Origin of the sequence: Rhodoflexus caldus (assembly GCF_021206925.1) — a bacterium.
In the GTDB taxonomy this organism is placed as follows: Bacteria; Bacteroidota; Bacteroidia; order Cytophagales; family Thermoflexibacteraceae; genus Rhodoflexus; species Rhodoflexus caldus.
Genome location: NZ_JAJPRF010000018.1, coordinates 1 through 57,671 on the forward strand (window position 1 = coordinate 1; position 57,671 = coordinate 57,671).

The 57,671-nt window shown below is 47.6% G+C and carries 52 protein-coding genes (1 of these 52 running past the window's edge); 27 read left to right on the plus strand and 25 right to left on the minus strand.

Going from position 1 to position 57,671, the window contains the following annotated elements:
• The first annotated feature begins 16 nt into the window (after positions 1–16).
• Positions 17–121 carry a T9SS type A sorting domain-containing protein gene (locus tag NDK19_RS17020; protein ID WP_394801688.1) on the plus strand — a complete coding sequence of 35 codons (105 nt, stop codon included), beginning with the start codon at positions 17–19 and terminating at the stop codon, positions 119–121.
• A gap of 133 nt (positions 122–254) precedes the next feature.
• On the opposite strand, the gene NDK19_RS14770 is transcribed toward NDK19_RS17020, so the two are convergent.
• The 14 genes from NDK19_RS14770 to NDK19_RS14835 all read right to left on the minus strand — a co-directional run bounded on the left by NDK19_RS14770 (position 255) and on the right by NDK19_RS14835 (position 18,856).
• Positions 255–4,733: a fibronectin type III domain-containing protein gene (locus NDK19_RS14770; protein WP_250632677.1), complete on the minus strand. Its 4,479-nt coding sequence runs from the start codon at positions 4,731–4,733 to the stop codon at positions 255–257.
• The gene (locus NDK19_RS14775; RefSeq protein ID WP_250632678.1) at positions 4,734–5,411 is read right to left on the minus strand and encodes a LamG domain-containing protein; all 678 of its coding nucleotides are present in this window, start codon (positions 5,409–5,411) and stop codon (positions 4,734–4,736) included. It abuts the gene before it with no gap.
• Entirely contained in the window at positions 5,329–6,903 is a 1,575-nt protein-coding gene (locus tag NDK19_RS14780; protein WP_250632679.1) for an MSCRAMM family protein, read from the minus strand. Before NDK19_RS14780 ends, NDK19_RS14775 begins: the two co-directional genes overlap by 83 nt.
• Positions 6,809–7,891, minus strand: a complete 1,083-nt coding sequence (locus NDK19_RS14785; RefSeq protein WP_250632680.1) for a hypothetical protein — start codon at positions 7,889–7,891, stop codon at positions 6,809–6,811. Before NDK19_RS14785 ends, NDK19_RS14780 begins: the two co-directional genes overlap by 95 nt.
• Positions 7,892–7,957: 66 nt before the next feature.
• Positions 7,958–8,095 carry a hypothetical protein gene (locus tag NDK19_RS14790; protein WP_250632681.1) on the minus strand — a complete coding sequence of 46 codons (138 nt, stop codon included), beginning with the start codon at positions 8,093–8,095 and terminating at the stop codon, positions 7,958–7,960.
• Positions 8,096–8,107: 12 nt separating this feature from the next.
• The gene (locus NDK19_RS14795; protein ID WP_250632682.1) at positions 8,108–8,590 is read right to left on the minus strand and encodes a hypothetical protein; all 483 of its coding nucleotides are present in this window, start codon (positions 8,588–8,590) and stop codon (positions 8,108–8,110) included.
• 9 nt (positions 8,591–8,599) lie between these two features.
• A complete protein-coding gene (locus NDK19_RS14800; RefSeq protein ID WP_250632683.1) occupies positions 8,600–10,300 on the minus strand; it encodes a hypothetical protein in 1,701 nt (566 codons plus the stop codon).
• Between the two features lie 191 nt (positions 10,301–10,491).
• Positions 10,492–12,015, minus strand: coding sequence for an ATP-binding protein (locus NDK19_RS14805; RefSeq protein WP_250632684.1), 1,524 nt, complete (start codon positions 12,013–12,015; stop codon positions 10,492–10,494).
• A complete protein-coding gene (locus NDK19_RS14810; RefSeq protein ID WP_250632685.1) occupies positions 12,012–13,541 on the minus strand; it encodes an ATP-binding protein in 1,530 nt (509 codons plus the stop codon). Before NDK19_RS14810 ends, NDK19_RS14805 begins: the two co-directional genes overlap by 4 nt.
• A gap of 81 nt (positions 13,542–13,622) precedes the next feature.
• Positions 13,623–14,501, minus strand: a complete 879-nt coding sequence (locus NDK19_RS14815) for a response regulator (protein ID WP_250632686.1) — start codon at positions 14,499–14,501, stop codon at positions 13,623–13,625.
• 31 nt (positions 14,502–14,532) lie between these two features.
• Positions 14,533–16,752 (minus strand): tetratricopeptide repeat-containing sensor histidine kinase, encoded by a 2,220-nt coding sequence (locus NDK19_RS14820; protein ID WP_250632738.1) that lies wholly within the window; start codon positions 16,750–16,752, stop codon positions 14,533–14,535.
• Positions 16,753–17,072: 320 nt separating this feature from the next.
• A complete protein-coding gene (locus NDK19_RS14825; protein WP_250632687.1) occupies positions 17,073–17,687 on the minus strand; it encodes an HD domain-containing protein in 615 nt (204 codons plus the stop codon).
• Complete coding sequence (locus NDK19_RS14830) at positions 17,680–18,345, minus strand: lysoplasmalogenase (RefSeq protein WP_250632688.1); 666 nt, start codon at positions 18,343–18,345, stop codon at positions 17,680–17,682. Before NDK19_RS14830 ends, NDK19_RS14825 begins: the two co-directional genes overlap by 8 nt.
• Before the next feature lie 103 nt (positions 18,346–18,448).
• Positions 18,449–18,856 carry a SpoIIAA family protein gene (locus NDK19_RS14835; protein ID WP_250632689.1) on the minus strand — a complete coding sequence of 136 codons (408 nt, stop codon included), beginning with the start codon at positions 18,854–18,856 and terminating at the stop codon, positions 18,449–18,451.
• 77 nt (positions 18,857–18,933) lie between these two features.
• Here NDK19_RS14835 and NDK19_RS14840 point away from each other — a divergent pair, with 77 nt between their 5' ends.
• Complete coding sequence (locus NDK19_RS14840; RefSeq protein ID WP_250632690.1) at positions 18,934–19,698, plus strand: acyl-[acyl-carrier-protein] thioesterase; 765 nt, start codon at positions 18,934–18,936, stop codon at positions 19,696–19,698.
• Between the two features lie 125 nt (positions 19,699–19,823).
• Here NDK19_RS14840 and NDK19_RS14845 read toward each other — a convergent pair whose 3' ends face one another.
• Positions 19,824–20,513 carry an ABC transporter ATP-binding protein gene (locus tag NDK19_RS14845; protein ID WP_250632691.1) on the minus strand — a complete coding sequence of 230 codons (690 nt, stop codon included), beginning with the start codon at positions 20,511–20,513 and terminating at the stop codon, positions 19,824–19,826.
• A gap of 59 nt (positions 20,514–20,572) precedes the next feature.
• Here NDK19_RS14845 and ctlX point away from each other — a divergent pair, with 59 nt between their 5' ends.
• Genes ctlX through NDK19_RS14860 form a run of 3 tightly spaced genes read left to right on the plus strand, consistent with a single transcriptional unit; the run spans position 20,573 to position 23,525 of the window.
• A complete protein-coding gene (ctlX, locus tag NDK19_RS14850) occupies positions 20,573–21,499 on the plus strand; it encodes a citrulline utilization hydrolase CtlX (RefSeq protein ID WP_250632692.1) in 927 nt (308 codons plus the stop codon).
• A gap of 42 nt (positions 21,500–21,541) precedes the next feature.
• Complete coding sequence (locus NDK19_RS14855) at positions 21,542–22,510, plus strand: AAA family ATPase (protein ID WP_250632693.1); 969 nt, start codon at positions 21,542–21,544, stop codon at positions 22,508–22,510.
• Positions 22,464–23,525, plus strand: a complete 1,062-nt coding sequence (locus NDK19_RS14860) for a phosphodiester glycosidase family protein (RefSeq protein WP_250632694.1) — start codon at positions 22,464–22,466, stop codon at positions 23,523–23,525. Before NDK19_RS14855 ends, NDK19_RS14860 begins: the two co-directional genes overlap by 47 nt.
• Positions 23,526–23,700: 175 nt before the next feature.
• On the opposite strand, the gene NDK19_RS14865 is transcribed toward NDK19_RS14860, so the two are convergent.
• Entirely contained in the window at positions 23,701–24,462 is a 762-nt protein-coding gene (locus NDK19_RS14865; RefSeq protein WP_250632695.1) for a bacteriorhodopsin-like, read from the minus strand.
• 226 nt (positions 24,463–24,688) lie between these two features.
• On the opposite strand from NDK19_RS14865, the gene NDK19_RS14870 reads away from it, so the two are divergent.
• Positions 24,689–25,606 carry a glycerophosphodiester phosphodiesterase gene (locus NDK19_RS14870; RefSeq protein ID WP_250632696.1) on the plus strand — a complete coding sequence of 306 codons (918 nt, stop codon included), beginning with the start codon at positions 24,689–24,691 and terminating at the stop codon, positions 25,604–25,606.
• Positions 25,607–25,613: 7 nt separating this feature from the next.
• Here the strand turns inward: NDK19_RS14870 and NDK19_RS14875 are convergent, their stop codons facing one another.
• Positions 25,614–26,933: a TTC39/IML2 family protein gene (locus NDK19_RS14875; protein ID WP_250632697.1), complete on the minus strand. Its 1,320-nt coding sequence runs from the start codon at positions 26,931–26,933 to the stop codon at positions 25,614–25,616.
• Positions 26,934–27,125: 192 nt separating this feature from the next.
• On the opposite strand from NDK19_RS14875, the gene NDK19_RS14880 reads away from it, so the two are divergent.
• The 6 genes from NDK19_RS14880 (at position 27,126) to NDK19_RS14905 (ending at position 33,577) form a co-directional block, all read left to right on the plus strand.
• Positions 27,126–27,482, plus strand: coding sequence for a MerR family transcriptional regulator (locus NDK19_RS14880; RefSeq protein WP_250632698.1), 357 nt, complete (start codon positions 27,126–27,128; stop codon positions 27,480–27,482).
• A gap of 29 nt (positions 27,483–27,511) precedes the next feature.
• Positions 27,512–29,545, plus strand: a complete 2,034-nt coding sequence (gene metG, locus NDK19_RS14885; protein ID WP_250632699.1) for a methionine--tRNA ligase — start codon at positions 27,512–27,514, stop codon at positions 29,543–29,545.
• Positions 29,546–29,672: 127 nt separating this feature from the next.
• Entirely contained in the window at positions 29,673–29,861 is a 189-nt protein-coding gene (locus tag NDK19_RS14890) for a hypothetical protein (protein ID WP_250632700.1), read from the plus strand.
• A gap of 272 nt (positions 29,862–30,133) precedes the next feature.
• Entirely contained in the window at positions 30,134–31,849 is a 1,716-nt protein-coding gene (locus NDK19_RS14895; protein ID WP_250632701.1) for a DEAD/DEAH box helicase, read from the plus strand.
• A gap of 309 nt (positions 31,850–32,158) precedes the next feature.
• Positions 32,159–32,773: a 7-carboxy-7-deazaguanine synthase QueE gene (locus NDK19_RS14900; RefSeq protein ID WP_250632702.1), complete on the plus strand. Its 615-nt coding sequence runs from the start codon at positions 32,159–32,161 to the stop codon at positions 32,771–32,773.
• Between the two features lie 9 nt (positions 32,774–32,782).
• Positions 32,783–33,577 (plus strand): TIGR02757 family protein, encoded by a 795-nt coding sequence (locus NDK19_RS14905; protein ID WP_250632703.1) that lies wholly within the window; start codon positions 32,783–32,785, stop codon positions 33,575–33,577.
• On the opposite strand, the gene NDK19_RS14910 is transcribed toward NDK19_RS14905, so the two are convergent.
• Positions 33,564–35,369: a tetratricopeptide repeat-containing sensor histidine kinase gene (locus NDK19_RS14910; protein ID WP_250632704.1), complete on the minus strand. Its 1,806-nt coding sequence runs from the start codon at positions 35,367–35,369 to the stop codon at positions 33,564–33,566. The genes NDK19_RS14905 and NDK19_RS14910 overlap by 14 nt on opposite strands.
• 89 nt (positions 35,370–35,458) lie before the next feature.
• Here NDK19_RS14910 and NDK19_RS14915 point away from each other — a divergent pair, with 89 nt between their 5' ends.
• The 8 genes from NDK19_RS14915 to NDK19_RS14950 all read left to right on the plus strand — a co-directional run bounded on the left by NDK19_RS14915 (position 35,459) and on the right by NDK19_RS14950 (position 43,304).
• Positions 35,459–36,211: a LytR/AlgR family response regulator transcription factor gene (locus NDK19_RS14915; protein WP_250632705.1), complete on the plus strand. Its 753-nt coding sequence runs from the start codon at positions 35,459–35,461 to the stop codon at positions 36,209–36,211.
• Positions 36,212–36,223: 12 nt separating this feature from the next.
• A complete protein-coding gene (locus NDK19_RS14920) occupies positions 36,224–37,117 on the plus strand; it encodes a hypothetical protein (RefSeq protein WP_250632706.1) in 894 nt (297 codons plus the stop codon).
• 35 nt (positions 37,118–37,152) lie between these two features.
• Positions 37,153–38,088 carry a homoserine kinase gene (locus NDK19_RS14925; protein ID WP_250632707.1) on the plus strand — a complete coding sequence of 312 codons (936 nt, stop codon included), beginning with the start codon at positions 37,153–37,155 and terminating at the stop codon, positions 38,086–38,088.
• 76 nt (positions 38,089–38,164) lie between these two features.
• The gene (locus NDK19_RS14930) at positions 38,165–39,799 is read left to right on the plus strand and encodes a tetratricopeptide repeat protein (protein WP_250632708.1); all 1,635 of its coding nucleotides are present in this window, start codon (positions 38,165–38,167) and stop codon (positions 39,797–39,799) included.
• Between the two features lie 67 nt (positions 39,800–39,866).
• Positions 39,867–41,048 carry a hypothetical protein gene (locus NDK19_RS14935; protein WP_250632709.1) on the plus strand — a complete coding sequence of 394 codons (1,182 nt, stop codon included), beginning with the start codon at positions 39,867–39,869 and terminating at the stop codon, positions 41,046–41,048.
• 111 nt (positions 41,049–41,159) lie between these two features.
• The gene (locus NDK19_RS14940; protein ID WP_250632710.1) at positions 41,160–41,969 is read left to right on the plus strand and encodes a DUF2911 domain-containing protein; all 810 of its coding nucleotides are present in this window, start codon (positions 41,160–41,162) and stop codon (positions 41,967–41,969) included.
• 31 nt (positions 41,970–42,000) lie between these two features.
• Positions 42,001–42,759 (plus strand): alpha/beta fold hydrolase, encoded by a 759-nt coding sequence (locus tag NDK19_RS14945; RefSeq protein WP_250632711.1) that lies wholly within the window; start codon positions 42,001–42,003, stop codon positions 42,757–42,759.
• A gap of 2 nt (positions 42,760–42,761) precedes the next feature.
• A complete protein-coding gene (locus NDK19_RS14950) occupies positions 42,762–43,304 on the plus strand; it encodes a hypothetical protein (RefSeq protein ID WP_250632712.1) in 543 nt (180 codons plus the stop codon).
• 11 nt (positions 43,305–43,315) lie between these two features.
• On the opposite strand, the gene NDK19_RS14955 is transcribed toward NDK19_RS14950, so the two are convergent.
• The 4 genes from NDK19_RS14955 to NDK19_RS14970 all read right to left on the minus strand — a co-directional run bounded on the left by NDK19_RS14955 (position 43,316) and on the right by NDK19_RS14970 (position 46,934).
• A complete protein-coding gene (locus tag NDK19_RS14955) occupies positions 43,316–43,882 on the minus strand; it encodes an RNA polymerase sigma-70 factor (RefSeq protein ID WP_250632713.1) in 567 nt (188 codons plus the stop codon).
• 33 nt (positions 43,883–43,915) lie between these two features.
• Positions 43,916–44,086, minus strand: coding sequence for a hypothetical protein (locus tag NDK19_RS14960; protein ID WP_250632714.1), 171 nt, complete (start codon positions 44,084–44,086; stop codon positions 43,916–43,918).
• 138 nt (positions 44,087–44,224) lie between these two features.
• Positions 44,225–45,253 (minus strand): nitrilase-related carbon-nitrogen hydrolase, encoded by a 1,029-nt coding sequence (locus NDK19_RS14965; protein ID WP_250632715.1) that lies wholly within the window; start codon positions 45,251–45,253, stop codon positions 44,225–44,227.
• 94 nt (positions 45,254–45,347) lie between these two features.
• Complete coding sequence (locus NDK19_RS14970) at positions 45,348–46,934, minus strand: NAD(P)/FAD-dependent oxidoreductase (RefSeq protein WP_250632716.1); 1,587 nt, start codon at positions 46,932–46,934, stop codon at positions 45,348–45,350.
• Positions 46,935–47,041: 107 nt separating this feature from the next.
• On the opposite strand from NDK19_RS14970, the gene NDK19_RS14975 reads away from it, so the two are divergent.
• The gene (locus tag NDK19_RS14975) at positions 47,042–47,407 is read left to right on the plus strand and encodes a hypothetical protein (protein ID WP_250632717.1); all 366 of its coding nucleotides are present in this window, start codon (positions 47,042–47,044) and stop codon (positions 47,405–47,407) included.
• Here NDK19_RS14975 and murQ read toward each other — a convergent pair.
• Entirely contained in the window at positions 47,395–48,204 is an 810-nt protein-coding gene (gene murQ, locus NDK19_RS14980) for an N-acetylmuramic acid 6-phosphate etherase (protein ID WP_250632718.1), read from the minus strand. The two genes, NDK19_RS14975 and murQ, sit on opposite strands and share 13 nt — an antisense overlap.
• A 36-nt stretch (positions 48,205–48,240) precedes the next feature.
• Between murQ and NDK19_RS14985 the strand changes: the two genes are divergently transcribed.
• From NDK19_RS14985 to NDK19_RS15010, 6 genes are all read left to right on the plus strand, one after another.
• On the plus strand, positions 48,241–49,197 hold the full coding sequence (locus NDK19_RS14985) for a glycosyltransferase family 2 protein (RefSeq protein WP_250632719.1): 957 nt from the start codon (positions 48,241–48,243) through the stop codon (positions 49,195–49,197).
• Between the two features lie 25 nt (positions 49,198–49,222).
• Complete coding sequence (locus NDK19_RS14990) at positions 49,223–50,428, plus strand: acyl-CoA dehydrogenase family protein (RefSeq protein ID WP_250632720.1); 1,206 nt, start codon at positions 49,223–49,225, stop codon at positions 50,426–50,428.
• 47 nt (positions 50,429–50,475) lie between these two features.
• Positions 50,476–51,150: an L-serine ammonia-lyase, iron-sulfur-dependent subunit beta gene (sdaAB, locus tag NDK19_RS14995; RefSeq protein WP_250632721.1), complete on the plus strand. Its 675-nt coding sequence runs from the start codon at positions 50,476–50,478 to the stop codon at positions 51,148–51,150.
• A gap of 174 nt (positions 51,151–51,324) precedes the next feature.
• Positions 51,325–52,773, plus strand: coding sequence for a TolC family protein (locus tag NDK19_RS15000; protein ID WP_250632722.1), 1,449 nt, complete (start codon positions 51,325–51,327; stop codon positions 52,771–52,773).
• 28 nt (positions 52,774–52,801) lie between these two features.
• Positions 52,802–54,187, plus strand: a complete 1,386-nt coding sequence (locus NDK19_RS15005) for an efflux RND transporter periplasmic adaptor subunit (RefSeq protein WP_250632723.1) — start codon at positions 52,802–52,804, stop codon at positions 54,185–54,187.
• A gap of 1 nt (position 54,188) precedes the next feature.
• Positions 54,189–54,728 (plus strand): HD domain-containing protein, encoded by a 540-nt coding sequence (locus NDK19_RS15010; protein WP_250632724.1) that lies wholly within the window; start codon positions 54,189–54,191, stop codon positions 54,726–54,728.
• 97 nt (positions 54,729–54,825) lie between these two features.
• Here the strand turns inward: NDK19_RS15010 and NDK19_RS15015 are convergent, their stop codons facing one another.
• Both NDK19_RS15015 and NDK19_RS15020 read right to left on the minus strand, forming a co-directional pair.
• The gene (locus NDK19_RS15015; RefSeq protein ID WP_250632725.1) at positions 54,826–56,115 is read right to left on the minus strand and encodes a hypothetical protein; all 1,290 of its coding nucleotides are present in this window, start codon (positions 56,113–56,115) and stop codon (positions 54,826–54,828) included.
• A 23-nt stretch (positions 56,116–56,138) separates the two neighbouring features.
• On the minus strand, positions 56,139–57,671 hold the 3' portion of the coding sequence (locus NDK19_RS15020; RefSeq protein ID WP_250632726.1) for a SusC/RagA family TonB-linked outer membrane protein. 1,473 nt of this gene lie beyond the right edge of the window; only the last 1,533 of its 3,006 coding nucleotides appear in the window; its start codon lies beyond the right edge, outside the window; its stop codon occupies positions 56,139–56,141.

Sequence of the window (57,671 nt, forward strand, 5' to 3'; positions counted from 1 at the left end):
CATCAGCGGTCGCCGTATGAACGAAACCATTGACCTGAGCCACATGGCGGGCGGCGTATATCTGCTGCAAATCCGTCAGGCAGACGGCCAAGTTTGGACGGAGAAATTAGTGAAGCAGTAAGCTGAGTTTTGAGTAAAACTAACCCCGACGGGACATTGAGTCCTGTCGGGTTTTTTTTATTGCGATGCATCAAGCGGCAGGCTTTAAAATACCCCTTTGATTTTGGGACGGGCACTTGCTTTCATATGTCCACTTATTCCTTCACCCATGGAAACACCCTTGTTTCCGTATCGCTTACTATTTGCAGCAGATACAGACCTGCGGGTAAATGCGCAACCGATAACTGCACGCCCCTGTCAACGGTTTTGGGCTGTGCGCCGTAAACTATTGCTCCTTTGACATCCGTTATTTGCACATAAGCATTGCGCAGTAACTTGTCCGAATGAATGTGCAATATATCCCGTGCAGGATTAGGATAAACCCGCAGTTCAGCAATGGCAGGTGCTGTTTCGGCATCTTCTAAGGAAGTTACAATACGCTGCCCTGTTTCGTAGAGGATGAATCCCGCTGCATTACTGATTCTCAGGCGATAAGCAGCTTGCAGGCGTTGCGTACCCGTAACATCCTCAAAAATAAACTGACGATTGGCAGGCAGACTGATTTCGCCCGAAACAGCCCTGAAAGGTGCACCTGCATTGTCGGAACGCTCCACAACAAAGCGCAAATTAGCCACGCGCTCAAAAGGATGGCAGTCGTATGACCATGCAATTTCTGTGGCACGGCGAGTGCTGATGCGCCTCATCACAACCTCATTGGGTGCAAATGGCAAGGTAAGTTGTTGCAGGTTGCTCCATTCCGACACGGAACGCGGTGCTGCCAATGCCCGCACCCGCACCTGATATTCGCGATTGGCTTCTAAACCATTGAAGGTAAGAGTTGTTCCCGTTACGCTTGTTTCGCGCAGCACGGTGGCAAAATTATTGACAGAGAGTTGTACTTCGTAGCTTTGTGCATCCGTTACGGCATCCCACAACAAATCAAAGCCTGTAGCTGTTACATTTTCGGTTCGCAGCCTTGCGGGGGTGCTAAGGATGCTGACCCGCTGTGCCTCCGAAGGGCGAGAAAGTATATTCTGCCCCGCTGCTGTTGCCAGCACCCGCACGCGGTAGAAATATACGCCACCCGATACAGGCAAATCTACCGTTGCCTCTGTGCTGTTGCTGACCGTGCGCGGATAGCCGGGTAAAAGACTTGTAAAGCCTTCATTAGCAGCTACTTCCAGCCTGTAAACACTTGCCTGTACAGAGGCCGTCCATACAGCCGTAAAGCGGCGCGGAGCTATGTCGGGCGAAGGAGCAGTAAATACGGGCAGGGGCAAAGTAATGGCAACAACCGAATTGCTCCACGCCGAACTGCCACCTTCGTTGCCTGCGCTAATGCGTACCATATGACGTTGCAACGACGGCAAACCTGTAAGCGTGGTATTATTGGTTGCTTCAAGGGTTCGGACAACTGTACCGTTGACTTCTACGCGGTAACTTGTTGCGCCCTCTACTGCCTGCCAGCGAACGGCAAAACCGCTTTCGGTAGTATCGCTGATTTGGATGCCGGAAGGAACGGCAGGCGGCAAGACAAAGGAAATCACCGACGAATAAGCTGACTCTCCGCGGTCGTGAAGGGCTTTCACCCGCGCAAAGTGGCGCATTCCGGACTGCCCGTTGAATACCGCACGCAGGTCTGTTGTCTGCCGAATTCGTGCATTGCTGAAATTGCTGTTAGTAGTCAATTCTACAAGGTAGGCAACAGGTTGCCGCGCCGACGGCGATGCGTTCCATGCCAGTGCAATTTCCATCGGATTGTTGCTGTTTTCTCTGCGCAAAGCCAAGGGAACGGCTGGCGGCAAAAAGGCGGCTATTACGTTGCTGTTTGCCGAAACGCCGCGTGCATTTCTGCTGCGCACCCGATAAAAATAGGTTTGCGCAGGGTTGTTCACACCAACCATGTGCTCTAACCCATTCACCGAAATATCGGCTTGTATCATGCGACTGAAAGCAGAATCGCTTGCTACATCCAATCGGTAAGTATCTGCTCCGCGAACAGCTTCCCAACGTGCCAAAAAACCATTCGGACTTACATTGGCAGGGGCAATTGCTACGGGCGCAGGCGGTACTACCTCAACGGTTACGACATTGGAATACTCCGAAAACAGATTGCCTGCGCGAACACGCAAACGATAAAAGTAAACAGGCGCTAAGGGTAGCCCCGAAATGGGCAGTGAATCCTGATTGTTTACCTGTGCCCTACGCAAAATGTCGGAAAATTTATCATCGCGTGCAATTTCCACCTCCATAAAAGCATCGGTAAGGGAATAATTTTCCCATCGAGCGGTAAATCTTTCCGGTGCAACAGATGTGGCTTCCAGCGCAACAGGTGCTCTGAGCAGCGTCCGCAGTGAGATGACATTGGAATATTCGGAAAATAAGATACCAAAAACACCACGCACCCGATAGAAATACACCGTGTTTTCATTCAGTCCCGTTACATTGATTTGTGTAGTGGTAGCAATTAAACGGCCGACGATTTGCGTGAATGCCGAATCGCGTGCAACTTCCAGTTCATAGCGCTCTGCCCCTGCCGCAAAATTCCACTTTGCCAGAAAATGGCTGCTTGTGATATTTGCAGCGGGCAAGGCTGTGGGCGTAGCAGGCGGTAAAACAACCCGCACCACATTGGAATAGGCAGACATGCCGGACGTATTAATGGCACGCAAGCGATAGAAAAACACCCTTGAAAAGTTTGTTTGGGCAATATTGTTCAGTGCCAAAGCAAATCCGCTTACTTGTCCGCTGAATGCAAGGCTTGAAAAATCTTCGCGCACCGAAACTTCCAGCAGGTAATTGACTGTTCCTGCCGACTGCCAGCGGGCAGTGAAGCCTTGCGCAGTAACGGGTTCGGCAGGCAATGCGACAGGCGCACCGGGCAGGGTCATCCGCTGCAATAGCGCACCCGCATTGCCGTAGTTAATACTACAGGGCGTTTCGTTGTATTCAAATACAGCTATGTGATAGCGTGTATTAGGCATAAGATGAGTTACCACAACGCTATTACCCGTCCCATTGAAAACCACCCTGCCCCTCCCGTTATTAATGGTATCTGCCAGAGTAAAATTGGCATTGGCAAGATATACCACGTTGTCAAAAGCGGCATTATTGGCAACAGCCGTATTTGGACGCAACACAACGAGCCGTTTTTGCCCATTGCCGTTTGTCCATGAAAGTGAGAGAGTAGTCGTTGTAGTAGCAGTTACCGTCATATCACTTGCCGGAACGGTGGGCTGTGCAGCAGCAGACAAAACAGGATTGCCCGTAAAACTGCCAAAGGTCAGCACACCCGCAGCGCAGTTATTAATTGCCCCGTTGTTGGCAATTGCACCTGTTGCTACCACGCGCCCCTGCGCATGAATGGTCAGGTTAGCCGCTGCATTGACCGCAAGTTGGCTTGCCAGCAGATTCCCCTGCAATTGCGTGTTGTAATCTCCCGCAATAATCGCTTCGGTGTTGGCAGTCGGTCTGCCGTTTGTCCATGCCATACCGTTCCATGTGGTCGTACAAGCAGCAGGCGCAGCAGCAAAACCTCTGATGTCCGCACCCGAAGGCACACGGGCAAATCCGCCTGCCAGTGTGCCGTGATTGGCGGCAATAGTGGCATCGTTAATGGCGCTGCCGCTTACCTCATCAAAATTCCAATACGCCATCAGGTTACATTCCTGACCTGTGAGGATGCGGTTAAAATTGGCTGTGATTTCGGCTTGCGATAAAACCCTGTTCCAGATGCGCACTTCATCCATTGCACCCGTAAACGGATAAGCAAGGTCAGCAAATGTGCCGATGCGCAAGTTATTGGCGACTTCCGACAGTGCTACGCCGTTGTCGGGATCAGCTGCATCGTTGGTTTGCAATACGCCATTGACGTAAAAATTGACCGTCTGCGTAGCCGCATTAACCGTTACGGCTACATGCTGCCAAACATTTGGATTGATAGCATTGGGCAGTGTATAAACCGATTTGCCCTTGCTTTCAAAAACTAAGCGATTGTCGTTTGCCGTATTGCTGAGTGAATTGATGTAAAATGCGAAACCATTGTTTCCCGTACCTGTCAATTTATTGGCTATCAGCGTATTGATTGCGCCGCTGCCTATGGCGGGGTTATTCGGATTTACCCACGCTTCAATGGTTACTTCGCGGTCTATGCGCAGTGGAATCGGGCTGCCGAGGTCAGCATTTATACCTGCCATGCGGTTCATGCTCACCGCGCCCGAAGGTGTGGCAACAGCACGCAGGTCAAAAGCAAAAGTACTGATGCAACTATTGTTGGCAATGTTCAGCGTCGCCGTGCTGGTCAGCGAACCGATGGTAGGTTGTGCGCGAACATCTACGCTCAGGCTTGTACCGGGCGCGATATTGACAGGAAAAACAGGTGGAGCAGGCAGCGTAAAATTAGCCGCATTTGTACCCGTAAAGGTGATACTATTGACGGTCAGCATGGATGTTCCCGTGTTGCTGATGTTAAAACTGCGTGTAATAGTATTACCCAACGCAACCGTACCCATGTCTGTAAAATTGGCAGTACTGAAAGTCGTACTTCCATTGCTGATAAGATTACCGTTACCCTTTGCCGATACGGTTGCCACCTCTATGGAATTGCCTGTACAAAGTGGCTGCGTAGAAGCCACTCAGTTGGAAGTATTGCCCGAAAGTGTAAAATTATTCAGCGTGCCTATGTTGCAACTTGCCAAGTCGTTAAGTGTATTGAACGCCGCATTATTGCCGCCCGCTACGCCCTGATTGAAGCGATAATAAGCCACTAAGCCCGTTTGCGGCAAATTGATTTCACTGTTCAGGTTAGCGTTAATTTCGGCAGATGTGCGTACCGTATTCCAAATGCGCACTTCGTCAATTTCACCCCTGAAATATTCGTTCGGATAAAGCGGGTCGTTTGACCAACTGATGGTCAGCGGCGCGTTGCTTAAAGCGGTATTGAAGCCGTTGGCAGTCGCGCCGATGGAAACACCGTTCACATAGCATGTGGCAGAACTACCGCTTTCCACTACCGCGATGTGATACCATGTACCCTGTACAAAAGCAAAGGGGCGCACCTGATACGAAATGTCGTTCCAAATGCCAATACCGGAAAGGTTGTCTTCTACATGCACGCTGAATCGGGTGGCAGCAAATCCGTTGCGGTAGCCCAGCACACAGGGATTTTGCCCGTTAGAACCCGGTGTCCAATTAGGGCGCATCCAGAATTCAATCGTGCCGTCCACCAAATCAAACGCGGGCGAGTAAGGGAAGGTAACAAAGTTGTTCGTGCCGTTGAAATTGAGCGCATTTGGCGGGGTGTGTCCATGCAATTTTCAGGCTTTGCCCCACCCACGCAGGGCTGCCCGTAACCATGCCCGTCCATTCTGCTGTGCTCAGTTTCTCTTTGGCTATTTCTTTGCCGTCAGGGGCGGTCAGGCGGAAGTTCACACCGTTGAGCGCATTGCCCGTTTGGTCGTTGAAACGAATCACAAGTTTGCGCTTGTATTCCAGCAAGGTTTCCTCAATCTGCCAGTCGGGGGAAATTTTAGCAACCACTTTCACGTTTTTGCTTTCCAACCCTTCCTTAGCAAAGGAAATTTCCTTGTGTGTGCGTTCAGAAGTGTTTTCTATGGTAAACCTGCCCTGCTTGTCGGTAGTAGCCGATTTGTTTTCGCAGCTTACCTTCACGCCTTCAATAGGTTCATCGTTCTGATTTACCACCACGCCGCGCAGCGTAATCAAAGGGTTGCGAGTCAATTGTGCATCTACTACATAAGTTGTCTGAAACTGCGCGAATATGCCCGCTTTGGTTTCCATAGACCAGCCATCGCGGAAAAATACAATTTTCCCCAATTTGCGGTCGGCAGGTAATTCTTTAACGGCATATTCGCCGTTGCCGTCGGTGGTCAGGCTTTTATGAATTGTAGTGTTGTCGGCTTGGTAAATATCAACCGTTACATTGGCTAAGGCTTCGTTGTTATTATCGGTTACTTTGCCTGCAAGGCTGCTGTTGCGTGTCAGCATCGTCAGGTCGGCTTGGGTACTTTCTTGTCCTGCCAAAAGCACTACGGCACTATGCGCCATTGCATAACCGTTTTTCTGCGCCACTACTACGTACTTATCCGTTTCCAGCCCTTCTTTGTTGATGGTAATGCCGCTGATTTCACAGTTGCCGTTTGCATCGGTATTCACTTCCCTGCTTACAGGATTTGTCTTGTTTCCGTACAAAAGCTCATCTATATCTTTCTGCGTATAAATGGCCACTTTCACGCCTGCAATGGCATCACCTGAGTTCCTGTCGGTAATTTTCCCTTTGATGCTTGCCGTGAGCGGTGTGAGTTCTATATCGCTTTTGGCAGTAATTTCAGGACGCACATTAACGGTGCGCGAGGTAAAAGGTTTGTACTGCGTTTCGTTGATTTTCAATACGTAGTCGGCAGCATCTACGTCAAAAAAAAATTTACCTGCCTCATCGGTCATGCCCGAAGCCAATGCGCGGCTTTGGTCGCGGCTGCTGAATGCCTCAACAACGACACGCTGTATGCCGCGTCGGGTCTGCGCATCGCTAACAATGCCTTCTATTTTGCCCGGTCGCGGCGCTAAGTAATACGAATAGCCGCTAATCACGAAAGCACCTGCGGGTACTTGCACATTGATTTGCTCTGCTTTGCCGTCAAAATAGTCTTTGGCCTTTGCTGTTACGCTGATAACCTGTCCATCTTCTATATCAATAGAAAATTTGCCTGACCCGTCGGTCGTAACTTCCACTGTTTTGGGATTTTGTTCGGTGTAAGGCACTTGTACCTGCCGCGTTTTCTGCACAGTTGTAGGCGGGGTCATGTAGTAGTATACTTAACCCTGTTAAGCGCGTGGCTGTAACCACCCGTCCTTCGCGACGCAGACGTTCTGCCACCGTAACTGCTTCGCCGAGGCTTACTCTGACACTTTCATTGATGCGCCTGCCCGGTACTGTTTCGGCGTAGGTTTCCGTTACGTTGCGGTACTTTACTTCCGATGTAGCATAGGCAATGGTTACCGTTGCATCAGGAATGAGTCTTGACTTGGTAACAAGGTCTTTTACTGTACCTGTAAAACGAATTTTGCCTTGCTCCAAGGGCTTTTCGGCAAGTAATTCTTCGTCTTTTTTCTGTTTGTCGGCAGTGGTGAGCGGCGCTACGCTGAACAGGAATGGCACGGCGCGTCCTTCGGGTTCACCGATGGGTTTGTCCTCTTCATCTAAGGCCTGTACATTCCACACATACCTGCCTTCGGAGCGGGGTAATTCGTAGGCTGCCCCCCATATCCACTGTGTTTGGTTGATAATTATTTCGTCCACATAGGGCACATTGGTACGGAAAGCAATTTCGGGGGATTGGTCGCCGATGACCTCAAAAACCTGCAAACGGTATTTCACAACGCCACGCGGTTTGGGCGTTACACCGTTCCAGCGCAAAACAGGGCGCGTATTGGCGCGTTCTTCCGAACGGTCGGGCGGATAAATCAGTACAGGCGGCTGAAAGGCAACTAAATTGGCATTGCGGCAAACGGGCGCGCCAATGAGCGTATTTTGGGTGCGGATGTCCACCAAATCCACGCATATTTCGTAGTTGTCTTCGGGAATAAAACCGCTGCGGAATCGGTCTAAGAGCGTCCGATTAGGTACGCGATAGGCTGCGGGGTTATTTTGCGGCAGTACACTTGCCAAATCAAACACCTGACTGCCGCGGGTGATTTCAATTGGTTGCTGCTGTTCGGCAATGGTTTCGGCTAACAACGTGCCGTCGCCACCGTAGAGTTTAACACTCAACACGCCTTCGTAGGTGTTGATAAGTAGGGTTGATAACTGTTACCAGCACGCGGTTTTTGCGGAACTGCCCTACCCAATCGGCGGTTTTGCCACTTGCCTGCCACCAACAACGGCAACCTGCATGTTGAGTTGTGCCGATAAGGGCACCAAAATCAGGAAAGCCAAGGCAAGCAACCGCTTACATAGATATATCTGACTGTCGTACATGATTGCTTTTATTTATTGCGTTTTTTGCAGGGTCATCTGATACACGGGGATGTTCTTGTCCAACTCTTCGGGTACTTGCCAACGCAGCCGAATGGCATCAGCCGAAGAGCGAATTTCACCCAACAGTTCTACTTCGCTTGGCTGCGGGCTTTGCGGGTCAAATACCAGCCTGCGCCCCGGGCGTACTTCCCAGTTGCCGCTGTTGGTGCTTGAAAAAAAATTCGGTTTATCGCTGTCGGTCAGGATGCGCGTCCTGCCGAAGCCGCGCATTTCGTAGGTCGTAGGATTGGCACCGCTACTGTTGAAAACTACTTGCAGATTGGCAAGTGCCTGTGGGGCAACAGGTGTGCCGCCTTCGCGTTGCAGCGCCACTACGCGCCATACCTTGCCGCCGTTGCTCAATATTTCCACCGGCGTTAGGTCTTCCATATCGTCGCACGCTGCCGACAAGAGAAGCAGGCAGCAAGGCAACCATCGTTTGATATGCGTTTTCATATGTTTTTGCTATTTGAAAGTATAGGTCAATGAACTGCGCAGCAGCGTTTCCGTAAAGCGAACCCCGGGCTGTTCGGCACCGAAGCGAAACAAGTTGATATGCCCCCCTGTATCCAACATCAGTTTTTTCATGATGCTATACCGATAACCCAATTGCAGCATCAATTGGCGTGACGGTTCGGCAAAATCCACCGCATTGGACATATAGGTCAGTTTCAGTGAGCCGTTCATTTTTTTGTCAAAAAATTTGTAAGCAGTTCCGGCCGTCAGATTACGCATCTGCATGAAGTTTACTGCCGTGCGGTTATCAAACTGCATCGCCGTCAGGTCAAAGGTGAGCGGCTTATTGTTCCACGTCAGCACGTAGCCCGCCATCCATGTAACTGAATTGTTGCTGTTTTGCGCGCCCGTAAACAGGTTGAAGTCGTCAAAAGCATCGCGGGAAAAGGTCAAATTGAATACATGCGTGTAGCGTGTAGCAGGAATCGTGTAAATAGGTGATACATTCAGTGACCGATTCACATTTTCCACCCGCAGCGTATCGTTTCGCACCGTGTTGCGAAAGCCAAAGTTGTTGAAGCCTGCCGTAAGTGTCAGCTTTTCGGTTGCCTGCCAATTGGCGTTAATCATCCCCGTCAGTTGGTAAGCTGTTGCCCCTTTCAGCCCTGATACGTTGTTGATGCGCTGCCCGATAGCCCCTGAAAGGGTAATTTTACCGCTTTTCAGGTTCATGCGCGGCTCTATGCGGTAATTTGCTTGGTCGGGTTGCAAAAAAGGATAGCCCAACGTACGGAAACCTTCGGTTACATAATCGCCATATAGCCGTATTGACCATACTTTTCCGTTGCGCCCCACGGTTCCGCGAAAGGCTGTCCCCAAGCGACCGGTGAGGTTGAAAGGCATCAGCCCTGCGAACATATTATCGTCGGCAAGACTTTCGGCAAGTGCATTTTCAGTAAAAGCAGAGCGAGCAACTTCCCCTTCCAAATAGTAAGCCGAGCCAATTTTATACTTGCCGCCTACCGAAAATACCAGATTTTCTTGCGGTGCAACCTGCGTCAGTAATTCAGGCACAGAACCGACAATATCCGACGAACGCATGAAACCCACGTGTAAATGAGTGGCATCATCGGCACCGTAGCCAAACTTGCCTGAATACACGCGCCGCGTGTAAGCCCCTATAACACCCAGCACAGGATTCTGAGCCACAGGCAGTTGCGCATTGCCGCCATGAAACGCAACCCGCCACTTTTTTGCCAACAGCATATCTGCACCCAAACCGAATATGCGAATATCGCCCGAGGTAAAGTGCATGAATTTAGGTACATAAGTCCCCAGCAATGCTTTACCGAATTTTAACTGTGGCGCAAAACCAACCGAATTTACGGGGTTGGTAATGAACTCAAACAGATTTTGGTCAAGAGGAATCGGGGTGTTGATGTTGCGCTGATTATTGGCCAGCATCATGGAAAAAGGTATCTGAATACCTTTGATGCCAATACTGCCCGAACCCATGAACCGATAAAGTTCATCAGGACGGCGGGGGCGAATGTCTGCACCCACAGAGCGCATACGATACCATTCGCCCTGCACCGATACCTGCCCTGAATAAGTAAAAAAGGGAGATGAGGATGTTGGCTGCTGTCCAAAAAGCCTGTTATTGCCAACTAACAGAAGACATACCAAAAATATTCGTAGAGCTGCTGCCATACGCCATAGGGAAAAATCTGAAACGGAACAAAACGGCGAAGTTTGTTTTGATTGGATAACTCAAAGTTCCGCCATATGGTATTCAGACAGCAGCCTGTCCACCCCTACATTTGCCCCTACAAAAACGAAAAAAATAAAAATCCGCTGTAAAATATTGATTTACAGCGGATTAACGGCGTATCAATAAGCCCCTACAATACCTCTACAATCAACTCTCTAACTTCCTTCTCGGCACAGCCCAAGCCGATGAGCACCACTTCGCGGTTTTGATGCAAATACTTCTGATGATAACCCTTCGCTTTGATTTGGGCAAGGGCTTCCGCCGCGCTGCCGTTTACCTTGAACTCAATCACAAAGAACGCATCGGGTGTATATACCACTACGTCAATCCTGCCTTTGGCGGTTTGCACTTCGGTCTGCGTGTAAGTTTGCATCAGCGAAAACGCCATGAAGAAAATAGCATGGTAGAACGCCTCATAGCGTTCCATGAATTGTTCATAGGGAATGTTGGCTAGCAGCGTGTTCAAAGCGTCTTGGAACTGTTCGTAGTTCCGCCGTTGCAGATATTGCAACATGTTGAAAATCAACGGGCTGATTTGCTTTTTGCCGCTAAAATCGCTTAACATGAATTGCAACAACGCGTGCCGTACTTCCCGATTGGGGTAAGAAAGCGTGTAAATGTCCTCTATCTTGTTTTGAATCGTCAGGTAGCCTGTCTGGAACAGCAACGCCATTTCATCTACGTTTTCCACCTGAAAATTGCCTAATTGGATTTCGGAAAGTTGTACTTCTTCCAAGTTGTAGGTAAACTTTTCCCGCAGCTTTTTAACCAGAAAAGTCGGTGTACCCGTGGCAAACCAGAAGTTACCGAACTGCTGTTGCGACATGAGGTTCAAAACCGAAAATGGATTGTACACCGTCTCCTTGCCGCCCCACAAATAGCCATTGTACCACGTGCGGATTTTTTCCAGCATCTCATGGCGACTTACGCCTTCGTTTTGTGCCAAAAGGTCAATTTCACGGTCAAAATATTGTTCCAGTTCAGCCTGTGTATAGCCCAGCAATGCAGCATATTGCGGGTGAATGGTAATATCGTGCAGATTGTTCAAATCCGAAAAAATAGACACCTTGCTGAACCGCGAAACACCCGTGAGGAAAAAAAAGCGGATGTACGGGTCTAAGTCTTTGATGACTGAATAGAAATTTTTCAGCATGTCCCTGTTTACTGCTGCCTTTTCGGGTTGTTCCAAAAAGTCAATAATCGGTTTGTCGTATTCGTCAATCAGGATGACGACCTGCCCCTGTTGCTCGTACAATTGCAGGATAAACGAACGCATCCATTCGCCGGGTTGGTCGCCCGTAACGGTAATTTGAAAAGCATCTGCCAGCCTTTGCAGTTCCTGCCGCAAGCGCAGTTTCAGGTCGTCGGTTTGGTAGGTAAGTTGCGCAAAACTCAAATGAATCACAGGGCTTTTGCGCTGCCAGTCTATCTTGTCTTCAATCCAAAGCCCTTTGAAAAGCGCCTGATTGCCCAGAAATATCTCTTTCATCGTGCTGAGCAGCAGCGACTTACCAAAGCGGCGCGGGCGGGAAAGGAAGTAGTACTTGCCTTGGTCTATCAAACGGAAAATGTGCGCGGTTTTGTCGATGTACACATAGCCACCTCGGCGCAACTCGCCGAAATCCTGAATGCCAATGGGGTATTTCTGAATCATACGCTTTCGGTGATTAGTTCCTTGACTTCCTTTTCGGCACAACCCAAGCCGATGAGCACCACTTCGCGGTTTTGGTGCAAATATTTTTGATGATATCCCTTTGCTTTGATTTGTGCCAGCGCTTCCGCCGCGCTGCCGTTTACTTTGAACTCAATCACAAAAAATGCATCGGGCGTGTGCACCACCGCGTCAATCCTGCCTTTGGCGGTTTGCACTTCGGTTTGTGTGTAGGTCTGCATCAACGAAAAAGCCATGAAGAAAATGGCATGGTAGAACGCCTCATAGCGTTCCATGAACTGTTCGTAGGGAATGTTGGCCAGCAGTGTGTTGAGCGCATCCTGAAACTGTTCGTAGTTGCGGGCTTTCAGGTAGCGCACCATGTTGCGCACAATGGGATGCACCGATTCCTGACCGCTGAAGTCCCTAAGCATGAATTGCAGCAACGAATCTTTAACTTCCTGATTGGGATAGCGCAAAATGAACGTTCCCATGTCGCGCTCTTTGATGGTCAGGTAGCCCGTTTGGAACAGCAGTGCCGTTTCGCTGATGTTTTCAATCAACAGGTTGGATAGAATTCCCTCGTCGGCACTGACTTCTTCCAAGTTGTAGGTAAACTTTTCGCGCAGTTTTTTGACCAAAAACGTGGGCGTACCCGTGGCAAACCAGAAGTTACCGAACTGCTGTTGCGACATGAGGTTCAAAACCGAAAACGGATTATACACGGTTTCCTTGCCGCCCCAGAGGTAGCCGTTGTACCACGTGCGGATTTTTTCCAGCATCTCATGGCGACTTACGCCTTCGTTTTGTGCCAAAAGGTCAATTTCACGGTCAAAATATTGTTCCAGTTCAGCCTGTGTATAGCCCAGCAATGCAGCATATTGCGGGTGAATGGTAATATCGTGCAGATTGTTCAAATCCGAAAAAATAGACACCTTGCTGAACCGCGAAACGCCCGTGAGGAAGAAAAAGCGAATATAAGGGTCTAAGTCTTTGATGACCGAATAAAATGATTTAAGAATATCGCGGTTTTCCAGCGCAATCGGCAGTTCATCCTGACTCAAGAAATCAATAATCGGTTTGTCGTATTCATCTATTAAAATAGCGACCTGTCCCTCTTTTTGATAGACTTTTTCAATCAGTTCGGCGTGCTTTTCTTTGAGCGTAGGGGCTTGCAGTGTAATTCCGAAGTTACCTGCAAGTTTGACCAATTGGTCGCTGAGCGAATCGGTCAGGCTGCGGTCGCGGGTATCTACTTGTGCAAAACTCAAATGAATCACAGGGCTTTTGCGCTGCCAATCTATCTTGTCTTCAATCCAAAGCCCTTTGAACAGTTGTTGATTGCCCAGAAATATCTCTTTCATTGTGCTGAGCATCAGCGACTTGCCGAACCGACGCGGGCGGGAAAGGAAGTAGTACTTGCCTTGGTCTATCAAACGGAAAATGTGCGCGGTTTTGTCGATGTACACATAGCCACCTCGGCGCAACTCGCCGAAATCCTGAATGCCGATGGGGTATTTCTGAATCATAGGGGAAAATTAGGCAAAAATGACCTTTTTTATGATTGCTTGACTTGCTGCTTTGGCAGATATGCTTGTCTGTTCTATTATTCAGACAAGGTTGCGCAAAAATTCGGTCATATCCTGTTCTTGCGAAAGTCCTAACTTTTTGCGCAGACGATAACGCGCCATTTCTACCGAACGAACACTGATAGAAAGAAAATCAGCAGTTTCCTGCGTTGTTCTGCCATGGTAGATGTGTACGCACAAGTACTTTTCGTTGCGACTGAGCTGTGGAAAAGTATCTGACAGTTTTTTCCAAAAAACAGGATGTAATTCACGGATTTGGCTCTCTATGGTTTGTAAATCGTCTTTCATTTTCAACTCTTTGTTCACCACTTTAATGAGATTGGCGATATGTGGCATGAGTTGTCCGTTTAACAATGTGCTAACATCTTCTGCCTGCCTTTTTAACTCCTTAATTAACCTGTTTTTGCGCATCACCTGCGCGTTAATATTTTCCAGTGCTTCGGTTCTCTCCCGGATAAGTTTTTGTTGCTCGGCTACTAAATTTCTATGAAGAATAAGTATGCGTAAAGCACTTTGTACACGTGCGTGCAGTTCGGTTGGATCAATCGGCTTGCGGATAAAGTCTGTTGCACCTGTCAGCAAAGCCTCGCTCAAATGCTCCGGTGCTTGCTGAAAAGCTGTAATCATAATGATTGGTATATCTGCCAATTCCGCTTGCTCACGTATTTTTTTAATTAGTTCAATACCATTGAGTTGCGGCATATCCCAATCGGTAATAATCAGGTCAGGCTGCTCTTTGGTAAGTACTTTCAACGCTGCCATACCGTTATTGGCGTACAGGATACGCATTTGATTAAAAAGAGAAGAAAGAGATGTGCTCAAAAAATCAGCATGAGCAGGCTCGTCCTCCACAACCAATGTGGTAAATGATGTTGATTGAAGTTGTAAATTGAGTTGCATATACAAAGCTACAAAACAGCTTTGACTTGGCTTATGCTGTGTCGTTAGCAGGCATTTGTGCTACCAAAGAAAGCAGATTTTTATATGCTCCTTCATGATAGTGAATAACTGCATCTTGCATTTGATGTACCCAAAAAGCAACCTGCGGCGAATATTCTGCATCAATGGTCGCTAATATTTGTCTGATTTCTCCCAGTTCGTACAACTCCTTCTGATATAACTTTTCAACAAAAGGCTGCAAATAAGTTTGTTCATTTGCAGATAAAAAAATCAGATTGTCAGTCCTTTTTGATGTAACAGTTATTGGAGATTCTTCATGGGCATTATCCTTTGCAACAAATGTCAGAAAAAACGTTGTTCCTTGGTTTAGTTTGCTTTCCACTCCAATAGTGCCGCCTTGTGCTTCCATTGCCAGTTTGCAAAAAGTAAGTCCCAGACCGTTGGAACGATAGTTACCGGAGGACTGATTAGGATTTACCTGAAAGAATTTGTCAAAAATATGCGGAAGAGCTTCGGGCGGGATACCGATTCCTGTATCGGCTACACTGATTACCGCTGTGCCTTGTGCAGAAGTCGGAACGGACTGTACAGTAATGCTTCCTTCCGCAGGAGTAAAACGAATGGCGTTGCTAATTAAATTAACAAAAATCCGTTCGGTGAGTGCAGCATCTGCCCAAACAATCAGATTTTCGGGAATCAGGCAATTTAAAGACAGCGCTTTGCCATCTGTTTGACAGTTTAATTCCGTGAGTGTCTGTTGCAGTACTTGATGTAAATTAACTTCCTGAACATCAGCATGATAGCTTAAATCTTCCAACTTGTCCACTTCTAAAATATTCAGTACCATATTCATCATCCGACGAGCGGCCTGTGTGGTTGTCGGCTCCTTTGCCCGTTGAATAATTGTTGCAAGCGGATTTTTCAAGTCATGGACGATAGTCCCTGTAAGCAAACGTTTAAATTGGTCTAACTTCTGCAACTGTTTATTATTTTGCCTAATTTCTTCCAATTGCTCCTCAATTTGTAAATTGGCATGACGCAACCTGTTTCGCTGCCGAAACAGCGCAGTAAGCAACCCCGAAAGTAGCAAGAGCCCCGCCACTGCTGCGATAGCAATAATTTCCCTCGTATTTTTTTGTTGCGCCAACAGGTCGTTGTTGGTTTTTGCCAATTTCAGCTCCGATTCGCTTTTCTCTAAGTCATACTGTCGGCGAATTTTCAGTGCTTCGGCTTTCAGCATCAGCAAATCGTATTCCTTTTCTTTCTGATATGCCTTTTGCAGATAGTAGATAGCCTCAGAAAGTTTACCCTCTTTCTGATAAAGGAAAGATGCCCGTTTATAGGCTTTTATACAGGCAGGTAAGGCATTCACGTAGTCATCACCTGTAATTTTTATCCACCGGAAAACGGTATCCATACTTGCACGGGCTTGGCTCATGCGCCCAAGTTTAGCGTTGATTTCAGCTATTTCGCTCAGGGAGGAAATTGCATTGAACATATCATTCCATTTGCAGCTGGTATTCACATCAAATGCAAGTAAAGGAAGGGCTTCTTTCAATCTGCCCATTTGATGCAATACGCTGCCTTTGTTGCCTTGCAGCAGTGCATGCCAAATATTGGAGGCATCCTGTTTTTGAATCAGCGCAATGCCTTTATCAAATATTGCTAATGCTTGTGCCAACTTATTTTGCTTTTCATAGGCAAGCGCAAGCGTGTTGTAAATTTCTACGTGTTGTTTCCTGTAATCCCATGTTTCCATAAGATGCATAGCCTCTGTGCCCACCTGCTCTACTTCATCGTAAGCCTTCGCACGATACAAATTATTGAGCACTTGTACATAAGCATTTATGAGCAAATCATAACGGCCTGTTTTTGCACTCAAATCGCGCGCTTTCAGAAAGTACTCGGTATGTCTGCTAACCGTGTTGCCCTGAGTAAAAGACCCTACCAGTGCCCACTGAAAATAAATGGCTGCTTTCAGTGTATCGTTTACCGCAGGCTGTTCTGCATAGGACAGGAATTTTTGCAAAGTCGGAACACCCTCCCGATACAGAAACTGTTGAGTAATCAGCCGAAATACCTCCCAACTGATTTTTTCTTTATCCTCACCGGAAATGTTGGGCTGAAAAAAAGCGGTTTGCAAGCTGTCTATCCGACGTTGAGGCTCTTCCTGCGGAATGGCAAGCACCATACTTATACTTGCTGCAAACAAGACGGAAAGAACAATTTTAAAACGCCAAAACAGAGACATCAACTTAAAAAAGTATTGAGTGCATCAATCAGGTAGCTATTATATAACGTATCCGGCAGGTGAATATTTTTATGCTTTATCTGTCAGTATCTGAGAAGGTGTTTATTAGCGTTAGTCTGAACAAATCCTAAGGCCGTAGTATAAACAATATTGCTTTCTGCTAAGTAAGCGAGAGATTTTTGCGCTTATTTTTTAAACACGGAAAACACAGGTTTGCACGAACCTATTCATAAACATCTAAATCATCGTTCATATGTGTTTCCGCTTGAATCCGCTTTTTGAAAGACGCCTAATAGAAGAAATCGCAACTTGTCCACTTGCTACAAACGACTGATTTCCAGTGTAATATTCAATCGTGCCTGTTGTTCGGCACGGTCGCCGAGTTTGCCGTAAATAGCAGGCCGTTCCAGAAAAGTTGCCATTGCTTTTTTTCTGCCTGCATTGTAAATAAAATCGGGGTATATGCTGTATTCTTGGCGAATTTGTTGCGTATAGGTTTCATATGCCTGCGGCGGACTGCAAAGAATGGCCAAGTCAAAATCCAGCAACCACTGCAAATCATTGTCATCGGTTGCCCGATGATGCTTGGTGGCCAAAATGTAGTGCACTACTTTATCCTTTACCTCATCGGTTATATGCCAATGCTGCAACTCTTTGCGGGCAAACGCTGCACTGGCTTCTTCATTGTCTTTCCTGTGTGGCTTATAAACAACATCATGAAACCAAATGGCTAAAAACACTGCCGTAAAATCCTGTAAGTCGGTGCGATGCTGCTGTGCAAGCGACAACATTGCCGCTATGTGATGTAAGTTGTGATAAGCACGCCTTTTTTCCTGATAGGCACTGCACAGTCGTTCAAATGCAGCCGATAGCGTAGCCTCATCAGCGGCGTTTTGCAGTTCGGTCAGCCATTGTTGCCGGAGCGCCTCAATCATGGAAATAACTGCTGACTCCTTTGGCAATACACCACTGCGCGGTAATATAAGTGCCCATCACCACCACGCCCGATAGCGGCAGAGGAGCATAAAACTTGTTGAAAGCCAGATAACTATCGGAAATCATGAACAGCACTGCCCCAATGAAGGTCAGTGCTGCCACGCGTTGCGTCAGCAGATAAGCAGAAACAGCCATTACCACAATAACAGCTACGTACAAACCCACAGGCGTGCGCATAGCACCCAAATGTGGTGTTAAAACGATATACATACCGATACCTGCGCCAAAAAGCAACAACACCACCGGTTTAAGTACAATGCTCCCCAATGACAGATGGAACTTTTGCAAATAGGTGAAAACGAAAATATAGCTCACATGAGCCAGCAAAAATGCACCCAGTCCAAGGGTAAAATACCCCTCCGGCATCAGTGCCACATCCCCGAAAAAAGATAAAATAAACGCTGCAATCATGCCGTAAACAGCCGTAGCAGGTGCTTTTTTACCCGCCACGCTAAAATAGAAAAAAGCAGCCAGCAGCGGCATCAGTAAGGGTTTGGAAAATTGCACCAACAGCGGCTGCGCAAGCAAGTGCCCCAGTAAATTAACCGCACCGGCAATAAAAAATAAAGTTTGCAGTATGTTAGTTTTTTGTTCCATGTGGTTGCTTTATTAGAGTGATGCAAAAGGTGTACTGCCGTATGCACCTCGGGGCTGCACGTACACCTTTTGCAATATAAAGCATTTTTGCAGCAAAAAACTTCTATTGTTTGAACCAACACAAGGCAGCTTGCCTGCTGTCAAAATATCTTATTCCTACCGAAGGTATTACGCCTGCCGCATCCACTGTCAGCTCGGTTGATAACTGCGCTATCAATCCCTGAGGAAATATCAAAGCGTATTTCTTTAAACCAACAGATATACAGGCCGTTGCAAGCGTCTGCGCTACCCAATCCTGCATGTGGACTTCATAGATGAACTGCCTGTTTGAATCATCGGCCAAAAAATACTTCGGGCGATGTGTTTGTATCAAATCCGCTACCTGTGCTATGTTATGCCTAAGGTCGGCTTCCGTTATTTCTCCGTTCCCTTCTTTCCAACAGCTTATCATTATCTTATCTGCTTCGTCAAAATACATTTTGATAAATGACAATTCTTCAATCGGTTGCATAGGGTAAATTCTTTTGATGACTCTCTAATATAAGCCATTTTTGCAGCATACAGTTTTGCTAACCTTGTTTTTTAGCCATGCCGAACCGCACTACACCGCCACACATTGAAAAATTTATCATTCGTGCCAATGAGGTAGATATGTTCAATCACCTGACCTTGCCTGCTTTGGCTAATTTTTTACAGGAAGCCGCCAATTGGAATGCCCATAATCTTGGGTTCTCCTCACAAGTTTTGCAGGAGCGCGGACTTTCGTGGGTGCTGGCACGTATGCGCATAGAATGTTTCGGCTGGCCGCAACTGCGCGAAGAAATTCAGGTACTTACCTTTCCGTCGGGTATGGATAAGTACTATTGCTACCGCGACTACCGAGTGATGGACGCCAAAGGCAACATGCTCGCCCAAGCTACTACATCTTGGCCTGTAATTGACTTGGAAAAGCGACAGATGATTGCTGTACCCGACTTTATCCGTGAATTTCCCGTATCGGAGGAAACTCCGCTGCCGCGTGCATCGGGGAAAATCGGCAGTGTAGAAAACCCCACTTATACCGCTGATTTTCAGGTAGGTTGGCATCACATAGACAACAATCGCCATACCAATAACATGTACTATTTTCAGTGGTTGGCAGAAACGCTCCCCGCTGATTTTCTGGCCACTCACCGGCTCAAAGAGTTGGATATTATGTTCCGCATGGAAAGCAACCTCGGCGACTGCATCAAGGGTAAAGCCGAGCAAGAATCTGATGGGCAGCCGCAGTTTCGCCACAGCCTAACACTGACCGACTCGGGCAAAGAGTTGGTTCAGGCAAGAACGGTGTGGGAGCATGAGATGATGAAATAATTGATGAATTGATAACAGAGTGCCATACAAAAGCGCAAGTGGTTTGCAAAAATGCTTTTTGTAAGTTATTGAAAAACAACTATTTAAACCTGATAGGTTTTGAAAACCCGTCAGGTTTGAGTATATCAGCCAAAAAATTGCTGCCAGTCGTTGCTGTGGTCTTGCTCGAAGGTATGCCGGAGCAAGTGTTGCAGTTGAAAAAATGCAGAACGGTCATAACTGCCGTTCATCAGGCCGTTGTTGAGGTGATGGATGTGGTGGCAAACCTCGGTGAGGCTTTCAAAAATATGCGAAGTAACCAAGATGTATTTACCCTGAGCAGCTAACATCCGTATGGCCTGCTGAAAAGCCAGTGAACCCTCCAAATCTACTCCATTGAAAGGCTCATCGAGCACAAATACGGGACGATTGAGTGCCATCAGCCCCATAAAAGCCAGTTTTTTGCGCATACCCGTTGAATACTCATCTACCAAACGGCTGAGCGGCAGTTTAAAAATGCGATTCAGTATTTCAAAATCGGCCTGCGGATTCTGGGCAGCAAATAGCGAAAGGTACTCATACCCTGTAATGTAGCTGTACAAATAATTGTGCGTAGGCAAAAAAGCAACATCCTTTTGCGTCATGCGGCTTCCGTTAAGAGCACATTCGCCCTGCTGCATTTTTAAAAGCCCGCTAATCAGTTGTAAAAGCGTTGTTTTACCTGCACCGTTCATGCCCACCAAACCGTGAATTTCTCCCTGTGCGATGGAAAACCCCACGCCCCGAAGCGCTTCCACATTGCCGTAGCGATAAAAGATGTTGTGCAACCGCATCATACAGTTTGAAAAATTAGCATTTGAAATGCTAACTTAGCCGCATTAATTGAAAATGTGAAATGCAAACTTCCGATACAGTGATGATGGTACGCCCTGCCCACTTCGGATTCAATCCGCAAACGGCAGGGTCTAATGCGTTCCAAAACCCCGAAGCAGCCAAAAAAGCTACCGAAAACATCCACCTGCTCGCTTTACAGGAATTTGACGGATTCGTGGACATATTGAAACAAAACGGCGTGAACGTAATCGTTGTTTACGATACACCCGAGCCAATAAAACCCGATGCCATTTTCCCCAACAACTGGATAACTTTCCACGAAGACGGAACCGTTATATTTTATCCCATGCAGGCAGAAAACCGCCGCTGGGAACGCCGCAGAAGCATTTTAGGACTTCTTAGAGATGAATTTGACATTCGGGAAGAAATAGACCTTTCGCATTACGAAGCCGACAATAAGTTTTTGGAAGGAACAGGCAGCATGATTTTTGACTATGACAATAAAATTTGCTACGCCTGTTTTTCGCCCCGTACCGATGCCGAAGTTTTGGCCGATTTTGCCAAAAAAACGGGGTTCCGCGTTGTATCCTTCCATTCAAGAGACGAAAACGGCAAAGACATCTACCACACCAACGTAATGATGTGCGTAGGCACAAACTACGTCGTGATTTGCCTCGAGTCCATCCCCGAAGGCGAACGCGAAAGGGTTATGAAAGAAATTATTGATTCAGGTAAAGAAATTGTTGAAATCAGCTTTTTGCAGATGAACCAATTTGCAGGCAACATGCTGGAAGTACACAACAACAAAGGGGAAAAACTGCTCGTCATGTCCGACCAAGCCTATCGTTCCCTGAATCAGACCCAACTGACGCAAATCGGCAAATATGCGCGCCCGGTTTTCGCACCGCTCTACACCATAGAGGCTAACGGTGGCGGCAGCGCGCGCTGCATGTTGGCAGCGGTACATTTGCCCAAAAAAAAGAAGTAATTTGCAAGCCTTATCAGATGTTCCATCAAACTATGGTCGCCCATGACAAATGCTGAAATGCAGGCCAAAATCAGGCAAGTTTATGAAGAAGTAAACAAAGTTGTCGTAGGACAACGCTACATGATTAATCGCCTGCTCATCGGACTGTTTACCAACGGGCATATTTTGCTCGAAGGTGTACCCGGATTAGCTAAAACACTGACTGTCAATACCCTTGCACAGGTTTTGCACCTCGATTTTCAACGCATCCAATTCACGCCCGACCTGTTGCCGTCCGATTTGGTCGGTACGATGATTTACAACCAGCGCACCGGTGAATTTGAGGTCAAAAAAGGGCCTATTTTTGCCAATATGATTTTGGCCGATGAAGTGAACCGCTCGCCTGCCAAAGTGCAAGCAGCCTTGCTGGAAGCCATGCAGGAAAAGCAGGTAACAATCGGAGAAACCACATACCCGCTCGACAAACCCTTTTTGGTACTTGCCACACAAAACCCGGTTGAGCAAGAAGGAACGTATCCACTGCCCGAGGCACAGTTAGACCGATTCATGCTCAAAATTTTTGTCAGCTATTTAGACAAAGAGTCTGAACTGGAAGTCATGCGCCGCATGAGCAATATGTCGTTCCAGCCGACCGTTAATGCAGTGCTCAGCAAACAGGAAATTTTCCAAATTCGCGATGCTATCAATCGCGTAACTATCTCCGAATCATTGGAAAAATACATCGTCGAGTTGATTTTTGCCACCCGCAAACCCAAAGAATACAATCTGGGCGATATGGCCAATTACATTCAGTACGGCGTATCACCGCGCGCCAGCATCAACCTGAACCGCGCTGCCAAAGCCGTAGCATTCTTTGAGGAGCGCGACTTCGTGCTGCCTGAGGATATCAAAGAAGTAGCCTTTGATGTATTGAACCACCGCATCATTCTAAACTACGAAGCTGAGGCAGAAGGTATTACGAGCCGTGAAATTATTGATACCATTCTCAAAAAAGTACCGATTAACATTTAAGGGCTTTGCAATCAACAAGATATGCCCAACCAACGGTGCGCTGCGAACCGTTGGTTGGATTGTTTTGCTGTTCAGCCTGCACTGTTGCTTTCCCGCATATGCACAATACCGATTGGCTTGGCAAGATATGGACAGCCTGAATCGCACATTGCAAACGGGTAAATCTATCCGCCTCCGAAAGTTTGAAGGCACACTGCCTAACGGCAAAAAAATAGCTGCTTACTTGGCTGTTATCAACCTGAAAAACAAGCGCTTACGCATTGAGACTATACCGGCGGCGGCAGGCAAAGGGCTTTTGCTCACGTCCGAACTTGCACGGCAGTTCAACAGTTTGGTAGCCATCAACGGCGGCTATTTCACTTTCAAGCCCGATACTGCCCGCAATGGACTTAGCTCCGTAAGCCTGTTAGTGCACCGCGGGCAACTGCTGACGGGGCATGTATTACCCGTTTTCCGCAAAGACAGCACGGGTGTCAACCGCGCTTTGTACCCCACCCGCAGTGCAGTAGGTTTTGCAGGCAATCGGGCAAATTTTGCATGGACTTTCACGGACAGCAGCGGCAATACGTGGGCATATAACAAACCCAACCCCTTCACTGTCAAGCCTTTGCAGCAAAATCCGCCTACACGGTTTTTTCCCGCTGTCCCTTACAAGTGGCAAGCACCCGAGATAATGGGCGGAGGCCCGATGTTAGTGTGGGAGGGTAAAATATTCATCACCGACAGCGAGGAGTGGTTTACACAAATTGCCAATGCCAACCCGCGAACGGCGGTCGGTTTAGACCGCAAAGGCAGGCTGCTACTTTTGGTAATAGACGGCAGGCAACCCGGATATAGCGAGGGTGCTACTTTCACCGAACTTGCCGAAATTTTTATGGGGTTGAATGCCCGTTATGCTGTCAATTTGGACGGAGGCGGCTCCAGCACAATGGTCGTGAAAGGTAAGATAATCAATCGCCCCTCCGACAAAACAGGCGAGCGAAAAGTGGCTTCAATTTTGGCAATAAGCAATTGAGTAGTTGCGGAGCGCATCTTTTCTGTGAAAGCATTTCCATCTGCATGTTGATGTCGTGCGTTTTTAGTTCCTTAACCTGCCAAGTCTGCATAAAAAATGAGCAACCGCAGTACAGTTGCTCATTTTCAGCAGAAATCATCAAAAATAAAAGACTCAACTATTAGCAAGTTCTAACCTACGCGCGTGCGAGCGCTTTTTCTTCCGTAGTAGCCCCTTTGGCAATGGTATAGATTACCAAACCGAAACCGATTTTATTCACAGCATCTGCGATGTTGTAGGCAAGGTCTACGGGTGAAGATTTTGTGGGGTCATAGCCTTCTACCAAACCATGCAGCAAATTACCGGGCAACATCATGTAGCCGATGGGATAGATTGCCCAGCCTACCAGCGTAAACCAACGCAACACATTATAACCTTTCTGCACAACGGGATTGTTGCTTGCAGCAGCTACTTTCGCGGCCTCGCCCATGTAAATCTCGTAGATAATCAGTGCCCAACCGAGCGTAGAAATAATACCCCAAAGTACGTTTTGCTCAACAACCACCGCTTCTCCGATGTAACCGGCTACCAGCATCACCAGAGAACCCAGAATCAGTCGTACAAGCATACCGGATTTTGCACCGGCAGGTTTTAAAATGAGGTAATATTCAATACACATCAACGGAACGGTCAGCGTCCAGTCAATGTACCGGAATTGCGTAGGCGATGTTGCTGTTTCCAACCATACACCCCTCATGTAGAAGTAGTGAACAGCCGCAATAAAAGTAATCAATGCCGAAACCAGCAAAGATGTCTTCCATTTGTCGGATACCGTTCCCCGCTCTACAATAAAGAAAATAGAAGCAGCCAACATAGACATGTAGCCTGTGAAGAATGTGAATCCGATGTAGTCTCCGGCGCGGAGCGTAGCATCGAGTAATACCGGTGAGTTAAACATAGCAGTAAATAATTAGTGGTTGAATAATTAAGCAGTTGTTTTTTCATTCTATCATAAAAAAATTTGTGCGCACAATTTGTTTAAGTTTTTGTGTATTTTCTTAAACATTTTTTATAGGACATACTTACAGACACAACCGCATGTTAATTTCCTGCTAAATCTGCGCACCTGTTTCTTTTGGTAAAGCCCGAAACGGTATTTTTACCGACCTCAAATAACAACAACTATGAAACGTTTGATTTTCGGCACACTTATTCTCACAGGCTTGCCACTACTTACCCAATGTCAATCGCCCGATATGCAGAAACCTCGCGAACAATTTGACTTACAGGGACACCGCGGCGCGCGCGGGCTTGTGCCTGAAAATACGATTCCGTCTATGCTCAAAGCATTAGACTACGGCGTCAATACGCTTGAATTGGACGTAGTTATCAGCAAAGACAAAAAAGTGGTGGTTTCGCATGAGCCCTTCCTGAACCATAAAATTTGCAAAAACGCACAAGGGGAAACCATTAAAGAATCGGAAGAGAAAAACTACAACCTCTACCAAATGACTTATGACAGCATTGCCCGTTGCGACTGTGGCAGCATGGGCAACCCGGGCTATCCCGAACAGCAAAAAATGGCTGCGTTCAAGCCTCTCCTCTCCGATTTGATAGATGCTACGGAAAAATATGCCCGCGAAAAAGGACTGCCCGCACCGCGCTATAACATAGAAACCAAAATAGAACCCGAAAGTGATAACATCTACCATCCTGAACCACAGGAGTTTATGGAATTGGTTTATCGGGTTGTCAAAGAAAAAGGCATTGCAGAACGCACCTGCATACAGTCGTTTGACGTGCGCACTTTGCAGGTACTGAAAAAAATGGACGATAAAATTACCATTGCATTGCTGGTTGCCAAAAATCCGTTCTATGAAAACGCTATCAAAGAATTGGGCTTTAAACCTGATGTTTACAGCCCCTATCACCTGCTGGTAACATCGTCGCTGATTGAATACGGCCAAAAAGAGGGCATCAAGATTATTCCGTGGACTGTCAATGATTTTGACACCATGAAAAAACTGGCGCAAATGGGCGTAGATGGCATCATCACCGACTATCCTGACCGCGCACAGGGATTGTTTGAACCAAAGAAATAAACCTTTGCTAACGCGGCAGTCCTTTCAAAGCAGCTTTTGCCTTGCGGTCAATGCTTGCCTTGTAAGGATGCTGCCGATAATCCAAAGCCCGATTGAAATAATAGCGGGCTTTTTTTGTATCCTTTCTGTAATCGCGATGAATGATACCTGCCTGCAAGGCTGCATTCGGCAGAAAATACCATGCTGCCCCTCCGGCCTCTGCAAGGCATTGTTCATAGTGCAAAAGGGCTTCGGTCAAATGATTCAATCGGTGCACATTGCGTGCCTTGCGGTAGTGCCACTCGCAGCGACTGCCTTTATCAAGTGCCTGTATATCAATTTGTTGAATGATATGCATAGAGCGCTCAAAGTAGCCGCCATCTGTCAGCAAACGGGCTTGTATCAGCCGCCTGTCGGGGAGTGGCCGCTGTGCCGCAAAATAGGCAGCATTTTTATCCGCTTCGGTTTGTGTGCGACCTGTGGCGGCAATTTTGCTCAATGCTGCTATCGCCTCCGCATCGCGGTTTAGCAAAAAATAGCACCAAAAGCGTTTCAACTGCGCATCTTTGAGCAAATCCATTCCCCGATGCTTTTTTTCAAATAAATCCAGCCATTCAAGTGCCTCCCGATAATTTCCGCTATTAAGTAAGGCCGTCGCCTTCTCCCAACAAAGCAGCGAAGGTGCATCGGCAGGCAAATCGGACAGGAGTTGCAGTGCCTTTTCGCTGTTACCGGCCTTGCGAAACGCCGCAGCAACAATCCATTTGCCATGAGTTACATCGGCCAAGGTATTTGCTCCTGCTTCATCGCCCAATTGTGTTTTTAGCCATATTTGCCACAATCGTGCCTCAGCGGCATATGCCGAATTACCCGCCGCAACTTCCAATAGCATCCGAAAACCTTTGGATACATCGCCCGAAAGCCCCCAAAGCGACAACAGCCACTCATACTGCGCAGGCACAGCCCCAAAAAGCACTTGCAAAACACCCAGCGACTTCTTGTTGCCCTCAAAATCGGGATATAACCGGCTGTTGGTTTCCAATAATTGAAAGGCTTTGCGGATATTCCATGCCGCCGTCAGCGGTTCATCAAAAACAGCCTGTGCCAAAGCCCACTGCAAACGGATTTCGGCTTGCAAAAACAGGTAAAAAGGCGATTTTTTATGACTTTGCTCAATTAGCAGCAATCGTTGCTCACGCAAGTAAAACTTATTGATATACAATTGCTTATCCTGATTGCCAATCATTTCCAATACATCTGCCCAATTCTCCAAATACGGGCGAACCAGATTATTCTCCGGTATCGGCTCAATGGCAACCCGTGCCGATGAAAATCGGAGGTTCAACAAATGGCTATAGGCCTCCCGCTCGGCATCTCCGAAATGAAAATAAGCAGCAGCAGAAGGGCTCTTCGGACGGGAAATAGCTGATAATGATGCTGATAAGCAAAAAAATAAAAGTATTGCTTGAATACTTCGTACAAAAAGATGTACCTTTAACCTCATATTGAGCAACTTACCCGCAAAAACTGTGCTTTCCCTATGAAACATAAATCGGATGAAATAGAAAAGCGGTATTACAGCATTGGTGAAGTGGCACAAATGTTTGGTGTTGCCCCTTCCAAAATCCGCTTTTGGGAAACACAGTTTGACAGTATCAAACCTCGCAAAACGCGCAACGGTATCCGCCAATATACCAAAACCGAAATTGAGAACATCCAAAAGATTTATCATTTGGTAACAGTAGAAGGCTACACGCTGCAAGGAGCCAAAGATGCACTGCAAAATAACAAGCCCACATCTGCCGGCATAGCCCCTGTAACGCAAATTGCCGACCTCATCCGCGAATTGCAGCAAGTGCGCGACTTCCTTTCAGCTTTGAAAGAACGCCTCAATTGAGTTCTTTTGCACGTATTTTTTTCCTGAACATGACTCAATTTAAACGACATACCGTTACTGCCGCTTTGCCTTATGCAAACGGCCCTTTGCATATTGGCCACATTGCGGGCGCTTACCTGCCCGCAGATACCTACGTGCGCTATCTGCGCCTGAACCGCGAAGATGTAGTGTTTGTATGCGGGAGCGATGAATACGGAGCAGCCATTACCATCCGTGCTAAAAAAGAAGGCATCACTCCGCGCCAAATCATTGATAAGTACCATTCCATCAACAAAAACGCATTTGAGCGATTCGGTATCAGCTTTGACATTTATCATCGCACATCCGAACCCATCCACACGGAAACTTCACAGGCTTTTTTCCTGAAACTGCATGAACAAGGCCTGTTTGAGGTACAGGAAAGCGAGCAGTACTACGACGAGAAGGCACAGCAGTTTTTGGCCGACCGCTACATTATGGGTACTTGCCCGAAATGCGACAACCCCAAAGCCTATGGCGACCAGTGCGAAAAATGCGGCAGCAGCCTCAGCCCCTTAGAGTTGAAAAATCCTATTTCTACGCTGACAGGCACAACACCCGTGCTGCGCAATACCAAACACTGGTACTTGCCCATGCACCAATTTGAACCATGGCTGCGCGAGTGGATTGTTAATGAAAAACAAAACCAATGGAAGCCCAATGTTTACGGGCAGTGCAAATCGTGGATAGAACAGGGCTTACAATCCCGTTCCATGACACGCGACTTAGACTGGGGCGTACCCGTTCCCCTGCCCGAAGCTGCGGGCAAGGTGCTTTATGTGTGGTTAGATGCCCCCATCGGTTACATCTCCGCCACCAAAGAATGGGCAAAAAACAACGGGAAAAATTGGGAAGACTACTGGAAAAGCCCCGATACCAAGCTGGTACATTTTATCGGCAAAGACAATATTGTTTTCCATTGCATCATCTTCCCGATTTTGCTGAAAGCACACGGCGAATTTATTCTGCCTACCGATGTACCCGCCAACGAATTCCTGAATCTGGAAGGCGACAAAATCAGCACCTCGCGCAACTGGGCTGTCTGGCTGGATGAATACATGGACAGCTTCCCTGACCGCACCGACGAACTGCGCTACGTGCTTACATCCATCAGCCCCGAAAACGGCGACAGCGAATTTACATGGCGTGATTATCAGGCACGCGTAAACAACGAGTTAGTGGCAGTGCTCGGCAACTTTGTCAATCGCGTGTGGGTGCTGATGCACAAATATTTTGAGGGAAAACTGCAAGGCAGCGGCACCATTGACTTTACCGATGAAACCCTCCGCCAAGCAACGGTTGAAACTTACGATGTTTTACAAAAAAGCCTCAGCAGCTACAAATTTAAAAACGGCTTAAATGCGGTGATGGATTTGGCACGTGCCGGCAATAAATACCTCACCGACGGCGAACCATGGAAAAAATTTGGCAGCGAGCCCCAAAAAACGGCCGAAATCCTCAACAACTGCGTGGTACTGACGGCACATTTGGCCGTTTGTATGCAGCCTTATTTACCGACAACAGCCGCCAAACTGTTCCGGTTGTTGCAAATGCCGCAAACTACCTACTGCTGGGATGAACCGCTTGTTCTGCAAGCAGGCCATCAGTTGGCACAGCCACAGTTGCTGTTCCAAAAAATTGAAGATGCGGAAATAGATCAACAAATTCAGAAATTGGAGAAAACCAAACTGACACAATCACCGGCCGCACCTTTGAAGGAACAAATCACCTACGAGGACTTTACCAAACTTGATATCCGCGTAGCAACCGTGCTTGCTTGCGAAAAAGTACCCAAAGCAAAAAAACTATTGCAACTGACCTTAGACACCGGCATAGACCAACGCACGGTAATCAGCGGCATTGCCGAATATTTTGAGCCCGAGTCGCTGGTCGGCAAACAAGTACTGCTGTTGGCCAACCTCGCACCTCGCGAAATGCGCGGCATCGTTAGCGAAGGAATGATTCTCAGCGCACAAGACCGCGACGGCAGATTAGTACTCGTAGGCCCCAATGATACGGTTATCAGCGGTTCACAGGTAAGCTAACACATTGATAGTCAGAACCTCAAAAAAAAATTAAAACTTTTTAAGAATTAAGGGTTACCTTTTGCCTGCTTTCGGTATTAAGCACCAGAATTTGAAACTTTTCAAAACCCAAAAAAATTTAAGTACAATGAAAGCTCTGAAATTATTCATTCTGGTATCTGTATTTGGTTTCTTCGCTGCTTGCGGTGGTGCTAAAACTGAAGAAACTTCAACTACTGACTCTACTGCTGTAGAAGCTCCTGCTGAAGCTCCTGCTCCTGCTGCTGACTCTACTGCTGCTCCTGCTGACTCTACTGCTGCTCCTGCTGCTCAGTAATCCGCATTGACAACAACTCAAACCTATTAAAACTTGCCTGTTCGCTTTTTTGGCGGACAGGTTTTTTTATTCAAAAAACATTACCTATCTTTGCGCCGTCAAAATCGTTCCTTTATTTGATAATGTTTCGCGCTTTGCTTGTTTGCAATGGTTCATCCATGTTTCCACCAAACATCCCTTTATCCGAATATTCGTGTGTCGGCAAAGCCTATGATATTATCTCTAAGGCGGGGTTTTGTTTGAACTAATTTTTGGAAATTATTAACCATTTCATGGAACAAGTAACATTTGATTCTCTTCCGCTGTCAAGCGGAACCTTGCAAGCTATTGCCGATATGGGCTTCACGCTTGCCACTCCCATTCAATCACAAGCTATCCCTCTTGCCATACAAGGACTTGACGTGCTCGGACAAGCTCAAACCGGCACAGGCAAAACAGCAGCCTTCGGCATTCCGATTGTAGAAGCAATTGACTCCAACAGCCGCGAAACACAGGCTTTGGTGCTGTGCCCTACCCGCGAACTGGCCGCACAAATTGCCGAAGAAATCAAGAAAATTGCCAAGTACGAACCCAATCTGAACGTTGTGGCCATCTATGGCGGCGACAGTTACGAGCGGCAACTGCGCGAGTTGAAGCGCGGCGCACAGGTGGTTATCGGTACGCCCGGTCGCGTGATAGACCATTTGGAAAGGGGCACGCTGAAAACCGATGCCATTCGCATTGCCGTTTTGGATGAAGCCGACGAGATGCTTAACATGGGCTTCTTGGAAGACATGGAAAAAATCCTCGGCGGCCTGCCCGAAGACAGGCAAACCATGCTGTTTTCGGCAACTATGCCCAAGCCCATTCTGGAACTGACCAAAAAGTTTCTCCATGAGCCTGCACACGTAAAAATTGAACGCACTACGCTGACCGCCTCTTCCATTGCTCAGTACTATTTTACCGTAAAAAGCAATCAGAAGGTGGAACTGATGGCGAGACTCATTGAAAAATACGATGTCAAGTTGGCCATTACATTCTGTAACACCAAGCGCATGGTAGATGAGTTAGTGGCAGAACTGCACGTAAAAGGCGTTCAGGCAGAGGGGCTGCACGGCGATATGAGCCAAAGCCAGCGCACCAGCGTTATGTCGCGATTCCGTAACGGCATTACGCACATTTTGGTGGCTACCGACGTGGCTGCCCGCGGTATTGACGTAAACGATGTGGATGCCGTATTCAACTACGACATTCCTAACGATATTGAGCAATACGTACACCGAATCGGCCGTACAGGTCGTGCCGGCAAAACAGGAATTTCTTTCAGTTTTATCACACCCCGCGAATTGGGCAAACTGCGTGAAATTGAGCGATTTACCAAGTCGCGTGTAGAAAAAGGCGAAATTCCGATGCCGCAGGAAATTGTACAATTGCGTCGCGAACGCTTTGCAGGAAAAGTAAAAGCGGCAGTAGCCGAAGGCGGTTTAGAAAACTTTTCAGCACTTATCAACCAATTAGTGGCAGAAGGTTATTCGGCAGAAGACCTCGCGGCAGCACTTGCAAAAATGGCAGCCGGCGAAATCAACCGTCCGTTTGGCGAATTGGATATTATTACCGACCGTTCTTCGCAACAAGCATCCCGATTTGGAAGAGGGGACGGTTTCAGCGACAATAGCCGCCGCGATGGACGTGGTAACGGCAGAAGCGAACGCGGCAGCAGCTACGGTCGCCGTGAGGAAAGTAGTCGCGGAGGCTATCAGCGCGCCGGCAATGATAAAATGATTCGCTTGTTTGTTGGCTTAGGACGCAATGAAAAAATCAGCAAAGGCGATATTTTGGGCGCTATTGCCAACGAAACAGGCATCAACGGAAAAAATATTGGCAGCATTGAAGTTTTTGATAAGTTTTCGTTTGTAGAAATTCGCGAACAAGACGTACAAATGGTTATGCGAGTTATGGGCAAACGCAAAATCAAAGGCAAATACCCCAATATGGAAATTGCCGATTAATTTGCCCTGCACCTCAAAACAAAGCTATCTGTCAATACGGGTAGCTTTGTTTTTTTTATGCAAAATCACCATTGGCGGGAGATGAAAACTGCACATAAGCTACGAAAAACCAACAAGTTCCCCGACATGCGAAAGCATAAATGATTTGCCAAAAATGTTTGTGTAAATCATTGAAAAACAATCATTTAAATCCAACTATACTCCAATACGCGTCAGTTTTTTGTATATATCGGCCTTAGCGACAAACCACACTGCTAAAACAAAGGGCTGCCTCGCAAGAGCAAGCAATTTACACCGTAAATTTGCGGTATGGAATCAACGCAACAAGAGATGCTGCCTGTAATGGAAGCATTCTATACAATACAAGGGGAAGGCCATTGGCAAGGACATGCGGCTTATTTTATTCGTTTGGGAGGCTGCGATGTAGGCTGTGTGTGGTGCGATGTGAAAGAATCGTGGGATGTGAATGCACACCCCCGAATTGCCGTTGCCGATATTGTCGCACAGGCTTTGCAGCACCCTGCCCGTATAGCAGTCATTACAGGCGGCGAACCGCTGATGCACAACCTGAACAGCCTGACAAGCACACTCAAAGCCGCCGGATTCCGCACGCACATTGAAACATCGGGTGCGCACCCTTTTTCGGGAATATGGGACTGGGTTTGTTTTTCACCCAAAAAATTTATGGCACCCAAGCCTGAAATTTATGCCCACGCCAACGAACTGAAAGTGGTTGTTTACAACAAAAGCGATTTTGACTTTGCCGAAAAGTTTGCGGCTGTTGTTCCTGCCGACTGCCGACTATTGCTACAACCCGAGTGGGACAAATCGGCACAAATGATGCCGCTGATTGTGGACTATGTAAAAGCACATCCGCAATGGCAAGTTTCGCTGCAAACACATAAATTCATGGCGATTCCGTAGTTTTTGACGATGCGCAAAAAAGATTTACAAGCGCTGCTGGATGAGCAGGCCGCCCGTTACAACCGCCCTGAATTTATTGCCGATGACCCGATTCAACTGCCGCATCGCTTTGCGCAATTGCAGGACAAAGAAATAGTGGGCTTGTTTGCAGCTGTACTGGCATGGGGACAGCGCCAAACCATCATCCGCAGTACAGAAAAAATTATCGCGCTGATGGGCGGCGAACCTTATCGCTTCGTTTTACACCACCAACCTGACGACCTGATTCCGCTGCAAGACTTTGTGCATCGCACATTCAACGGCACCGATTTGCTGTATTTCATCCACTTTCTGCGGTGGTACTACGAGCGCAACGAAAGTTTGGAAACAGCCTTCAGCAATGGCATCAACCCGCGCGATTTGACCGTAGAAAACGGTTTGATTCACTTTCACCGCCTGTTTTTCAGCTTGGAAGATGCCCCTGTACGCACCCGCAAGCACATTGCCACACCCGAGCGAAAATCGGCGTGCAAACGGCTGAATATGTTCCTTCGGTGGATGGTGCGCCGCGATGATGCAGGGGTGGATTTTGGCTGCTGGCACCGAATCAGTCCTGCACAATTGGTTTGCCCGTTAGATGTTCACGTGGAACGTGTCGCGCATAGGTTAGGGCTGCTCAAACGCACCCAAAGCGACTGGCAGGCTGCATTAGAACTCACGGCCAATTTGCGCAAGTTCAATAATCACGACCCCGTGCGCTACGATTTTGCCCTGTTCGGGCTGGGGCTGGCAGACAAGGGCTACCAACTCTCTACCGGTGTTTAATTGGAAGAAAAAAAGTTGCTTTGGTACCGCTTTCAGGCGCAGTTTTATCTTCTATTCGCACTTCGGCTTTGTAACCAGATTGTTTTTGCAACAACTCCAAACGACTTTCTAAAATCTGTGAGGACATGGATACATGTCCACGCGCTGATTTGGATTTTGCGGCCTCGTCTCTACCTACCCCATTGTCTTCAACAACAACGATGAGTTGGTCGCCATTCAGGGTAAAATTGATGCGAAGCAAACCATTTTCTTGTATGTTTTTTAAGCCGTGTTCTACTGCGTTTTCAACCAGAGGTTGAAGCAGCATCACAGGAATCAGCAATTCTTCGGTTTCCAAATTGCCATTCTGCTCAATTACATAGTCAAATTTATTGCCGAACCTGAGCTTTTGTAAATCTAAATAATTTGTCAGCATGACTATTTCATCGTCCAGCGTGGTAAACTCCTTTTCCGACTGTTCAAGCGTTTGCCGCATCAGTCGTGAAAATTTGGCGATATAATTTCCTGCTTTTTTGGGTTCATCTTTTACCATCACATCCTGCACGGCAGCCAGCGCATTAAAAAAAAAGTGCGGATTCATTTGCGCCCGCCGCCAGCGCTGCTGTGCAAGTAAAAGGTCATAACGGGTTCGCAACTGCTTGTTGTTCAGGAAGATATAAACCACTGCAATCAGCAATACGGCAATAATGATGCTGCCTGCCAGCAATGCGTTCCGACGGTCTAACGCCAGTTGCTGAATGGCTGCTTCCTGTTCTAATGCCTGAATTTCATTTTCCTTCACTTCCAAATCAAAGGCTGCCTGCAACTCCGCCACTTGTTTGCTGCGTTCGGTATTAAAAACACTGTCGGAATACTGTTTGTGCAACCTGTGCCAGCGGAAGGCAGAGCGAAAGTCTTGACGGATGGAATCCAGCATGGCATATGTATTGTAAAGCCGTGCCAGCTCGCGCACGGCACCGATTTGCTTGGCTTCTTTGATACCGTCTTCCAAATACTGCTCGGCCAGTGCATAGTTGCCGCTTTCCATGTACTTTTCGCCGATATTGTTGTAGGAAAACACCATCAGGTAGCGATTGCCTAAGGCTTTCTCAATCTCCAATGCCTCCAAATAGTATTTGAGTGCCTGCGATGTTTTGTTCATTTTTTCATAAACGCCGCCCAGAAAATTCAGCGCATAGGCCTCGCCGGACTTATTGCCCAGTTGCCGGTGCAGGGCAAGCGAACGTTCTACGTAAACAAGCGCTTTGTCAGGCTGTCCCAACAGGTTGTAAAGGTTGCCAATGTTACCTGTGATGATGGCTATCGGAAAAGGCTCCTGCAATTTTTCCATGATTTTCAGTGCCCTGAACATGTAGTTAATCGCTTGTTTGTAGTCTTTCATATCTTGATAAACAGCGGCTATGTTGTTCAGGGCGCGGGCTGTTCCCTTGCGCTCGTTGAGTTTTTCATACAAACGGGCAGACTCCTGCAAGTAACCCAATGCCTCCTTGTGCTGCGACTGGTCGCCAAGCAGCGAGCCAAGTCGCATGGCAGCATCTGCCGTGCTAAATGCCCGATTCTGTTCTTTGGCAAGCCGATAAGCCTCTTTGCAATTGATAATGGCATCTTTGTAATTCCCTTGTTCGGTTTGGAGGGAAGCCAATGCAATCAGCGTTTGTATTTTTACGGTATCGGTGTCGGAAAGGGACGTTGCAACCTGTTGCAAACTGTCAATTGCAGGCTGTTGTGCTTGCAGGGCAGCACTTGAGAAAAGCATCCACAAGCCAAAGATTATCCGATTTAACTGTTTCATGTCGGTTTTTTGGTGCAATTTAGCCATTGGAACACTTTTTGGCTACTGTTTTCAGTAATCACAAAACGACGCACAGCATACAAAACCCTATGAAAATTGCCATTATAGACGACGAGGCACACCACCGAAGCTATTTGAAAGAACTCTTGGCCGATTGCGCATCTGCCATGCAGTTGGTAGGCGAGGCAGACAGTGTGTCGTCTGGAATCAGTCTGATTCGCGAGACAAGGCCAGATATATTGCTGCTCGACGTTGAAATGCAGGATGGCACAGGCTTTGACCTTTTACAAAAAATACAGCCCGTTGAGTTTCAGGTAATTTTCACTACTGCCCATCAATCATTTGCTATTCAGGCGTTTAAGTTTAGTGCGATTGACTATTTGTTGAAGCCTGTTGAGAACAATGAATTGGTAACTGCCTTGCAGCGCGCCTCGGAAAACAAGCGATTGAGCGATGTGCAAGTACAACTGACCGCACTGATGGGTAACATCCAAAGCCTCAGCAATGAGCCGCGCAAAATTGTTTTGAAAGATGCGGAAAATATACATCTGGTAGCTATCAGCGATATTATTCGCTTGGAAGCCGCCAACAACTACACCTTGTTTTGTTTGGCCGACCAGCGCAAAATCATCGTTTCCAAAACATTAAAAGATTATGAACGCCTGTTGGAAGAACATTTTTTCTTTCGTTGCCATCAGTCGCACCTGATTAACTTGCACTATTTGCAACGCATCGGCAAAAAAGACGGCGGCAGCGTAATCATGAAAGACAATTCGGAACTTCCGCTGGCTATCCGCAAACGCGATGCCCTGATAGAACTGTTAGAAAAAATGTTTTCCTGAAAATTTCCCAGTATGAAAAGCCTCGTTCGCCTGACGGCGGCAGTTGTGCTGACAATGGTTGCATTGAGCGCAAATGCCCAAATTAACAAACAGAAAATCAACGAATTACTACCCGGCAAGCGCTGGGCATTGGCACTTTACATCGTACAAAGCTCATTGGGGGCGGATACTATTTTGCGCGTACACGACTGCGCCAATGAATTTCTGGAAGTAATGCCCAACGGCACTTTTCTTTCTTCCAATTTGCGCAAAGCAGGTACTTGGCAAATTATGGACGATTCTACGGTTCTTTTCAAAAAACCTTCGGGGGCAAAGCTCATGCTGGCAAAAATCAACTATCTGACAGCAGACAGCCTCACCATTACCGACTTTGCCAAAAACAAGGACGCTTTTGTGCAAACCTTTAACAAATGCCGCGCCGATGATGCCACCTTTGTAGATTCGCGCCCCGAGTTCAGCCTGCTGGAAACTTGGTCGGTTATTGCAGGGGCACAGTACTTCCGCGCCGGATTTGCCGAGTTGGGCATCGCACGAGGCGACCTGACACTTTGGAACAGCCTGCTGTACTCCTACGGCGCACATGTGGAGTTAGCCCCGTGGAACAATATTTACGGATTAATGGCGCACGGATGGATAGAAGACAAGCGATTCCTGTTTGGCGGAGCCGTGGGTGCGTACAACGACACCAAACATACATATGTTGCATTTCGCCCCTCGTTGGGCTTCACAGCCAAGCAGTTGCTGCCCAAGGGCTACTCCCTGCATCTGGCTTACGGTTATAACTTCATCATCGGCGAACAGCGAAACAATAACATCAACCTGCACAATATTTCCCTGCGCGTGCGCATTCCGTTCAGCAAGCAGGAAAGAAAAGTGCGCCGCTTTGAAAATCAGGAATATGAATAGTCAAATCCGTTTATCTTTGGCATTTTAAGCGAACTATGTTACGAGATTCTGTACGTGTGTATGCGCCTGCAACGGTTGCCAACGTTGCCTGCGGGTTTGATGTGCTTGGTTTTGCCCTCTACGAGCCCGGCGACGAAATAGTGATGCGCAAAACCAACAGCGATAAAACGGAAATTGTACTGATTACGGGAGACGGCGGCAAACTCAGCCGCGATGCTTCTAAAAATACGGCCGGTGTGGTAGTGGATGCGTTTTTGCAACATATCGGGCAAAAAACGGGCATTGCCATAGAGTTACACAAGAAAATGCCGCTTGGCAGTGGTCTTGGTTCCAGTGCGGCAAGCGCCGTAGCAGCCCTTTTTGCCATCAACGAACTGATGGGGCAACCCCTGACCCGTTTGGAAATGCTGCCCTTTGCCATGGAGGCCGAGCGACTTGCCTGTGGTGCTGCCCATGCGGATAACGTAGCACCGTCTTTGTTGGGCGGCTTTACCCTTGTGCGCAGCTATGAACCGCTGGATGTTATCAAACTCAACACTCCGCCCGACTTGGTGGCTACCGTTGTGCACCCACACATAGAAATCCGCACGGAAGATGCCCGCAGCATTCTCCGCAAATCCGTAACGCTTAAAGATGCCATCATACAGTGGGGCAATGTGGGCGGTTTGGTGGCAGGGCTGCTCATGTCGGACTATGCGCTGATTGGCCGTTCGCTGCACGACCAGATTGTAGAGCCTCTGCGCGCGCTGCTGATACCTAATTTTGCGCAGGTAAAAAAAGCAGCCATGCAGGCCGGGGCATTGGGTTGCAGCATTTCGGGGTCAGGCCCTTCCATATTTGCCCTTAGCACATCGCACGAAACAGGGCAGCGCATCGCAGATGCCATTACTGCCGCTTTTGCAGAGGTTAATATCGCTACGGACTGCTACGTTTCGCCTATCAACGCCGAAGGGCCGCGCCTGCTGGATTAAATTTTCTGTGAGCAGCGGTATTTTTGGTAACAAAATTGCCCTAAGAGTTTTCGTCTAACCAACCCAATAGCACAAGATGACGCAAACTCGTACAATTTTCTATTGGCTCGCAGCCGGTCTGTTCTTCATTAGCCAGTCCCTGATGGCGCAAAATTGGGAAACCTTGTTCACGCAAGGGCAGCAGGCACTCGCAAAAAAAGACTATAAAACGGCTGTTTCAGCCTTAGAGCGCGCCTTGCCAAATGCCGAGCAGGAGTTCAAAACACAACATCCCAACTATGTTAAAACCCTCTACACGCTTGCAGAAGCCTACAAAGGCATCAACGAAGCCAAAAAAGAGCGCACCTGTTACCTGACCATCCTCAACGTAAAAAAAGACCTGCGCGAAGAACGCACCAAAGAGTTTGCACAGTTGCAATTTCTGACTGCCGTTACTTACGTACAAACCAAAGAATACCCCAATGCCGAGAACTATTTCACCCAATCGCTATCATTGCAAAAGTCGCTGAAACAAGACCAAACTGCCGACTTTGTTGTTACTCAACACGAATATGCCCGATTGCTGCGCCTGACCAATCGCTTAGACAAGGCAGAAGCACAATATGTACCTGCCTACGAACAAGGCATCAAATTGCTCGGCAATAAAAACCCGCGAATGGCAGAAATGGCAAGTGAGATGGCAGATGTTTACTTCCGCCTGAAAAACTACGAAAAAGCCAACGAGTTCTACCTGAAATGGATTGACCTTTGCAAAGCCCAGCAGATTCCGCCTGCACAATACTATACCGCCTACTATCAGTTGCACATGGGCTGTAAACTGCTTAACAAACCACAAGAGAGCATCCGATACGGCAATGAGTATATCAGCCATGTACAAACAAACAACGCAGGCAAACTCACGGAAGAACTTGACAAAGTCATTAAAAACTATGCAGAGATGGGCGAATATGCAGCTGTTGCAGCAATGAGTCAGCAAAAAGCCAATGCCGTTAAATCTGCCCATACCGAGCAAAGCATGGAATATGCCTCTGCCCTTGCACAATTGGCAGCGGCAGAATTGCGCATCGGTAAAGCCAACGAAGCGGAAAACAACCTTAAAAAAGCTATTGAAATCAGCAAAGCCAATAAGAAAACACCTGAGCATGAGGCAGTTTGCGTAGAGCAAATGGCAAAACTGGCCGCACTGTACAAGCAAACAGGCAATAAAGCCAAAACAGAAACTACCCTGCTGGAAGTAGCCGAACAAGCCAAAAAACTGAATGACAAACAGGTGCAATATGCCAAAGCCATAGATTCGCTTGCCTTTTACTACTTGGCCATACCCGATTTTGCCAAAACCGACTCCTTGTTGAAGTTCAACATTGAACTGCGCAAGAAAAACCTCACCGATAAACATCCGGACTATGGTGCATCGCTTGCCAATTACGCAGATTTCCTGATTGCGCAAAATAAGCTCGAGGCAGCCGAACCCCTCCTGAAACAGGCCAACCTCATAGATGCCAACTATCACGGCAGAGGCAGCCTCGAGTATACCCTCAGCACGCTCAAACTGGCAGATTTGGCAGCCTTGCGCAAAAACTATCCGGAGGCCATGCGCCTGTACAGAAGCATGTTAGACAATCAGCGTAAACTGCAAGGCGAGCAAAGCCCTGCTTATCAGGCAACTCTGAAAAAGATTGCAGACATTAACGCAGAGATGAATAAAAAGTAAAATTTATGACACAAAGATGCGTTATACATCTGTAAACGACGATTACAAACCTCAATGAGATAATCCGATGGTACAAAAAGTTTTATTTTTTTGCTGTTTTTTTCTAAAAATCTCCCTTGCGCTATTTGCGCAGGAGTCCTCTCAGTTAGAAAATGTGCGGGTACTTCTGGACGGCGGCAATAAGTACACCCAAAGCGGTGTTGTTACACTCAAAATTGAAGCAGCAGGAGCCCGCCAAATGATGGTGAGCCGTTTCCCCAACTTAGACGGCGCAGAATGGAAAGAATTTCAAAGCGATTATGGGCAAATCAATCTGGGGAACGATGAAGGCGAAAAAAAGGTATATGTAAAACTGAAAGACAAATACGGCAACGTAACCGCCCCCATAGAAGCTACCATCACGTTAGACCGCACGCCGCCCAAAAATCCGAAAATTGCCATCAATGCAGAGGGCGGTTTTGTGAACAACCCCGAAAGATTGGTCAGCTTAGAGCTTCAGGCCGAAGAAGCTAAGTATATGATGCTCAGCAATGTATCTACTTTTAAGGATGCACGCTGGCAAATCTATCGCACCACTTTGCCCAACTGGAAATTAGAACCCGGCGACGGGCTGCGCAAAGTGTTTGTCAAATTCAGGGATGAAGCCGGCAATGAATCAGCCGTTGCCTCTGCCGAGATTTTTGTGGATGCCATCCCTCCCGTTGACCCGCGCATCACCATCAACGGCGACCAGAAATTCACCACCGATATCAACGGTAAAGTATCGCTTGCCATTTTTGCCCGAGGAGCCAACGATATGAAAGTCAGTGAAAAAAGTGACTTTTCCGATGCCGAGTGGCAACCCTATAAAACCACGATGGAATGGAAATTTGATTCGGAAAAACAAGGCGTGCGCACCATTTATGTCAAGTTTCGCGACCAAGCACAAAATGAATCGGGCGTAGCTTCCGACAACATCATTTTAGACAACATGCCGCCTGAGGATTGCAGCGTAGTTATTAACGGCGGCGCTAAATATGCCGAAGACCCGGACAAGTTCGTAGAGTTAAAACTCTCTGCCAAAGGTGCGTTGTTTATGATGATTAGCAACCACCTCAACTTTGCCGGTGCGCGCTGGGAGCCTTTCAGAGAAACCGTTAAATGGAAACTTACCGGCGAAAATGGTGAAAAAACGGTTTACGTGCGTTTCAAAGACGAATACGGCAACGAAACAGGTATCGTAAAAGCAAGTATCATTCTTGCGATTTAGCAGCCTGCAAGCAAAATTAGCGATATGCTTTTTATCGCTAATTTTGCTTTTATGATGCAATACAAGTTTTTAAAATGGGCATTGGCCGCTATTTTTTGCATAAGCAACCTCGTGTTGCACGCACAAAATCTTCCCCTTGCCAGCCCCAAGTGTGAATACAGCCAAATAGTCGGTCTTACCAAAATCAGTATTCAGTACAGCCGTCCGAGCGTTAAAGGCAGAAAGATATGGGGGCAACTTGTCCCCTACGACGTTACGTGGCGCACGGGTGCCAACGAAGCCACCGTTATCACCTTTTCGGACGATGTATGGCTCAACGATTTGCGAATAGCAGCAGGCAGCTACGCCCTCTACACCATCCCGCACAAAAGAGGCGAATGGGATGTGATTCTCAACAAAAATTCCCGTTCATGGGGCACTACCGGCTTCCGCCCCGAAGACAACGTACTTTCCATTAAGGCACGCAGCCGCAAAGTACCTTTCACCGAAACGTTCAGCATAGATATTGAAAATATCACCCGAACAACGGCCTTACTGGTGATGACATGGGAAAAAATCGCTGTCAGCGTTCCCATTCGCGTAGAAGTGGATGAAAAAGTCAATAAAAATATCACGGAAGCCATTAAAACGGCAGGCGATAATTGGATAATTTATGCCAATTCGGCAGAATACTGCCTGCGCAACAACATAAGGCTTGGTGAGGCGAAGCAATGGATAGATAGGGCCTTAGAACTCAAACCCAACAGTTTTTTCCCGCACTGGTTGAAAGCCGATTATGCAGCCCTGCAAGGCAACTTCAAAGAGGCTATTGTTTCGGCAGAAGAAGCCCTTCGCTTAGGAATTGCAGAAAGCGGCAGCAATTTTTTATACAAACAGGAGATAGAAAAATCAATCGCCCTATGGCGTTCTAAAATCAACTGATTATTTTGCCGAACCGTTCATACTGTACGCTATGCAATATCAGATACATCAGGTAAAAGACTTCCGCTATATTGACGAAGGCCAAGGAGAAACCATGCTCCTGCTGCACGGGCTGTTTGGCGCACTCAGCAATTGGGAACACGTAGTTGCCCACTTTTCCAATCGCTATCGGGTGGTGATTCCTATGCTGCCCATTTACGACATGCCTCTCACCAATGCAGGACTTGAAGGTCTTACTGCCTTTGTCGCCGACTTTTTGAAAGAAGTTCCGCTGGGCAAACTGACACTTTTAGGTAACTCGCTTGGCGGCCATATTGCACTGATTTTTGCCCTGAAAAACCCCTCTGCCGTTAAACGCATCATCCTTACGGGTAGCTCGGGGCTGTTTGAAAATGCCATGGGCGGCTCCTATCCCAAACGCGGCAACTATGAGTTTGTCAAAGAACGCGTAGAATATACTTTCTACGACCCGCACGTAGCTACAAAAGAGTTGGTTGATGAAGTTTTTGACGTTACCAAAAGTATCCCCAAGTGTATGCGCATGGTGGCTATTGCCAAATCGGCGCAGCGGAACAACCTCGCCAAAGAACTGGGGCACATTAAAGCCCCTACCCTGCTCATCTGGGGACTTAACGATACCATCACTCCGCCCAATGTGGCACATGAGTTTGACGAACTGATTCCCAATACGGAACTGCGCTTTATTGACTGCTGCGGACATGCTCCCATGATGGAGCATCCCGAAATTTTTAACCAATATGTAGATAATTTCCTACTAAGAAACCCCTGAAAATGAGTAGTGGAGAGTTTTCGTTGGAGCGCCTGATTACCACCATTGCCGTCATGCTATTTACGCTGACCATCATTTTTTTATTTCTTGTCAATAAGTCGCAGTGGATAGAAGAAAAAAAGGTCATGGAATTTCGCTATGACAGCCTTAAAATGGCACTGGGCGGCAAATCATGGAAAATGCAGGAAGCTCTTCGCTACGATTCGCTGCAAAAGCAGTACTTCCGCAACAATCGCTATGACCCGCTGGTAAGCAACGGGTTTCGCATGTATGGCCTTTTTAAAGACTTTGACAACACCTACACCATCAGCGAAGTAGCGGAAAAATTTAACATATCCAATCCCAAATCTATCAAGGTCAGCGAGGCCGACGGTGAAAACTGGTACATTGTGCCCGTCAAAGGCGTGCATTTGGTGCGCCCCAAAGAAACTGCTGCCTCTATCGCACGCCTGTATTACCGCAACTCGGCGGACTCGGTGCTTATCAAGCAATTCAACCAAAAAATCAGCAGCGGGCAAATGATTTTTATTCCGTTTGAAAAATAACCCCAAGTACATTAAATCAGTCCTATTGCCAGCAAAACCGCCTGCAAAAAAGGACGAAGCGCGATGCGCAATTGTTTGAGTGCCTGCGAAATATGATATTCTACCGATTTCTCGCTCAATGACAGTTGTCGGGCAATTTCTTTGTGCGGCAAACCCTCGAAACGGCTCAGATGAAAAACAACCTGTGTTTTTTCGGGCAGTGTTGCCATAGCCTGCTGAACGGCCTGCTGCAACTCAACTATGATATTTTCATCCTGAAAACACTCATTTTGAGCTTGTTGCAGGCTGTAGGCCATAAATTTTTCCTTGATGAGTTCTTCTCTGAAATGGTTCAGCCAGCCATAGCGAACGGCTGCAAACAAATAGGCCGATAAGTTATCAATGCCGGTATCGGGCTTTTGCCACAAGCGAATGAAAATATCCTGCACAATTTCCTCGGCCACCTCCGATGCAACCTTGCGACAGGCAAAATCAAACAACCGACGGGCATAACGCGTGTAGATAACGTGAAATGCCTGTCGGTCGTGTTCAGCTGATTTTTTGAGTAATTCCTCGTCGGATAAATGCTGGTAGTCCATTATTTAATCAGGACAATATAAGCACGCGGCAGCCTATCGGGGAATTTGTTCAGCTATGTACCCCATGCTGCTCACATGCTGCCCGTTGCGATATGCCAATATAAAGAACTGGTTGTAACCACAATAGGTGGCTACTTGCATACACAACTCGTGGCTGTTGGCTTCATATACCGGAAATCCCAAATAGATTAATCGGAATGTCATTTTTGGTTTGCTAAACAAGTCTGTATGCGTCATAATCACATCTCCTTCTGTGCTAAAATACACAATTTTCATACCTCATTGCAATATCGAATGATTCAATGACAAATTGTCGCTGATGTCGGTAGGCAAGTTGCAACCTCAGTTAGCCTGAAAAATACCCAGCTTGTCAAGTCGTTCAATTACCGACAGTTGGGTGCGTATAAAGTGCTGACGGTCAGGGTCTTGAACAAGCAGCGTATTAGGCGGATAAAAACTATGCTCGGCATAGCTTTGTGCATAAAGCTCGAACCGTTGCCGTGCCAACAGGTTGCCCATGGCAGGTCGGTGGCGGAAATGCCGCAGTGCGTTCAGGTCAATATCGGCATTGGCAACCATGCTTTCGCCGTAACCTGCCTCAGCAAGCACAAGGCCGTTGTAGTTAATAATTTTTGATACGCCGTCGGTGGAAGCGAAGGGTATGGGAGTGCCGCCCATGCCTGCCGAGTTTGCAGAAACAACGTAAGCCATGTTCTCGATGGCACGTGCCAATTTTGCCACGTTTTTTTGTGTCAGCAGCGGGCTGCCGACTTCCGACGTATTGTGCAGAAAAATTTCCGCACCGCGCATTGCCAAGCAACGTGCAATTTCAGGATATAAAATTTCCTCGGAAGCAATGCAAGCCAGATTGCCGATGTCGGTTTTTGCAACAGGAAATACGCCTTGCAAGCCGTATATATCAAGATATTTTTCCCATACGTCGTGCGGTGTGGGTGCAAACATGGAATTCAGGCGGCGATATCGCAACACCACATCACCCGAAGGTGCAATAATAAAACTGCACTGAAAGTACAGATTGGGGAAGTGTCGGTCGGTTTCATACGCATTCCCGCTCAGGTAAATATTGTTGTCCTGCGCAAGTTGTCCCAACCATTCATACTCTTGGCCGTCGGGGGCTATGCAAGCCTTGTACAACCAGTTTTCTATACTCTCCCCCATCGGGAAGCCCGTCAGAAAGTACTCGGGCAGCACAACCAGCTTGGTATCTTTGCCGATAAAACCGATGGAGGCGCGTATTTGCTCACCGATGCGCTGTATTTCGCGCTGAATATGCGCGGTAACTTCCTCACGTGTCTGTAAACTGTTTACCGTATGACAGGTAGTTTGCAATGCAAGCGCTTTGTATATCATAGCCGGTTTTTCTGTTGTCTTGCAGCAAATAACTATTTTTTGGTGAAAGTGTCAATACATTAGGAATTTTACTTTGCCATAATTTTAGCCAAAACTATCGGGGCTTTGCATAGCGGGCAGCCAACATTTCGGCGCAGCGTTCGCCATCCATAGCGGCAGAAGCTATTCCCCCTGCATAGCCCGCTCCTTCGCCACAAGGAAACAGCCCCGCAATTTGCGGATGTTCCAGCGTTTCGCGGTTGCGAGGGATGCGCACGGGAGACGATGTGCGGCTTTCAACGCCTACAATCTGGGCTTCGTTGGTCAGGTAGCCTTTCATTTTTTTGCCGAAATCTTTGAATCCCTCGCGCAGGCGATGGGCAATCTGCACGGGCAGCACCTCATCCATGGCAACCGAAGCAAGCCCCGGCTGATAGGAGCACTCCGGCAGTGAAGCAGAAACTTTGCGGTTTACAAAATCTACCATGCGTTGGGCGGGTGCTGTTTGCCTGCCTCCGGCTATGCGACATGCGCGTTGTTCTATCTCGCTCTGAAACATCATGCCTGCCAGTTCGCCGTATTGCGCATAGGGGGCTAAATCTTCCTCATCAATGGCCACCACAATACCGGAGTTGGCAAAGCGGGAATTGCGACGGGATGGCGACATGCCATTTACAACTACCTCGCCCGGAGCAGTTGCTGCCGGAACAATGAAGCCGCCCGGGCACATGCAAAACGAAAAAACGCCTTTTTCTTTGCCTTTGTAGACAATCTGGCTGACTAACGAATAGGAAGCGGCAGGCAGAAAATCGCCGCGGGTTTCGCAATGATACTGGTAGCTGTCTATCAACGATTGCGGATGCTCTATGCGCACACCCAATGCGAACGGCTTGGACTCAATCAGCACTTGCCTGTTTTTGAGCAGATGAAAAATATCACGTGCCGAATGTCCCGTTGCCAGAATAACGCCAATGCCTTCTACTGTACTGCCGTCATGCAGCCGAACCCCTTTCATTCGGCCGTTTGCAATCACAAAGTCGGTAACTTTCGTATTAAAATGCACTTCGCCGCCTGCTTGCAAAATACTTTCGCGGATATTGGTAACAATGGCAGGCAGTTTATTGGTGCCAATGTGCGGATGCGCATCTACCAAAATTTCGGAGGTAGCGCCGTGTGCCACAAATATTTCCAAAATACGACGAAAATCGCCTCTTTTTTTGGAACGCGTGTAAAGTTTTCCGTCGGAGTAAGTACCTGCACCACCTTCGCCAAAGCAATAGTTAGATTCGGGATTGACCACATGGTCTTTGTTGATGGCTGCCAAATCGCGGCGACGGGCTCGCACATCGCTGCCGCGCTCTATCACAACCGGTTTAACACCCAATTCTATCAATCGCAAGGCGGCAAACATACCGGCAGGCCCTGCTCCTACAATAATTGCCTGAGGTGCATGGCTTACGTTCGGATAGTCCTTGCGGTATGCTATCAGCGGTTCGGGAAGTTCGTCCACATAAACTGCGGCGCTTACATTAACTTTCACTTTTTTGGCACGGGCATCAATCGAGCGGCGCAACATGCGTACAGTAACCTTGCCCTCAGCCATTGCCTGCTGCCATTGCCCTTGTCGGGTAACATATTCCGCAAAAGCCTGATTATCAAAAGCTATTTCGGGAGGTAGTACAAGGTCGAGCAGGGTTTTCATGACAGTAATTAAAAATGCAAAATTAGTTGAAACATTTTTTTCTATATCCGTTATATGGATTTAATCAAACTTTCGTTGTAACTTTATATTCATAAAACTGAACTGTGATGAACGTCTCGTTTACTACTTTTGATAAGGTTACTATGAATGACAACGCCTTTGCATATGACCTCTTGGGCATGTACATTGGAGAGTTGAAGGATTATCTGGTACAGGTAGCACCAATCATAGCTGCCAGAGATGTAGGCGCTTATCGTTTTTTGAATCATAAGGTGCGCTCAATGGTTAATACTTTGGAAGCATCTTACCTGCTGGAAGCACAAGCGAACTTACAGCAACAAATAACCAAAGGCGCTTCGCAACAAGAAATAAACGAATTGCATCAAAAATTAGTGAGCATTGTCAATCAATTGATTAAAGTTTTGGAAGAAAAGAAAAAACATTACGCAGAATTTGACAATCAACCGGCTTGATAATTATCTACTGCTCGGCGCACACTGCCGTATTTTTTGAGTAACTCCGATGCCTCTTCGTAGCTGATATTGAGTTGATTCATAACCATTCGCGTGCCTCTGTCCACCAATTTAAGGTTGCTTAGTTGCATATCCACCATTTTGTTGCCTCTTACCCTGCCTAATTGAATCATCACGGTGGTTGAAATCATATTGAGCGCCAACTTTTGGGCAGTACCGCTTTTCATGCGCGTGCTGCCTGTTACAAACTCAGGGCCTACAATGATTTCCACGGGAAACTCGGCCTCGGCAGCAACAGGTGAACCCGGATTGCAAACAATACAACCGGTCAGCAGGCCGTTCGCACGAGCAGCTTTCAACCCGCCGATTACATAAGGTGTGCGCCCCGATGCGGCAATGCCAACTACTGTATCCAATTCGTTGGGCAGATACTCGCCGATGTCTTTCCATGCCTGCTCAAAATCGTCTTCGGCAAACTCTACGGCCTTGCGGATGGCAGTATCGCCTCCGGCAATCAGCCCGACCACAAGGCCGTGTTCTACTCCATAGGTTGGCGGACATTCGGAAGCATCCACAATTCCTAAGCGACCGCTCGTGCCCGCACCAATATAGAACAACCTGCCTCCCTGTTTCATACGGGCTACAATGGCACCGATGAGTGCTTCCAACTGCGGAATGGCTTTTTCTACTGCCAAAGGAACAGTTTTATCTTCGTTGTTGATATTTACGAGCAAATCGTGGATGCTCATTTGCTCGAGGTGGTCGTAATGCGACTGTGATTCGGTTACAGATTGCATAAAATGTCTATTTTTCAGCGGTTAGTCAAAAAACAAATGTATGATAATTCGCCCAAAGTTTCAGTAATCTGCCTTTGCCATAATCAAGCACCATACGTACAGGACGCACTCCGTTCGGTAGTAGCCCAAACCTACCGTCCGATAGAGCTGATTATAGCAGATGATGGCAGCACCGACGATTCCGTCGCCAAAATCCGTGAGATATTGCCGCAAATTCCGACAGAAATAGTAGTTAAAACACTGTTCCTGCCGAAAAATATAGGCAATTGCAAGGCTTTTAACCTTGCGTGGCAAATGGCAACGGGTGATTTTATCATAGACCACGCCGCAGATGATTTATTACTTCCTGCGCATGTAGCCGGTCTGGTAGCGGCTTTTCAAAATGCTCCCCCGCATGTGGGAATTGCCTTTTCTGATGTCTGGATTGCCAATGAAGATGCCCAACCTGTGCGAACGTTTTACAAACGCGATGCAAAAGGGCAACTTGCCGAGCAAGTGCCTTCGGGTGATATCTATGCGGATTTGCTGCATCGCCACTGTGTTTGTACGCCTGCCATGATGATACGCAATGAGGTATTACAACGGCTCGGCGGCTACGACGAGAGTCTGACCTATGAAGACTACGACTTTTGGGTGCGCTCTTCCCGCGAATGGCACTACCTGTTTACCGATAACATTACGGTTGTTAAGCGGGAAGTCAGCGGCTCGCACAGCGACAAAATGTATCGGAAAGGATTCAGCCCATACCGTTACAGCACTTTGCAGGTATGCCGCAAAGCGGCTGCACTCAACCGCAATCCATCGGAAGATGCAGCCTTAGCCCGCATGGTGCGCTATCAGATGCGGCTGTGTCTGCGCCAAAGAGATTTCACCAATTTGCAAGGATTTTATGAATTGCTGCAAAAAATATCTAAAATTGGCATCGCAGACTGTTTGCTGGCCTTGCCGCTGTTATTTGTCAATCGCTTAGGATTTTCTACCGTTAAATATTAGTTTTAGGCCATTCTAAAATTGTTTTATGTCCGACTTATTCATCACCCCCAAACTGCAAAAACTGTTGCCGCGCCTGCGTGAATTCATGCGCGAAGAGGTTTACCCTTTGGAAGAGTTATTTCTTACCCGTCCATACATAGAATTAGAGCAAAACGAATTGGCGGCGCTGCGTCAGAAAGTAAAAGCAGCAGGCCTGTGGGCTCCGCATTTGTCGGAAGAAGAAGGCGGCGTCGGCCTCAATCTGACCGAGTTCGGGCAAGTCAGCGAGATATTGGGTACTTCGCCGCTGGGGCACTATGCTTTCAATTGTCAAGCACCCGATATAGGCAACATGGAGTTGCTGCACAAATACGCCTCTCCTGCACTGAAAGAGCGTTACCTGCATCCGCTGATGGAAGGCCGCATACGCTCCTGTTTTTCCATGACCGAGCCTGAGTTTGCAGGCTCAAACCCTGTGCGAATGGCAACCACTGCCGAAAAAGTTGGCGGCAATTATGTTATCAACGGTCATAAATGGTTTACCTCATCGGCAGACGGGGCGGCATTTGCCGTAGTAATGGCAGTTACCAACCCCGAAGCAGCCCCCCACGCACGGGCAAGTATGATTATTGTGCCGTTGGAAACCCCTGGATTTGTACATGTGCGCCGCATCCCGATTATGGGTGAAGCAGGCAGCGGCTACATGAGCCACAGCGAAGTTCGCTACGAAAACTGCACCGTACCCGCCGAGAATCTGGTAGGCAACGAAGGCGAAGGTTTCAAGCTGGCTCAGGAGCGATTAGGCCCCGGGCGTATCCACCACTGTATGCGCTGGATTGGCATTTGCGAGCGCGCCTTTGAGTTAATGTGCCGCTATGCTGCCCACCGCGAACTGTCGGAAAACACACCCATTGCTTCCAAGCAAATTGTACAACACTGGATAGCCGAATCGCGAGCACAGATTAATGCTGCCCGCCTAATGGTATTGCATACGGCTATGGGCATAGACCAAAAGGGCACACATGCCATGCGCGTAGAAATTTCTACCATCAAATTCTTTGTCGCCAACGTACTGATGCAGGTAGTGGACAGAGCCATTCAGACGCACGGTGCGCTGGGGATTACGGAAGACACCCTGTTGTCGTTCTGGTATCGCCACGAGCGCGGCGCACGCATCTATGACGGGCCGGACGAGGTGCACAAGTATGTAGTTGCCCGCGAAACGCTGAAAGACTACGGCATAAAAATTTAATTTGATTGGCAAAATCTGATATTTGCCTTTGAAAAAACCAACAACACATGGCCGAACGCAGCAGTATTTTTGATATGATAGGCCCTGTTATGATAGGGCCTTCCAGTTCCCATACGGCGGGGGTGGTGCGTATCGGGCGCACTGCCACCAACATTCTGGGACATATTCCCGACAAAGCCGAAATTACTTTTTACAACTCATTTGCCCGCACCTACGAAGGGCACGGCAGCGACCGTGCCATCATAGCCGGATTGCTGGACTTCCCGACAGATGACATCCGCATCCGCGATTCGTTCCAATATGCAGAGGCACAGGGCTTGCAATACTCCTTTAAAACCGTGGGTAATGCTTCTACCTTTCACCCCAATACCATTAAACTCAACCTTTGGCACAACAATGAATCGCTGGAACTGATAGGCATCAGCAAAGGCGGCGGCATTATCGGCATTGAAGAAGTCAATGGCTTTGTTGCCAATTTGAGCGCAACGCTGCATACGCTGATTATTCTGGCAGATGATGTAAAAGGAACTATTGCATTCATTGCCAGCATTTTAGCTAACGAAGACTGCAATATTGCCACCATGTCGGTTTCGCGCAAAGGCAAAAATGATATGGCATGTCATTTTGTGGAAATGGATTCGCCGCCGCGTGCGCTTACCATAGACTACATTCGCAGTCTGCCTTGGGTGAAAAAAGTTAATATGCTCATGCCGATAGATTAACCATAAAACATTTCGGAGGGTTTTAACGTATGGTAACTTTGAGTTTAATTTGCAAAGCGTCTCAATTTTACCTCACTTGACTTTTTGGGCTTAGGGTAACTTTTTCCTATCTCAGATTCATAGAAGCGAAAGTACTGTATCTATGATTGTATTATTTTCACGCTTTTTAAAAAAATGTTACCGGAAAAAATGTACACTTTCATGCGCCTGACGGCTGCCATTCTCTGTTTCTTCTGTACCTCTCTTATCGCCAACGCACAAGACAACCGATGGGACTTACAACGTTGCATCAACTACGCAGTAGAGAACAACCTCCAACTGAAAGTATCCCTACTAAACATTGAGGCCAATGAGGTAGCGCTGTTGCAGTCAAAAATGGCACGCCTGCCCAACCTCAACATGAACGCCAACCAGCAATGGAACCAAGGCCGCTCTATTGACTTCTTTACCAACCAGTTTACCAACCAATCGGTTGCCAACTTCAACGCAGGTCTAAATACGAGCGTTACCGTTTTCAATGGCTTTCGCCTGAACAACACCATTAAACAAAACGCTGCCGCGCTGGAAGCCAGTCGTTTAGACGTGGCACAGGCCAAAAATGACCTGATGCTGAACATCATAAGTGCTTACCTGCAAATACTTTTCAACAAAGAACTGCTCGACGTGGCACGTACACAGTTGGCCAATACCGAAGAGCAACTGACGCGAACTATGAATCTCATTAAAGCAGGTTCTTTGGCAGAAGCCAGCCAATATGATGTGATTTCGCAAAAAGCCAATGACGAAAACCGCATCACTATTGCAGAAAACAACTTAGATATTGCCATTGTCAGGCTCAAATTACTTCTGCAATTGCCTATTGAAACACCTTTTGAAGTAGTAGTACCTCCCCTGCCTGACCCCGCGGAGTCGGATGTAATTATGCCGGCGGCAGAAATTTTCGCCATTGCACAGGGAATACAGCCCAACGTGATGAGTGCGGATAAAAACATTGAAGTGGCGCGCTACGGTATAGACTTGGCAAGAGGTAATGCCATGCCTACGCTATCCATCTTTGGTTCTTTACTGTCGGGTACATCCAGCCAAACACGCACCAATACTTTCGGTATGCCGGTAGCGACTATTATTGGTTTTCTGACCGACAACCCCACACAAACCGTTTCAACCATTCAAAACAGAGTGGTTAGCAGCGAACGCACGCCTTACTTTGAGCAATTGCAAAACAACCTCCGCAACAGTATCGGTTTTCAGGTGCAAATACCCATTTTTAACCGCTATCAAGTGCGCGCGGGTATTGCCAACGCTAAGATACAGTACAACCGCAGCGTACTGCAATCGCAGGTTGTACGCAATCAATTGCGCCAAACCATTGAACAAGCCTATGCCGATGCCAAAGCCGCTCAAAAGCAATTTATTGCTAATAAAACCCGTGTAAAATCGTTGGAGGAATCATTTCGGGTAGTAGACCAGCGCTTTGCGGCCGGTGCCGCCAATTCGTTGGATTATGCGCTGGCGAGAAACAACCTCAACATTGCCCAGTCTGACTTGGTGCGCTCCAAATTTGACTATATTTTCCGCCTGAAAATCCTCGATTTTTATGCAGGAAAAGAACTGAAACTCTAATCGAAAACCTACCATTTCCAATTAAACGATGGCGAAGCGAAATAACAACCGACTTTACATTATCGGCGGCATTGTGCTTGTGGTGCTCATAGTATTTGCAGCAATTGCCCGCCGCCAAGGCTGGATTGGCAAAGAAAAGCCGATTGAGGTCATTCTAACCAAAGTAAAAAGAACCGATATTATCGAAAAAATAAGTGCATCAGGCAAAGTACAACCTGAAACCGAAGTGAAAATATCTCCTTTGGTTTCAGGTGAAGTTATCGATGTGCTCATCAAAGAAGGCGACTCGGTAACGGTTGGGCAGGTTTTGGTAAAAATTAAACCCGATAACCTCCGTTCGGTATTAGACCGCGTTCAGGCCAACCTCAATACCCAACGGGCGAATCTTTCACAAGCAAAAGCGCGGGTAGAGCAGGCCAAGGCGCAACTCATCCGCCGCAAACAGGAGTTAGACCGCACCAAAGTTCTGCACGCCCAAAAAGCCGTCTCCGATTCGGAACTGGAAACGGCTGTTACTAACTACGAAGTGGCACAGGCAGACCTTAAATCGGCAGAGCAAAGCGTAGAAGCTGCCCGATTTACCGTTATGAGTGCCGAAGCCCAAGTAAAAGAGGCCAGTGAAAACCTTTCGTTTACGACCATTACCGCACCCATGAGCGGTATTGTTTCCAAACTAAGTATTGAAAAAGGTGAGCGCGTAGTGGGTACTTCCCAAATGGCCGGTACCGAACTGCTGCGCATTGCAGACCTCAACACGATGGAAGTGCGGGTAGATGTGAACGAAAACGACATCATACGCGTCAATAAAGGCGACTCGGTAATTGTTGAGGTAGATTCGTACTCCTTTCAGGGAATGAAATTTGCAGGTATTGTAACCAAAATTGCCAACAGTGCCAAAGAAACACCGGGACAATCATTAGATGCCATCACCGAGTTTGAGGTGCGCATCCGCATATTGCGCAGTTCCTACGAACAACTCATCAAAGAACGCAAAGGTGAAGAACCGTTTCGCCCGGGTATGACGGCTAACGTTGAAATTATCACCGACCGTAAAAACGGCGTACTTGCCGTACCGCTTGCATCGGTAACAACGCGTGCCGACAAAAAAGAAGCAGGTACAAGCACCACTGCATCGGCCAACGACCCGAATACACCGCAAGCAAGCCGCGACACCAAAAAATCAACTATCAAAGAGGCCATCCGCGAAGTTGTATTTGTCAATGCAGATGGCAAAGCCAAAATGGTGGAGGTAAAAACGGGCATCAGCGATTTTGAGAATATAGAAATCGTATCGGGATTGAAAGAAGGCGATGAGATTGTGTCCGGGCCTTTCCTTGCCGTTTCTAAAACGCTGAAAGACGGCGATGCCATTACGCAGGCAAAAGAAGACAGCAAAAAAGACAAAAAGCAATAATATGTGGCAGTCTGAACTTGTTTTAAAAGCACTTACGCTGGCAGGTGAAGCCCATGCGAACCAAACCATACAAGGCTTGGAAAGACCCTATTTGGAACATGTAACAGGTGTAACAATGGAGGCACTCCGTGCCGCACTCACAGACAGCAGTTTAGATTATGACCTGCTGATTTGCTGCGGATTGCTGCACGATGTGGTAGAAGACACCTCCGTTTCGCTGGAAATCATTGAAGAGCAGTTTGGCCGTCGGATAGCTATGGGAGTTTCTGCCCTGACCAAAAACGAGGCTTTGCCCAAAGAACAACAAATGCCCGACAGCCTAAGCCGCATTTTGGCACTGAAACAGCCTGAAATCAACATTCTGAAAATGGCCGACCGCTGCAACAATTTGCGCCAGCCTCCCCCGCAATGGAATGCACAACAAATCAAATCCTACTACGAAGAAGCTATCTATATTTTGGAAACCCTGCGCGGCGTTAATCAGGCCATAGAAAACCGTCTGGCAGAGCGTATTGAAAATTACCGCCGCTATTGGCAATAGCAAATTTCAGCTTTGTTGATAACTGCAACCATCGCAAAATAAAAATCCTATCGGGCAGCAATACCTGACAGGATTTTTTGTAAATCAAATCAAGCGACTATCGCAACAAGAACTCAAAGCTGAGCGGCCAGCGGCGATAGGTATTAGGGCGTTCAGCATTGACTTGGCTCCAGCGACGGCCGCGGCCCACATATTCGTAACGCGCTATACGCGATATAGGAAACTCGGTTGGGTTGTCGGCTACGGTGCGTGCTTGTGCATCGGGCACACCCCAACTGCGCACTACGTTGAACACCGTAGTAGCACGGTCTGCCTGACCCAATTCGGCAAGCATCAGTGCCACTTCCTGCCAAGTAATCAGCGGATACAATACAACCGGTGTGATAGCACCCGGGCCGGGAGGAACAGGGTAGAAGTAGTTAATCCGTGTTTCAATAGCCAAGGCAGGGTCAAACCAATTGACAGGGGCTCCTCTGCGATTGACATCCCCCGGAATACGGTTGGCAACAAAGCTGTCGCTGTAATCATTCACACGGAAAGAGATGTAGTTCACCGCAGGCGGATACAATCCGGGGCCTGTGAGCGCATTGATGACGCGGTAGCCTGCCTGAGTAGCAGCATCGGCGGCCGTATAACCGTTTTGCAGAAAAGCTGCGGCTTGGTTGCGTGTGCCTGTATCAAAATGCAACATGCCAATCAGCGAATCGCACAGTTTTTCGCCCGAGCGGTTAGTATTCACCAACAAGCCTGTGGTAACAGGTGAGCCCCCTACCGAAGGGTCGGCCGCTGTATTGGCGCTGTATGCCTGAAATTGCTGTTTAGCAGCCTGCAAAGCAGCAATGGCACGGGTTTTGGCCTCTTCGGGCGAAAGCAAATTGCCTGTTCCGGGCTCCGGTGTTTGCTCATAGAACTTGGCGAAATCCAGATACATTAAGCCCTCTATCACTTTTGCGTTAGCTGTCAGCAATGCCTTGGCCTTGGCATCTTGCTGCGGGTTGGTGCTGAACGTATTTTTTTGGATGGCATTCAGTGCTTCCGCTACTAACGCATGTGCGGTGTAGGCACGGCGCGAATTGGTGGAATTTTGCGAATTATCGGTGGCCACCACTCCTTCCGCCTCAATGCGGTTGGCAAAAATAAACTGGCCTGCTGAACCGGTAGCACGCAGCTCCTCTCTGCCAATCAGCGAAGCAGACCAGCAAATTTGCTGATGTGCTTCAAAACCGTTTTTCAATGCGTTGGCAACCAAGGCCACCGTACCGCTGGCAGCAGTAGCATTTTCGGGGGTAATAGCTACCGGATTGTCTATCACCTTGAGTTTATCGCAACCTGTCAGGGCAATACTGAGCCCCAGCACAGGTATGATGATTTTATGAATAGTTTTCATAGTCGTCAAATGTGTTTAACGGGTTAAAATCCGACATTAAGAGAGAATGTGTAGCTGCGAGGAATGCCTGCCTCCCAGTAGTCAATACCGCGCACCCAAGCGTTTTGCTGACCTGCACCCGAAGTTTCGGATTCTATATCATAGCCGCCTTTATACTTGCTGAAAGTCAAGAGGTTAGCTCCTGTCAGAGAAAGGCTGAGTTTCTTGACAAAACCTCCGGGCAATTTGCTCAACATAGCTTTGGGCATGTTGTAACCAATGGTCAGGAAACGCAGTTTGGTGAAGCTGGCATCTTGTACCCAGCGGCTGTAATCGTCCAGAATGCCGCCGTTGGCAGCAGTAGCCGTAAGTTGAGCAGCAGGTCTGTCCCAAAACTCATCGTGCATACGGGTTCCGGGGGCAGCCAAATCGCGGGCTGTGCCGTTGAATCGCTTCAAACCGCTCTTACCGCCAAACAGCACGCGGGCAAACAGCCCTTTGTAGTCTACTTGCGTATTAATATTGAAATCAAATTTGGCAAAAGGCGAACCTAAGTAAATATCCTGTCCGGTGGCGGCAGGTGTCCACAAGCCACTCAGCGGATAACCTTCACGGATGCGGGCTACACTGAGCAAGCCGCCCAGAATCTGCGGCACTTGCCCGGGCTGTGCACTGATGTTAAGTCCGGTAACTTTGTTGTCCAATGTGGTGCCGGTAAAGCCCAGATTCCATGTCAGGTCTTTTGTGCGAACTATATCGCCGTTGAGCGAAAACTCAAATCCTCTATTATACATCTCACCAACGTTAATCAGGTTTTCCGTAAAGCCGCGGTTAGTAGCAGGGTTTACGCCTGAGTTAAGCAGCAGGTCGCGGAATTGTTTGTTGTAAAACGTAATCTCAAAATTCAAACGACCTTTCAACAATGAACCGTCTATGCCCACTTCGGTTTCAATTTGTGTTTCAGGCTTCAAATCGCGGTTGCCCGGGGTGAGGAAGTTGATAGCCGAAGCACCGTTGTAGCCGCCCGCATCTAAGCCAAAAGTAGGGTTGATGAAGAAAGGCGGCGGCTGCGTTCCCGATGTACCCACAGCAGCACGGGCACGGATGTTGTCTTTGATGCTGTAGCTCACGGAAGCGCGAGGATAGAAGAAGAATTGCTCGCGGAAAGCCGTGCCGCGGTCAAATCGTCCGCCCAGATTGACAAAGAGTTTGTCTTTGAATCCGATAGTTTCGTTGAAATAAATACCCAACGTATTGACAGGCGTGCGCAGTTCAAAGTTAGAGCCTGCGTTAAATGTTTGATAACCGCCAAGGAACTGCTCGTCAATGGTTGGTACGCGGTTCTGAAAACGGGCATACAAATAAGTACGCAGGTTTTCGTCGTACTGCAAGCCCATGGCCGATTTTACGTACAGGTCTTTGTTGATTTCCCATGCATGGTTTACACCAAGCGTAAAGGTGGTTTGCCGCAACACTTCTTTGTCAACATCCAAACGACCGGTCGGGAACAAGCTGACCACGCCGAAAGGATAAATCATTTTGCCGTCAATAGTGCTGTTGTCAATACCCAAGTTAGC

What these genes read in the sequence shown, in the direction of transcription:
- NDK19_RS15015 (WP_250632725.1), bottom strand. Translation starts at nt 56,115, where the DNA reads ATGAAAACTATTCATAAAATCATCATACCTGTGCTGGGGCTCAGTATT.
- NDK19_RS14840 (WP_250632690.1), top strand. Translation starts at nt 18,934, where the DNA reads ATGCCGAACCGCACTACACCGCCACACATTGAAAAATTTATCATTCGT.
- NDK19_RS14800 (WP_250632683.1), bottom strand. Translation starts at nt 10,300, where the DNA reads ATGGCAGCAGCTCTACGAATATTTTTGGTATGTCTTCTGTTAGTTGGC.
- NDK19_RS15000 (WP_250632722.1), top strand. Translation starts at nt 51,325, where the DNA reads ATGTTACCGGAAAAAATGTACACTTTCATGCGCCTGACGGCTGCCATT.
- NDK19_RS14855 (WP_250632693.1), top strand. Translation starts at nt 21,542, where the DNA reads ATGACAAATGCTGAAATGCAGGCCAAAATCAGGCAAGTTTATGAAGAA.
- NDK19_RS14895 (WP_250632701.1), top strand. Translation starts at nt 30,134, where the DNA reads ATGGAACAAGTAACATTTGATTCTCTTCCGCTGTCAAGCGGAACCTTG.
- NDK19_RS14930 (WP_250632708.1), top strand. Translation starts at nt 38,165, where the DNA reads ATGACGCAAACTCGTACAATTTTCTATTGGCTCGCAGCCGGTCTGTTC.
- NDK19_RS15010 (WP_250632724.1), top strand. Translation starts at nt 54,189, where the DNA reads ATGTGGCAGTCTGAACTTGTTTTAAAAGCACTTACGCTGGCAGGTGAA.
- NDK19_RS14920 (WP_250632706.1), top strand. Translation starts at nt 36,224, where the DNA reads ATGAAAAGCCTCGTTCGCCTGACGGCGGCAGTTGTGCTGACAATGGTT.
- NDK19_RS17020 (WP_394801688.1), top strand. Translation starts at nt 17, where the DNA reads ATGAACGAAACCATTGACCTGAGCCACATGGCGGGCGGCGTATATCTG.
- ctlX (WP_250632692.1), top strand. Translation starts at nt 20,573, where the DNA reads ATGCAAACTTCCGATACAGTGATGATGGTACGCCCTGCCCACTTCGGA.
- NDK19_RS14985 (WP_250632719.1), top strand. Translation starts at nt 48,241, where the DNA reads ATGTATGATAATTCGCCCAAAGTTTCAGTAATCTGCCTTTGCCATAAT.
- NDK19_RS14955 (WP_250632713.1), bottom strand. Translation starts at nt 43,882, where the DNA reads ATGGACTACCAGCATTTATCCGACGAGGAATTACTCAAAAAATCAGCT.
- metG (WP_250632699.1), top strand. Translation starts at nt 27,512, where the DNA reads ATGACTCAATTTAAACGACATACCGTTACTGCCGCTTTGCCTTATGCA.
- NDK19_RS14960 (WP_250632714.1), bottom strand. Translation starts at nt 44,086, where the DNA reads ATGACATTCCGATTAATCTATTTGGGATTTCCGGTATATGAAGCCAAC.
- NDK19_RS14970 (WP_250632716.1), bottom strand. Translation starts at nt 46,934, where the DNA reads ATGAAAACCCTGCTCGACCTTGTACTACCTCCCGAAATAGCTTTTGAT.
- NDK19_RS14825 (WP_250632687.1), bottom strand. Translation starts at nt 17,687, where the DNA reads ATGATTGAGGCGCTCCGGCAACAATGGCTGACCGAACTGCAAAACGCC.
- NDK19_RS14790 (WP_250632681.1), bottom strand. Translation starts at nt 8,095, where the DNA reads ATGTACGACAGTCAGATATATCTATGTAAGCGGTTGCTTGCCTTGGCT.
- NDK19_RS14945 (WP_250632711.1), top strand. Translation starts at nt 42,001, where the DNA reads ATGCAATATCAGATACATCAGGTAAAAGACTTCCGCTATATTGACGAA.
- NDK19_RS14950 (WP_250632712.1), top strand. Translation starts at nt 42,762, where the DNA reads ATGAGTAGTGGAGAGTTTTCGTTGGAGCGCCTGATTACCACCATTGCC.
- NDK19_RS14795 (WP_250632682.1), bottom strand. Translation starts at nt 8,590, where the DNA reads ATGAAAACGCATATCAAACGATGGTTGCCTTGCTGCCTGCTTCTCTTG.
- sdaAB (WP_250632721.1), top strand. Translation starts at nt 50,476, where the DNA reads ATGGCCGAACGCAGCAGTATTTTTGATATGATAGGCCCTGTTATGATA.
- NDK19_RS14820 (WP_250632738.1), bottom strand. Translation starts at nt 16,752, where the DNA reads ATGTCTCTGTTTTGGCGTTTTAAAATTGTTCTTTCCGTCTTGTTTGCA.
- NDK19_RS14865 (WP_250632695.1), bottom strand. Translation starts at nt 24,462, where the DNA reads ATGTTTAACTCACCGGTATTACTCGATGCTACGCTCCGCGCCGGAGAC.
- NDK19_RS14915 (WP_250632705.1), top strand. Translation starts at nt 35,459, where the DNA reads ATGAAAATTGCCATTATAGACGACGAGGCACACCACCGAAGCTATTTG.
- NDK19_RS14910 (WP_250632704.1), bottom strand. Translation starts at nt 35,369, where the DNA reads ATGAAACAGTTAAATCGGATAATCTTTGGCTTGTGGATGCTTTTCTCA.
- NDK19_RS14900 (WP_250632702.1), top strand. Translation starts at nt 32,159, where the DNA reads ATGGAATCAACGCAACAAGAGATGCTGCCTGTAATGGAAGCATTCTAT.
- NDK19_RS14835 (WP_250632689.1), bottom strand. Translation starts at nt 18,856, where the DNA reads ATGCAACCGATTGAAGAATTGTCATTTATCAAAATGTATTTTGACGAA.
- NDK19_RS14815 (WP_250632686.1), bottom strand. Translation starts at nt 14,501, where the DNA reads ATGCAACTCAATTTACAACTTCAATCAACATCATTTACCACATTGGTT.
- NDK19_RS14805 (WP_250632684.1), bottom strand. Translation starts at nt 12,015, where the DNA reads ATGATTCAGAAATACCCCATTGGCATTCAGGATTTCGGCGAGTTGCGC.
- NDK19_RS14965 (WP_250632715.1), bottom strand. Translation starts at nt 45,253, where the DNA reads ATGATATACAAAGCGCTTGCATTGCAAACTACCTGTCATACGGTAAAC.
- NDK19_RS14890 (WP_250632700.1), top strand. Translation starts at nt 29,673, where the DNA reads ATGAAAGCTCTGAAATTATTCATTCTGGTATCTGTATTTGGTTTCTTC.
- NDK19_RS15005 (WP_250632723.1), top strand. Translation starts at nt 52,802, where the DNA reads ATGGCGAAGCGAAATAACAACCGACTTTACATTATCGGCGGCATTGTG.
- NDK19_RS14810 (WP_250632685.1), bottom strand. Translation starts at nt 13,541, where the DNA reads ATGATTCAGAAATACCCCATCGGCATTCAGGATTTCGGCGAGTTGCGC.
- NDK19_RS14880 (WP_250632698.1), top strand. Translation starts at nt 27,126, where the DNA reads ATGAAACATAAATCGGATGAAATAGAAAAGCGGTATTACAGCATTGGT.
- NDK19_RS14870 (WP_250632696.1), top strand. Translation starts at nt 24,689, where the DNA reads ATGAAACGTTTGATTTTCGGCACACTTATTCTCACAGGCTTGCCACTA.
- NDK19_RS14845 (WP_250632691.1), bottom strand. Translation starts at nt 20,513, where the DNA reads ATGATGCGGTTGCACAACATCTTTTATCGCTACGGCAATGTGGAAGCG.
- NDK19_RS14830 (WP_250632688.1), bottom strand. Translation starts at nt 18,345, where the DNA reads ATGGAACAAAAAACTAACATACTGCAAACTTTATTTTTTATTGCCGGT.
- NDK19_RS14925 (WP_250632707.1), top strand. Translation starts at nt 37,153, where the DNA reads ATGTTACGAGATTCTGTACGTGTGTATGCGCCTGCAACGGTTGCCAAC.
- murQ (WP_250632718.1), bottom strand. Translation starts at nt 48,204, where the DNA reads ATGCAATCTGTAACCGAATCACAGTCGCATTACGACCACCTCGAGCAA.
- NDK19_RS14990 (WP_250632720.1), top strand. Translation starts at nt 49,223, where the DNA reads ATGTCCGACTTATTCATCACCCCCAAACTGCAAAAACTGTTGCCGCGC.
- NDK19_RS14905 (WP_250632703.1), top strand. Translation starts at nt 32,783, where the DNA reads ATGCGCAAAAAAGATTTACAAGCGCTGCTGGATGAGCAGGCCGCCCGT.
- NDK19_RS14975 (WP_250632717.1), top strand. Translation starts at nt 47,042, where the DNA reads ATGAACGTCTCGTTTACTACTTTTGATAAGGTTACTATGAATGACAAC.
- NDK19_RS14935 (WP_250632709.1), top strand. Translation starts at nt 39,867, where the DNA reads ATGGTACAAAAAGTTTTATTTTTTTGCTGTTTTTTTCTAAAAATCTCC.